At 57.2% G+C, this 57,671-nt stretch carries 44 protein-coding genes and 12 pseudogenes (2 of these 56 cut by a window edge); 27 read left to right on the top strand and 29 right to left on the bottom strand.

The window, feature by feature from the left end; all coding sequences use genetic code 11:
* The 4 genes and pseudogenes from WLO32_RS00565 to WLO32_RS00550 all read right to left on the bottom strand — a co-directional run.
* Window positions 1-181 carry the beginning of a YibL family ribosome-associated protein gene (locus WLO32_RS00565; RefSeq protein WP_121264919.1) on the bottom strand. The gene continues 182 nt to the left of window position 1, outside the view, so the window shows 181 of its 363 coding nt (coding positions 1-181); it begins with the start codon at window positions 179-181; the stop codon falls past the left edge of the window.
* 82 nt (window positions 182-263) lie between these two features.
* On the bottom strand, window positions 264-803 hold the full coding sequence (gene mtlR, locus WLO32_RS00560; protein WP_121264916.1) for a mannitol operon repressor MtlR: 540 nt from the start codon (window positions 801-803) through the stop codon (window positions 264-266).
* Between the two features lie 46 nt (window positions 804-849).
* Window positions 850-1,998, bottom strand: a complete 1,149-nt coding sequence (gene mtlD / locus WLO32_RS00555; RefSeq protein ID WP_435946821.1) for a mannitol-1-phosphate 5-dehydrogenase — start codon at window positions 1,996-1,998, stop codon at window positions 850-852.
* 141 nt (window positions 1,999-2,139) lie between these two features.
* Window positions 2,140-4,063, bottom strand: a pseudogene (locus WLO32_RS00550) (PTS mannitol transporter subunit IICBA).
* Between the two features lie 473 nt (window positions 4,064-4,536).
* Here WLO32_RS00550 and WLO32_RS00545 point away from each other — a divergent pair.
* The 3 genes and pseudogenes from WLO32_RS00545 (at window position 4,537) to selB (ending at window position 8,455) form a co-directional block, all read left to right on the top strand.
* A complete protein-coding gene (locus tag WLO32_RS00545) occupies window positions 4,537-5,145 on the top strand; it encodes a glutathione S-transferase (protein WP_435946820.1) in 609 nt (202 codons plus the stop codon).
* 70 nt (window positions 5,146-5,215) lie between these two features.
* A pseudogene (gene selA / locus WLO32_RS00540) lies at window positions 5,216-6,608 on the top strand (L-seryl-tRNA(Sec) selenium transferase).
* Entirely contained in the window at window positions 6,605-8,455 is a 1,851-nt protein-coding gene (selB, locus tag WLO32_RS00535) for a selenocysteine-specific translation elongation factor (protein WP_435946819.1), read from the top strand. The pseudogene selA and the gene selB overlap by 4 nt, the downstream one beginning before the upstream one ends.
* Before the next feature lie 88 nt (window positions 8,456-8,543).
* On the opposite strand, the gene WLO32_RS00530 is transcribed toward selB, so the two are convergent.
* Window positions 8,544-9,416 (bottom strand): ROK family protein, encoded by an 873-nt coding sequence (locus WLO32_RS00530; RefSeq protein WP_435946818.1) that lies wholly within the window; start codon window positions 9,414-9,416, stop codon window positions 8,544-8,546.
* Between the two features lie 189 nt (window positions 9,417-9,605).
* Here WLO32_RS00530 and exaC point away from each other — a divergent pair, with 189 nt between their 5' ends.
* Window positions 9,606-11,144 carry an acetaldehyde dehydrogenase ExaC gene (exaC, locus tag WLO32_RS00525; protein ID WP_435946817.1) on the top strand — a complete coding sequence of 513 codons (1,539 nt, stop codon included), beginning with the start codon at window positions 9,606-9,608 and terminating at the stop codon, window positions 11,142-11,144.
* Window positions 11,145-11,184: 40 nt separating this feature from the next.
* Here exaC and yajD read toward each other — a convergent pair whose 3' ends face one another.
* The gene (yajD, locus tag WLO32_RS00520; protein ID WP_435946816.1) at window positions 11,185-11,532 is read right to left on the bottom strand and encodes an HNH nuclease YajD; all 348 of its coding nucleotides are present in this window, start codon (window positions 11,530-11,532) and stop codon (window positions 11,185-11,187) included.
* A 604-nt stretch (window positions 11,533-12,136) separates the two neighbouring features.
* Here yajD and WLO32_RS00515 point away from each other — a divergent pair.
* On the top strand, window positions 12,137-12,457 hold the full coding sequence (locus WLO32_RS00515; RefSeq protein ID WP_435946815.1) for a hypothetical protein: 321 nt from the start codon (window positions 12,137-12,139) through the stop codon (window positions 12,455-12,457).
* Between the two features lie 181 nt (window positions 12,458-12,638).
* Here WLO32_RS00515 and avtA read toward each other — a convergent pair whose 3' ends face one another.
* Window positions 12,639-13,892, bottom strand: coding sequence for a valine--pyruvate transaminase (avtA, locus tag WLO32_RS00510; protein WP_435946814.1), 1,254 nt, complete (start codon window positions 13,890-13,892; stop codon window positions 12,639-12,641).
* Between the two features lie 140 nt (window positions 13,893-14,032).
* Window positions 14,033-16,053, bottom strand: a pseudogene (locus tag WLO32_RS00505) (alpha-amylase).
* A 313-nt stretch (window positions 16,054-16,366) separates the two neighbouring features.
* Between WLO32_RS00505 and WLO32_RS00500 the strand changes: the two are divergent.
* A pseudogene (locus WLO32_RS00500) lies at window positions 16,367-17,231 on the top strand (protein bax).
* A gap of 74 nt (window positions 17,232-17,305) precedes the next feature.
* Here the strand turns inward: WLO32_RS00500 and xylR are convergent.
* From xylR to xylF, 4 genes and pseudogenes are all read right to left on the bottom strand, one after another.
* Window positions 17,306-18,484 carry a D-xylose utilization transcriptional activator XylR gene (gene xylR / locus WLO32_RS00495; protein ID WP_121264876.1) on the bottom strand — a complete coding sequence of 393 codons (1,179 nt, stop codon included), beginning with the start codon at window positions 18,482-18,484 and terminating at the stop codon, window positions 17,306-17,308.
* A gap of 93 nt (window positions 18,485-18,577) precedes the next feature.
* Window positions 18,578-19,759: a xylose ABC transporter permease XylH gene (xylH, locus tag WLO32_RS00490; protein ID WP_435946813.1), complete on the bottom strand. Its 1,182-nt coding sequence runs from the start codon at window positions 19,757-19,759 to the stop codon at window positions 18,578-18,580.
* Window positions 19,737-21,278, bottom strand: a complete 1,542-nt coding sequence (locus tag WLO32_RS00485) for a xylose ABC transporter ATP-binding protein (protein ID WP_435946812.1) — start codon at window positions 21,276-21,278, stop codon at window positions 19,737-19,739. Before WLO32_RS00485 ends, xylH begins: the two co-directional genes overlap by 23 nt.
* Before the next feature lie 58 nt (window positions 21,279-21,336).
* Window positions 21,337-22,330, bottom strand: a pseudogene (gene xylF / locus WLO32_RS00480) (D-xylose ABC transporter substrate-binding protein).
* Between the two features lie 370 nt (window positions 22,331-22,700).
* Here xylF and xylA point away from each other — a divergent pair.
* The 4 genes from xylA to WLO32_RS00460 all read left to right on the top strand — a co-directional run bounded on the left by xylA (window position 22,701) and on the right by WLO32_RS00460 (window position 27,160).
* A complete protein-coding gene (gene xylA, locus WLO32_RS00475) occupies window positions 22,701-24,023 on the top strand; it encodes a xylose isomerase (protein ID WP_435946811.1) in 1,323 nt (440 codons plus the stop codon).
* A 68-nt stretch (window positions 24,024-24,091) separates the two neighbouring features.
* The gene (gene xylB, locus WLO32_RS00470; protein ID WP_435946810.1) at window positions 24,092-25,546 is read left to right on the top strand and encodes a xylulokinase; all 1,455 of its coding nucleotides are present in this window, start codon (window positions 24,092-24,094) and stop codon (window positions 25,544-25,546) included.
* 157 nt (window positions 25,547-25,703) lie between these two features.
* A complete protein-coding gene (locus tag WLO32_RS00465; RefSeq protein ID WP_435946809.1) occupies window positions 25,704-26,246 on the top strand; it encodes an isochorismatase family protein in 543 nt (180 codons plus the stop codon).
* Window positions 26,243-27,160, top strand: coding sequence for a GlxA family transcriptional regulator (locus WLO32_RS00460; protein ID WP_435946808.1), 918 nt, complete (start codon window positions 26,243-26,245; stop codon window positions 27,158-27,160). Before WLO32_RS00465 ends, WLO32_RS00460 begins: the two co-directional genes overlap by 4 nt.
* Here the strand turns inward: WLO32_RS00460 and WLO32_RS00455 are convergent.
* Window positions 27,157-28,152, bottom strand: a complete 996-nt coding sequence (locus WLO32_RS00455) for an acyltransferase (protein ID WP_435946807.1) — start codon at window positions 28,150-28,152, stop codon at window positions 27,157-27,159. The two genes, WLO32_RS00460 and WLO32_RS00455, sit on opposite strands and share 4 nt — an antisense overlap.
* A gap of 112 nt (window positions 28,153-28,264) precedes the next feature.
* Here WLO32_RS00455 and WLO32_RS00450 point away from each other — a divergent pair, with 112 nt between their 5' ends.
* The 3 genes from WLO32_RS00450 (at window position 28,265) to glyS (ending at window position 31,688) form a co-directional block, all read left to right on the top strand.
* The gene (locus tag WLO32_RS00450; protein ID WP_435948352.1) at window positions 28,265-28,579 is read left to right on the top strand and encodes a YsaB family lipoprotein; all 315 of its coding nucleotides are present in this window, start codon (window positions 28,265-28,267) and stop codon (window positions 28,577-28,579) included.
* 118 nt (window positions 28,580-28,697) lie between these two features.
* Window positions 28,698-29,609, top strand: coding sequence for a glycine--tRNA ligase subunit alpha (gene glyQ / locus WLO32_RS00445; protein WP_034460421.1), 912 nt, complete (start codon window positions 28,698-28,700; stop codon window positions 29,607-29,609).
* 9 nt (window positions 29,610-29,618) lie between these two features.
* Entirely contained in the window at window positions 29,619-31,688 is a 2,070-nt protein-coding gene (gene glyS / locus WLO32_RS00440) for a glycine--tRNA ligase subunit beta (protein WP_435946806.1), read from the top strand.
* 50 nt (window positions 31,689-31,738) lie between these two features.
* Here glyS and uspF read toward each other — a convergent pair whose 3' ends face one another.
* Both uspF and WLO32_RS00430 read right to left on the bottom strand, forming a co-directional pair.
* Window positions 31,739-32,173 (bottom strand): universal stress protein UspF, encoded by a 435-nt coding sequence (gene uspF / locus WLO32_RS00435; protein ID WP_435946805.1) that lies wholly within the window; start codon window positions 32,171-32,173, stop codon window positions 31,739-31,741.
* A 201-nt stretch (window positions 32,174-32,374) separates the two neighbouring features.
* Entirely contained in the window at window positions 32,375-32,665 is a 291-nt protein-coding gene (locus WLO32_RS00430) for an HTH-type transcriptional regulator (protein WP_435946804.1), read from the bottom strand.
* A gap of 465 nt (window positions 32,666-33,130) precedes the next feature.
* Here WLO32_RS00430 and WLO32_RS00425 point away from each other — a divergent pair.
* A pseudogene (locus WLO32_RS00425) lies at window positions 33,131-33,842 on the top strand (DUF3053 domain-containing protein).
* Window positions 33,843-34,091: 249 nt separating this feature from the next.
* Window positions 34,092-34,304: a transcription antiterminator/RNA stability regulator CspE gene (cspE, locus tag WLO32_RS00420; RefSeq protein WP_121264842.1), complete on the top strand. Its 213-nt coding sequence runs from the start codon at window positions 34,092-34,094 to the stop codon at window positions 34,302-34,304.
* Window positions 34,305-34,370: 66 nt separating this feature from the next.
* On the opposite strand, the gene WLO32_RS00415 is transcribed toward cspE, so the two are convergent.
* Window positions 34,371-35,564: an MFS transporter gene (locus WLO32_RS00415; RefSeq protein ID WP_435946803.1), complete on the bottom strand. Its 1,194-nt coding sequence runs from the start codon at window positions 35,562-35,564 to the stop codon at window positions 34,371-34,373.
* A 109-nt stretch (window positions 35,565-35,673) separates the two neighbouring features.
* Here WLO32_RS00415 and WLO32_RS00410 point away from each other — a divergent pair, with 109 nt between their 5' ends.
* Complete coding sequence (locus WLO32_RS00410) at window positions 35,674-36,120, top strand: winged helix-turn-helix transcriptional regulator (protein ID WP_435946802.1); 447 nt, start codon at window positions 35,674-35,676, stop codon at window positions 36,118-36,120.
* 54 nt (window positions 36,121-36,174) lie between these two features.
* On the opposite strand, the pseudogene yiiM reads toward WLO32_RS00410, so the two are convergent.
* A pseudogene (yiiM, locus tag WLO32_RS00405) lies at window positions 36,175-36,850 on the bottom strand (6-hydroxyaminopurine reductase).
* Window positions 36,851-36,923: 73 nt separating this feature from the next.
* Window positions 36,924-37,544, bottom strand: a complete 621-nt coding sequence (gene sodA / locus WLO32_RS00400) for a superoxide dismutase [Mn] (protein ID WP_435946801.1) — start codon at window positions 37,542-37,544, stop codon at window positions 36,924-36,926.
* 232 nt (window positions 37,545-37,776) lie between these two features.
* On the opposite strand from sodA, the pseudogene WLO32_RS00395 reads away from it, so the two are divergent.
* Both WLO32_RS00395 and rhaT read left to right on the top strand, forming a co-directional pair.
* Window positions 37,777-37,932, top strand: a pseudogene (locus WLO32_RS00395) (arabinose isomerase); the annotation flags it as partial.
* Window positions 37,933-38,120: 188 nt separating this feature from the next.
* A pseudogene (gene rhaT, locus WLO32_RS00390) lies at window positions 38,121-39,156 on the top strand (L-rhamnose/proton symporter RhaT).
* On the opposite strand, the gene rhaR reads toward rhaT, so the two are convergent.
* Window positions 39,149-40,000, bottom strand: a complete 852-nt coding sequence (gene rhaR / locus WLO32_RS00385) for an HTH-type transcriptional activator RhaR (protein ID WP_435946800.1) — start codon at window positions 39,998-40,000, stop codon at window positions 39,149-39,151. The pseudogene rhaT and the gene rhaR sit on opposite strands and share 8 nt — an antisense overlap.
* Before the next feature lie 129 nt (window positions 40,001-40,129).
* Window positions 40,130-40,966, bottom strand: coding sequence for an HTH-type transcriptional activator RhaS (rhaS, locus tag WLO32_RS00380; protein ID WP_435946799.1), 837 nt, complete (start codon window positions 40,964-40,966; stop codon window positions 40,130-40,132).
* 302 nt (window positions 40,967-41,268) lie between these two features.
* Here rhaS (WLO32_RS00380) and rhaB point away from each other — a divergent pair, with 302 nt between their 5' ends.
* From rhaB to rhaM, 9 genes are all read left to right on the top strand, one after another.
* Window positions 41,269-42,741 carry a rhamnulokinase gene (gene rhaB / locus WLO32_RS00375; RefSeq protein WP_435946798.1) on the top strand — a complete coding sequence of 491 codons (1,473 nt, stop codon included), beginning with the start codon at window positions 41,269-41,271 and terminating at the stop codon, window positions 42,739-42,741.
* A complete protein-coding gene (gene rhaA, locus WLO32_RS00370) occupies window positions 42,738-43,997 on the top strand; it encodes an L-rhamnose isomerase (RefSeq protein WP_435946797.1) in 1,260 nt (419 codons plus the stop codon). The genes rhaB and rhaA overlap by 4 nt, the downstream gene beginning before the upstream one ends.
* Before the next feature lie 99 nt (window positions 43,998-44,096).
* A complete protein-coding gene (rhaD, locus tag WLO32_RS00365) occupies window positions 44,097-44,921 on the top strand; it encodes a rhamnulose-1-phosphate aldolase (RefSeq protein ID WP_435946796.1) in 825 nt (274 codons plus the stop codon).
* Between the two features lie 88 nt (window positions 44,922-45,009).
* Entirely contained in the window at window positions 45,010-46,002 is a 993-nt protein-coding gene (gene rhaS / locus WLO32_RS00360; protein WP_435946795.1) for a rhamnose ABC transporter substrate-binding protein, read from the top strand.
* 109 nt (window positions 46,003-46,111) lie between these two features.
* Window positions 46,112-47,623 (top strand): sugar ABC transporter ATP-binding protein, encoded by a 1,512-nt coding sequence (locus tag WLO32_RS00355; protein WP_435946794.1) that lies wholly within the window; start codon window positions 46,112-46,114, stop codon window positions 47,621-47,623.
* A complete protein-coding gene (locus tag WLO32_RS00350; RefSeq protein ID WP_435946793.1) occupies window positions 47,623-48,627 on the top strand; it encodes an ABC transporter permease in 1,005 nt (334 codons plus the stop codon). The genes WLO32_RS00355 and WLO32_RS00350 overlap by 1 nt, the downstream gene beginning before the upstream one ends.
* A complete protein-coding gene (locus WLO32_RS00345; RefSeq protein WP_435946792.1) occupies window positions 48,624-49,649 on the top strand; it encodes an ABC transporter permease in 1,026 nt (341 codons plus the stop codon). The genes WLO32_RS00350 and WLO32_RS00345 overlap by 4 nt, the downstream gene beginning before the upstream one ends.
* A 94-nt stretch (window positions 49,650-49,743) precedes the next feature.
* Window positions 49,744-50,892, top strand: a complete 1,149-nt coding sequence (gene fucO, locus WLO32_RS00340) for a lactaldehyde reductase (RefSeq protein ID WP_435946791.1) — start codon at window positions 49,744-49,746, stop codon at window positions 50,890-50,892.
* Window positions 50,889-51,203 carry an L-rhamnose mutarotase gene (rhaM, locus tag WLO32_RS00335; RefSeq protein ID WP_435946790.1) on the top strand — a complete coding sequence of 105 codons (315 nt, stop codon included), beginning with the start codon at window positions 50,889-50,891 and terminating at the stop codon, window positions 51,201-51,203. The genes fucO and rhaM overlap by 4 nt, the downstream gene beginning before the upstream one ends.
* A 174-nt stretch (window positions 51,204-51,377) precedes the next feature.
* On the opposite strand, the pseudogene WLO32_RS00330 reads toward rhaM, so the two are convergent.
* From WLO32_RS00330 to WLO32_RS00290, 9 genes and pseudogenes are all read right to left on the bottom strand, one after another.
* Window positions 51,378-51,550 (bottom strand): annotated as a pseudogene (locus tag WLO32_RS00330) (type VI secretion system tube protein Hcp); the annotation flags it as partial.
* A 239-nt stretch (window positions 51,551-51,789) separates the two neighbouring features.
* Window positions 51,790-52,482, bottom strand: a complete 693-nt coding sequence (locus WLO32_RS00325) for a hypothetical protein (RefSeq protein ID WP_435946789.1) — start codon at window positions 52,480-52,482, stop codon at window positions 51,790-51,792.
* A gap of 226 nt (window positions 52,483-52,708) precedes the next feature.
* Window positions 52,709-53,674 (bottom strand): chemotaxis protein, encoded by a 966-nt coding sequence (locus WLO32_RS00320; protein WP_435946788.1) that lies wholly within the window; start codon window positions 53,672-53,674, stop codon window positions 52,709-52,711.
* A gap of 143 nt (window positions 53,675-53,817) precedes the next feature.
* Entirely contained in the window at window positions 53,818-54,399 is a 582-nt protein-coding gene (locus tag WLO32_RS00315; RefSeq protein ID WP_435946787.1) for an AAA family ATPase, read from the bottom strand.
* Window positions 54,396-54,833: a PTS sugar transporter subunit IIA gene (locus tag WLO32_RS00310; protein ID WP_435946786.1), complete on the bottom strand. Its 438-nt coding sequence runs from the start codon at window positions 54,831-54,833 to the stop codon at window positions 54,396-54,398. The genes WLO32_RS00315 and WLO32_RS00310 overlap by 4 nt, the downstream gene beginning before the upstream one ends.
* Window positions 54,834-54,842: 9 nt before the next feature.
* The gene (locus WLO32_RS00305) at window positions 54,843-55,112 is read right to left on the bottom strand and encodes a hypothetical protein (RefSeq protein WP_435946785.1); all 270 of its coding nucleotides are present in this window, start codon (window positions 55,110-55,112) and stop codon (window positions 54,843-54,845) included.
* Between the two features lie 69 nt (window positions 55,113-55,181).
* Window positions 55,182-56,025: pseudogene (locus tag WLO32_RS00300) on the bottom strand (class II fructose-bisphosphate aldolase).
* A pseudogene (locus WLO32_RS00295) lies at window positions 56,012-57,380 on the bottom strand (PTS sugar transporter subunit IIC). Before WLO32_RS00295 ends, WLO32_RS00300 begins: the two co-directional pseudogenes overlap by 14 nt.
* Window positions 57,373-57,671, bottom strand: partial view of a PTS sugar transporter subunit IIB gene (locus tag WLO32_RS00290; protein WP_121264771.1) — the 3' portion only. The gene runs 16 nt beyond the window's last position; only the last 299 of its 315 coding nucleotides appear in the window; its start codon lies off the right edge, out of view; its stop codon occupies window positions 57,373-57,375. The pseudogene WLO32_RS00295 and the gene WLO32_RS00290 overlap by 8 nt, the downstream one beginning before the upstream one ends.

Raw genomic sequence — 57,671 nt, 5'->3', positions numbered from 1 at the left:
TGAGCTTCTGGTTGCGTACCGCCTGCAGACGGGCGATTTCAATCTCAAGCTTCGCCTTCTCTTTTTCCAGCTCGGCGTATTTTTCCGCTTCGTTGATCAGATGCAGCTCGGGCATCTGGTGGCGGATGGCGTCCAGGCGATCGCTAAGACGTTTAATTTCTGCTTTTTCGATTTCTTTCATTTTTGCTTAACCGTGAATAAATTACTTTGCGGCAAGGATACACCATTCGGCGTAAGAGGGCGAAAAGGGTCTGCGGGCGAGGTTACTTCTGAAAGGCTTTTTTTAAGCCGATCCTTGAGATCAGCTCGGTCAGGGAAAGCACCATCGTTGAACGAACGATTTGCTGGTAGCGCTGGCGCTGCATGGCCTGCAGCTCCGGGTCGCCGCCGTCGACAATCATCGGCGCAGGCGGGAAAGCGGCCACGCAGTGCAGCTCGCCAAAGGGCCCGAGAATTTCATCGTCGGTAAAATTATACTCGTTGCCGTCGTGGTTTAGCTCTTCGCGCAGCGCCATCAGCAGTTCACAATCTTCGTACTCGGCGCGATTGAGCACCCCCAGCCCGTAGATAAGCTTCATGCGCACCGAGAGATCGCCCAAAGGACCATCGCCGTCCAGCAGCGGCTCAACGGCATATTTCACCGCGTAATCGTCTTTACGAAATACCTGCAGCACCAGAATGTTCACCGCTTCGGTGAGTAACTCGACGGCGGCAATCAGCAGGCTTCGCACGGTTTTGCCGGCATTCAGACGCTCAAGCACCCGGTTTTCAAAGGCCTGTGTTTCTTCCATCTTTGCCTGCATCACTGAATTTTAGTGTTGGACGCGGCATGACCGCGTCCGTTCTCCATTACGCTTTTGCGTTATAAGCCTTCACCGCCTGCGCGACGACGTCGCTGTTGGCATCAAGGCCGGACACCTGGGCAAGCGTCGCCTGCGGGCCTTTTTCCGCCAGCAGGGCAACCAGTTCCTGCGCCTGCGGATCCTGCTCGCTGCGGTAATGCATGGCGGCGGCGATCCCTTCCACCAGGTTTGCGTGCGGCAGGCCGTATTCGAGGGTGCCGAGCAGCGGTTTAATCAGGCGGTCGCCCGCGCTTAATTTACGCAGCGGCTGACGGCCAACGCGTTCCACATCATCTTTCAGATACGGGTTTTCGAAGCGGCCGAGGATTTTCTGGATGTAGGCCGCATGCTTATCGGCATCGAAGCCGTAGCGTTTGATCAGCACGGCGCCGCTTTCGTCCATTGCCCCTTTCACCACGGCGCGGATTTTTTCATCCAGAATCGCATCGCGAATGGTCTGGTGGCCGGCCAGCTGGCCGAGGTAGGCGGTTATAGCATGCCCGGTATTGAGCGTGAAGAGTTTACGTTCGACAAACGCCATCAGATTGTCTGTCAGCTCCATGCCGGCGATTTCCGGCAGCTCGCCTTTAAACTGGGTTTTATCGACGATCCATTCGCTGAAGGTTTCAACGGTGACTTCCAGCGGGTCGTTGGTGGCGGAGGCCGACGGCGGAACGATACGGTCGACGGCCGAGTCCACGAAGCCGACGTGCTGCTCAACCCAGGCCTGATCGTCCTGCGAGAGCGCTTTCATCACGTGGGCCTTTAACTGCGAGGTGCCGCGCACCATGTTTTCACAGGCGATGATATTGAGCGGCCTGTCGTTGCCGTTTGCGCGGCGCAGCACCAGGCCTTTTGCCACGGACGGCGCGATACGCTCCAGCACGACCGGCCCTACGGCGGTGGTCACCAAATCCACTTCGGCAATCAGGCTGATAACCTCGTCGCCGATGCTGCTGACGGCATTCACGTTGGAGACGGTATCAACCTGCTCTTTTTCGCCAACCACGTGCACCTGATAGCTGTGGCGCGCGTTCAGCGCATCCAGCACAACCTGGTTCACGTCGGCAAACGTCAGCTGAATACCTGCGTCCGCCAGCAGCTTGCCGATAAAGCCACGTCCGATATTACCTGCGCCAAAATGCAATGCTTTCATGTCGTTAACCTTCTTAATGATTTCACCCAGGAGGGCTGGGGTGAGGACACGGTATGCTGCGCCCCCTCACCCAAGCCCTCTCCCGTCAGGGAGAGGCTGGTGTTTTGCAGGGTGGATGAACCCACCCTGCAACGTTTCCGTTTATGACTTCTTGCCGGCCAGCAGGTCGAGCACTTCCTGAACGCTGGTGGTGTTCGCCAGGCGTTCAATCACTGAGTCATCGTCCAGCGCGTTGGTCAGGCTGGTGATAACCTGGATGTGCTCGTTATTGCGGGCAGCGATACCGATAACCAGGCGAGCCATATCTTCCGGCTCTTCGCCAAAGTGCACGCCCGCCGGGTACTGGCAGAAGACGATGCCGGTTTTCAGCACGCGGTCTTTCGCTTCCACGGTGCCGTGCGGAACGGCGATGCCTTCGCCCAGGTAGGTCGGGGTCAGCTTCTCACGTTCAAACATCGCATCGACGTATTCAGGCTGTACGTAGCCGCCTTTTACCAGCTGCTCACCGGCAAAGCGAATCGCCTCTTCTTTGCTGGGCCGCGCTCAGGCCGAGGAAGATATTGTCCGCGCCGAGGCGGAACAAGCCTTCTTCGCTTGGCACAAAGCTGTCTTCCAGGCTGCTCATCACCTTCACTTCTTTCTCGCTCAGGTTCTGGGAAGCCACCAGACGCTCGGTCAGGTTGGAATACAGGCTGCTGTCGAGGAAGTTGGTCAGGGAAATATGCTGCGCCTGCGGCACCTGGCGCATAGCGCGCTCGGTCAGGTCGCGGTGGGTAATCACCAGATCGACGTCGTCCGGCAGGCTGTTGATAGCGCAGTTGGTGACGGAGATGTTTTTCAGGCCCGCGTCGTTCACTTTCTTACGCAGAACGCCTGCGCCCATCGCGCTTGACCCCATACCGGCATCACAGGCTACGATGATTTTACGCACGTGGCTCAGGTCGTTAGACAGGCCCGCGCCAACGGCCAGCGGAGCAGCCGCGCCTTTAGATTCCGCTTTCATCTCGGCCATACGGCGAGCCGCGGCTTCGATATCGTCTTCTTCTTTCACCTTGCTGGTTTTCAGCAGGATTGCAGAAACCACGAAGGAGACCGCCATCGCCGCGACGATTGCCGCGATGTTAGCGAAGTAAGCGCCTTTTGGCGTCATCGCCAGCACCGCCAGGATGGAGCCTGGGGAAGCTGGTGAAACCAGACCGCCGTTCAGGATGGTCAGGGTGAACACGCCGGTCATACCGCCGAGGATAACGGCCAGGATCAGACGTGGGTTCATCAGCACGTACGGGAAGTAAATTTCGTGGATACCGCCCAGGAAGTGGATGATTGCCGCGCCGCCCGCAGACTGCTTAGCGTTGCCACGACCGAAGAACATGTAGGCCAGCAGCACGCCCATGCCCGGACCCGGGTTCGCTTCAATCAGGAAGAAGATTGATTTGCCCAGCTCGTGGGACTGCTGAATGCCCAGCGGCGAGAAGATGCCGTGGTTGATGGCGTTGTTCAGGAAGAGAATTTTCGCCGGTTCTACGAAGATAGAAGCCAGCGGCAGCATGTCATGGACAACCATGAAGTTAACGCCCGCCGCCAGCACCTTGGAGAGCACTTCAACAGCCGGGCCGATCCCCATGAACGCCAGAATCGCCAGGATCATCCCGATGATGCCTGCGGAGAAGTTGTTCACCAGCATTTCAAAGCCGGATTTGATTTTACCGTCTACCCAGATGTCGAAGCGTTTAATCGCCCAGCCGCCCAGAGGACCGGCAATCATCGCGCCGAGGAACATCGGCATATCCGCGCCGACGATAACGCCCATCGTGGTGATAGCGCCAACCACGCCGCCACGGTCACCGCCGATTAAGCGACCACCGGTATAACCGATAAGCAACGGCAGCAGATAGGTGATCATTGGGCCTACCAGCTTCGCCAGCGTCTCATTTGGCAACCATCCGGTGGGAATAAATAACGCTGTGATAATACCCCAGGCAATAAATGCGCCGATGTTAGGCATTACCATATTGCTGAGGAAACGACCAAAGCTTTGCACTCTGATCTTGATATCGGATGACATACGCACACCCCTTGTTGTGTTTACGCGCTGAATAGCAGCCCGAGGTTTATTGTTAACGTGGCGGCAGGAAAGCCTGCCAGATGCTCTAAGTGAGGCGAATCTGGCACTGAATCGTTTAGCTGTCCAGTCGGCGCAACTTAGTGTGATACAGATCACTAATAATTAGGGGATACAGGGCATTACAGCGTGATCTACGTCACAAAAAGGCGGTGTAAAAATAGTACAGTGATAATCTTTTAACCGAAAATGGTGGTTGTTTGTGATTGAAATCACATTTCTTCCTTCCTTGTTTATTATTTATTTGTGACTTGCATCACAAATAATTTTCATCGGAATTTTCCTGGTGTGATCCCGCACACCCTTCGCCGCTTGGCGCCCGTGCTGATGTAGCTTTATTACATCTTTTTGCACGGCTACTTTTTCATCCATCCTGATCCATACTTATCTTTTGTTGGCTAAAAATGGACGACGTAATGAAACTGATCGGTAATTACACCAGCCCGTACGTGCGCAAAATTTCGGTCATCCTGCTGGAAAAAGGCATCACCTTTGAGTTTGTGAACGACAACCCGTGGGTTGCCGAAAGCCACACGCCGCAGTACAACCCGCTGGGCAAAGTCCCGGCGTTAGTCACCGATGAGGGTGAATACTGGTTTGATTCGCCGGTTATTGCGGAATACCTCGAACTTCTTGATATTGCTCCGGCGCTTATCCCGCGTGAGCCGAAAGCCGCCCTGAAGATGCGCCAGACGGAAGCGCTCGCGGACGGCATCATGGACGCGGCGCTTGTATCGGTACGCGAGCAGCAGCGCCCGCCGGCCCAGCAGTCGGAAACGGAGCTGCTGCGCCAGCGTGAAAAAATCAGCCGCGGGTTGGATATGCTTGAGAAGCTCGCCGCCGATAAAACCCTGACCGCCGAGCCGCTGACCGTCGCCGGAATTGCCGTAGCCTGCGCCGTGGGCTATATCAACTTCCGCCGCGTTTCTCCCGGCTGGTGCGTCAATCGCCCGCACCTCATCAAGCTGGTTGAGACGCTTTTCCAGCGTGAAAGCTTTGCCCGCACCGAACCGCCAACGGCATGATCTCCCTCCATGACAGGGGGCTCGCTCCCCCTGTAAACTAAGGCAAAATTTCTCAATCCTACGGCCTGCCATGACCCTTCAACGCACTTTGTACAGCCAGCTGCCGGCAACAGACCGCCTGCTGCGCGACGCATCGTTCAGCCCCCTACTGAATGAATTCGGCCATACCCGCGTGGTCAGTACCCTGCGCGATATGCTTGATAGCGCACGCGAGCATATCCGCGTCCAGGGCGAGCTGCCGCCGTGGAACGACAGCTGGGCCGTGCAGGCCAGACAAAGGCTTGAGGCTGGCCCTGCGCAGCGCCCTGCTGCCCGTTTTTAACCTGACCGGCACCGTGCTGCACACCAATCTGGGCCGCGCCTTGCAGGCTGAGGCCGCCGTGGAAGCGGTCGCGCAGGTTATGCGTTCACCTGTTACCCTGGAATACGATCTGGACGGCGCCGAGCGAGGACACCGCGACCGGGCGCTTGCGGATCTGCTGTGTGAGCTAACCGGAGCGGAAGACGCCTGCATCGTCAACAATAACGCGGCGGCGGTGCTGCTGATGCTGGCTGCCTGTGCGAACGGCGGCGAAGTCATCGTCTCGCGCGGCGAACTGGTGGAAATCGGCGGCGCGTTTCGCATTCCGGACGTTATGCGCCAGGCGGGCTGCCGGCTCGTTGAGGTGGGCACCACTAACCGCACGCACCTGAAAGATTATCGTCAGGCCGCCGCCGGCCCGGATACGGCGCTGCTGATGAAGGTGCATACCAGCAATTATCAGATAGAAGGCTTCACCAAAACGGTGAGCGAAGCCGAGCTGGCAGAGTTAGGTAAAGAGCTGGCTATTCCGGTAATAACCGATTTGGGCAGCGGTTCGCTCATTGATCTCAGCCGGTGGGGGCTGCCGCCGGAGCCTATGCCCGGGCAGCTTATCGCCGCGGGCGTCAGCCTGGTAAGCTTCTCCGGGGATAAGCTGCTCGGCGGCCCGCAGGCGGGCATTATCGTCGGCAAAAAAGAGCTTATCGCCCGCATTCAGAGCCACCCGCTCAAGCGCGCCCTGCGCGCCGACAAAATGACCCTGGCGGCGTTAGAAGCCACGCTGCGCCTGTATCAGCATCCGGAAACCCTGGCCGCAAGGCTGCCGACGCTGCGCCTGTTAACCCGCGATGCGACGGCCATCAGCGACCAGGCCCGGCGCCTGCTGCCCGCCCTGCAGGCACGATTCGCAGAGCGGTTCGAGGTGCGCGTGGAGCCTTGCCTGTCGCAGATTGGCAGCGGTTCGCTGCCGGTCGACAGGCTGCCGAGCGCCGCCGTCACCTTCACGCCAAAAGACGGGCGCGGCGCCACGCTGGGCTTATTGATACAGCACCTGCGCGAACGGCCAAAACCGGTTATCGGCCGCATCAGCGACGGACGGCTGTGGCTGGATTTACGCTGCCTTGAAGATGAGGCGGGCTTTATGGAGATGCTGACCCAATGATTATCGCCACCGCCGGCCATGTGGATCACGGCAAAACGACGCTGCTGCAGGCCCTGACGGGCGTCAATGCGGATCGCCTGCCGGAAGAGAAAAAGCGCGGCATGACTATCGACCTCGGCTACGCCTACTGGCCGCAGCCCGACGGAAGAATCATCGGCTTTATCGACGTGCCGGGGCACGAAAAATTCCTCGCCAATATGCTGGCGGGCGTCGGCGGCATCGATCACGCGCTGCTGGTCGTAGCCTGCGACGACGGCATAATGGCGCAGACTCGCGAGCACCTGGCCATTCTTGAGCTTACCGGCAGGCCGGCGGTTACCGTCGCGCTGACCAAAGCAGACCGCGTCAGCGAAACGCGCATTGAAGAAGTGCGGCAAGCGGTTCAGGGCATGCTCAGGGAAGCAGGATGGCAGGATACGGCCATCTTTGTCACCGCGGCGCTCGCTGAAACGGGCATTGCGGAGCTGCGCGGGCATTTACAGGCGTTGCCGGAGCGCCCGCATCCGCGCCAACATCGTTTTCGCCTGGCCATCGACCGCGCGTTCACCGTGAAAGGCGCAGGCCTGGTGGTGACGGGCACGGCGCTGAGCGGCGAAGTAAAAGTCGGCGATACCCTGTGGTTAACGGGGGTGGATAAGCCGATGCGCGTGCGCGGCCTGCATGCGCAAAATCAGCAAACGGACGCCGCTTTCGCCGGGCAGCGCATCGCCCTGAATATCAGCGGCGACGCGGAAAAAGCGCAGCTTAGCCGCGGCGACTGGCTGCTGGCGGAAAAGCCGCTGCGGCCCGTTGAGCGCGTCATCGTTCAGCTGCAGGCCCAGGCTCCGCTTAGCCAGTGGCAGCCGCTGCATATTCACCACGCCGCAAGCCACGTCACCGGGCGCATATCGCTGCTGGAGGACGACCTGGCCGAGCTGGTGCTGGATATGCCGCTGTGGCTGGCGGAAAACGACAGGCTTGTGCTGCGCGATATCTCCGCGCGCCACACGCTGGCGGGCGCCCGCGCCATTCAGCTTCACGCCCCGCGACGCGGCAAACGGCAGCCGGCCTACCTGTGGTGGCTGCATCAGCTCAAACAAGCCGGGGACGATCGGCAGGCCCTGGAGGCCGCTTTGCAGCGTGGCGCCGTCTCGCTTAGCGCCTTCGCCTGGGCGCGCCAGCTTACCGCCGGCGGCCTTCAGGCGCTGCTGGCCCAGCCGGGCTATATCCAGGCCGGCGACGGTCTGCTGAGCGACGAGGCCGCCGCCCGCTGGCAGCAAAAGCTGATCGATACGCTGGATCGCTACCACCAGCAGCACGACGACCAGCCGGGCCCGGGCCGCGAACGCCTGCGGCGCATGGCGCTGCCGGGCGAAGACGAACCGCTGGTGCTGGCGTTAATTGAGAAAATGCGCCGCGAAGGCAAAATCGTCAGCCGCCAGGGCTGGCTGCATCTGCCCGACCACAATCCCGGCTTCTCGGCCGCGCAGCAGGAGATATGGCAGAAAATCGACGGCCTGTTTGGCGACGACCCCTGGTGGGTGCGCGACCTGGCGGCGGAGATTAAGCAGGATGAGCAGACGGTGCGCCAGCTGCTGCGCTTTGCCGCCCGGCTCGGCCTGGTGACGGCGATCTTAAAAGATCGTTATTACCGCAACGATCGGATTGAGGCGTTTGCCGGTTTGATCCGCGAACTGGATCAAACCCAGGGCGCCACCAGCGCGGCGGATTTCCGCGACAGATTAGGCATCGGCCGCAAGTTAGCGGTGCAAATCCTTGAATATTTTGACCGTACAGGCTTTACCCGCCGTCGCGGCAACGAGCATTTACTGCGGGATAAGGCGCTGTTTCAAAAGGAAAGCGCTTAGGGGAACTGGCGGGCGGCAGCGCGAACCGCCCTGCTGGCCCTGCAATAAGCGTCAGCGCCATGCGACATCTGGCTGCCACCGGCCGCAATCAATCCTTCTGCCTGGCCAGCCAAACCGCGCCCAGCATCCCGGCTTTATTGCCAAGCTTACACGGGCGAATCGGCACCTTGAGCACGTCCCAGAACTTAAACCCTTCAAGGTGGCGCTCCAGCATCGGGTACAGCATCGGCTGCGTGCTTACGCCGCCGCCGAGCAAAATCGCCTGCGGGTCGAACAGCGACACCACGCTGTATATCCCGCGCGCCAGGTATTTCACCCAGTTATCAATCACGCCCTGAATGTGTAAATCCGTCTCGGCGCGGGCAAAAATATCCTGGCCGTGAATTTTTTCGTCCGCCGGAATATTCATCTCGCGGCGGCAGGCGTCCATCAGCCCTTTGGCCGAGGCCAGCTGGTGCATATCTTCGCCGTATTGCCCAACGGGCAGCACGCCGAACTCCCCGGCGCGGTAGTGCGAACCGCGCATCAGCTCGCGGTTGACGATAATGCCGCCGCCGATGCCGGTGCCGATGGTCACGCACACCAGCGAATCATAATCATGGCCGGCGCCCAGCCACATCTCGCCGAGGGCGGCGCAGTTAGCGTCGTTTTCAACGGTGATCGGCAAATCTGTCAGCTCGCCGAACATTTCCAGCAGGTTGCAGCCGTCCAGAAACGTCAGCGATCCGGCCTTAGGGACGCTGCCGGTAATCGGATTGATGTAGCCGGGGAAACTGATGGCGATGCCGGCGATTTCGTTATGCTGCCGGTAGCCGGCCACCACGCTTTGCCAGGAGGACAAAAACAGCTGGCGGTCGTAGTGGGTATCGTATTCTTCAGCTATCAGCACCTCCCCCTCTTCGGTGAACAGACCATGTTTTACATGGGTACCGCCTACATCGAAACTAATAAACAGGCGCATGAGCAATCCTTGTGGCGAAACGGGAAAAAGGTAATCTTCAAGTATGAATCAATTTAGTTAGCCTGCTGGCTGAATACTCCGAATCAAAAAAATTTAATCCGTGAGCCGCGTCGTAAACCCTTCAGGCGCTGGCGGAAAAATCGTCAACGACATCTATCCTTGATAAGCAACCGCGACAAGGAGAACATCATGACAACCAATCCTCCCGATACCCGCATTATCCCCGGCGAATATGGCTTTCCGCTCAGGCTGAAACCACGTTACGACAACTATATCGGCGGCCAGTGGGTGGCGCCGGTAGACGGCCAGTATTACGAGAATCTTACCCCGGTCACCGGACAGCCGCTGTGTGAAATCGCAAGCTCCGGCAAGGGCGATATCGATCTCGCCCTTGACGCCGCCCACGAGGCGAAAGCGGGCTGGGGCGGCATGTCCGTGCAGGAACGCGCGAATATCCTGCTAAAAATCGCCGACCGCATGGAGCAGAACATTGACCTGCTCGCCGCCGCCGAAACCTGGGATAACGGCAAGCCTATCCGTGAAACCACCGCCGCCGACGTGCCGCTGGCCATCGACCACTTCCGCTATTTCGCTTCCTGTATTCGCGCCCAGGAGGGCGGCATCAGCGAAGTTGACGGCGAAACCGTGGCGTACCACTTCCACGAGCCGCTGGGCGTCGTCGCACAAATCATCCCGTGGAACTTCCCGCTGCTGATGGCGAGCTGGAAGATGGCGCCGGCGCTGGCGGCGGGAAACTGCATTGTACTCAAACCCGCGCGCCTGACGCCGCTTTCCGTGCTGTTGCTGATGGAGCTGGTCGGCGATTTACTGCCGCCGGGCGTGATCAACGTGGTGAACGGCGCGGGCGGCGAAATCGGTGAATACCTCGCCACCTCAAAACGCATCGCCAAAGTCGCCTTTACCGGTTCCACCGAAGTGGGCCAGCAAATCATGCAGTACGCGACGCAGAATATTATTCCGGTGACGCTGGAGCTGGGCGGCAAATCCCCGAACATTTTCTTTGCCGACGTGATGGACGAAGAGGACGCCTTCTTCGACAAGGCGCTGGAAGGCTTTGCGCTGTTCGCCTTTAACCAGGGCGAAGTCTGCACCTGCCCGAGCCGCGCGCTGGTGCAGGAATCTATCTATGAACGCTTTATGGAACGCGCCATTCGCCGCGTAGAGTCTATCCGCAGCGGCAACCCGCTGGACGCCAGCACGCAGATGGGCGCCCAGGTATCCCAGGGCCAGATGGAAACCATCCTTAACTATATCGATATCGGTAAAAAAGAAGGGGCGGACGTGCTGACCGGCGGGCGCCGCAAGGCGCTTGATGGCGACCTGAAAGCCGGCTATTACCTGGAGCCGACCATCCTGTTTGGTAAAAACAACATGCGTGTCTTCCAGGAGGAGATTTTTGGCCCGGTGCTTGCCGTCACCACCTTTAAAACCATGGAGGAGGCGCTGGAGCTGGCGAACGACACGGAATACGGCCTGGGAGCAGGCGTCTGGAGCCGCAACGGCAGCGTGGCCTACAAAATGGGCCGCGGCATTCAGGCAGGACGCGTGTGGACCAACTGCTACCACGCCTATCCGGCGCACGCGGCCTTTGGCGGCTATAAGCAGTCCGGCATCGGGCGTGAAACCCATAAGATGATGCTGGAGCACTATCAGCAAACCAAGTGCCTGCTGGTAAGCTATTCCGATAAGCCGTTAGGGCTGTTCTGAGGGATATTTCACCCTCTCCTGCGGGAGAGGGTTTGCTTTGCTAGCCTTTCTTATTCAGCATCGCCTTCAAATCCGCAAACGGATTGTAGGTGGCTTCGCCGACGTCTTTTTGCGCATCCTCACCGGCAATCACCCTGGAGCCGTACTGGTCGGCCTCGGTGTATTTGGAGTGCTCGTGATCGTGGCAGTACAGGCACAATAATTCCCAGTTGCTGCCGTCTTCCGGGTTGTTAGTGTGGTCGTGATCCATGTGATGCACGGTCAGCTCGCGCAGGTTCGAATAGACAAACTCGCGGGAGCAGCGCCCGCAGACCCACGGAAAGAGCTTCAGCGCCTTCTCGCGGTAGCCGCTTTCCAGCCGCGTATAGTTTTTCGGGATAATGGCCATGTTGATACCTGATAGAAAATGTAGGGTTAAAACCAGTGTCCGGCTAAATCCCCTCTTTATCAATCCCCAAATGCCGCATGCGTGAGAGCGACCGCAAAGGCTGCGGAGCTGATACCCAGGTTGGCGCACGGGACAGGCGAACCGGAAAGCCGAATCCGGGAGGTGGAAACGTTATCTGCCGCCGCCGGGATGAAAAATAGTTTTTCCCCGTTTTGCGAATGAATTTATTTAATTCATTAATGCAATCAGGCAAATTAAAGCCAAAATACTCAGCTATTCGATAAATAGCCGGGCGCCTGATAAAAAATATCGCCTCGCTTATTCATAAATAACCCTTTCAGCCTAAAATATCGGGAGATAATATTGATCGCAATTATAGTTAATGAGATATTCCCGGCCTGATAATGCCTGCCGTCAACGCATAGCGATAGCGCAAAATACAACCATGCCGGCACAGGTTACGGTATGGAAAATTAATCTCCTTTTCATACGCATAATAAAGGGAAAAGCATGAAGAAATTAACAGTTATCACGGGATTGAGCCTGTTATTATTGACGGGATGCGCCCGCAAAGCGCCTGAAAGCGTGGTGACGCCAGCCGCCGTTGTCCCTGCGCAGGGCCTCGGCGCCCGTCGCCCAGCCGCAAATCGATCCGCAGGCTGAAGCAGAAAAACTGCAGGCGCAGCGCTTACAGGAATGCCGTAAGGAGCTGGATGCGATGCAGGTGTATAACAAAGCTTCCTATAATAAATATCAGGCAGAATTCCAGAAGCTAAGCGCCTCTACCGATAAATATCTGCGGGTTAAAGAAGCTATCGGCGCTGACGTGAATGATATTTTAACGCCGCAAAAAGAATTCCAGACGCGCGAGCTGTGCTTCCGTATTAAAAGCCGCCTGGTGCAATTAATGATTAGAAAGGGCTGATGCAAAGTGAACAGGCAGGAGTGCGATTGATATAACCTCTTGATTCACTGATTTATATATCCGGCCAAATTCCCTCGCGTCCTGAAAGGACCTTTGCCCGCAAGCGTCGCGATGGAAAATCGCCTGCAATAAAAATCCCGGCGTGGATAATCGCAGGCGTTATCCACACCGCCATAGTTTTTTATACGGATTCGTTCCAGGCCCGCTCGATCTCTTCGGCCAGAATCTTCACGCCCGCCTCGATTTTTTCCGGCTCCGGCACGTAGTTCATACGCATGCACTGGTGCGTGTGCGGCCAGGGCTTATCAAGTCCGGGGAAGAAGTAGTCGCCCGGCACCATCAGCACGCCGCGCTTTTTCAGGCGCTGGTAGAGCAGTTCGGTGGTGATCGGCAAATCCTTAAACCACAGCCAGAGGAAAATCGCGCCTTCCGGTTTATGGATCAGGCAGCGTTCCGGCGACAGGTAGCGGCGAAGAACGGCGATAGTTTGCTGAACGCGCTGATAATAAAACGGCTTGATGACGGTTTCAGACAGGCGCAGCAGATCGTTGCGTTTAATCATCTCCGTCGCCATCGCAGGCCCGATACCGCCGGGAGCAAGGCTGATAATGCCGTTCATATTGCTCACGGCCGAGATGATTTTTTCGTTGGCGATGATAATGCCGCAGCGGGTGCCCGGCAGGCCCAGCTTCGACAGGCTCATGCACAGCACGATGTTCGGATTCCACAGCGGGCGCGCCTGGCTGAAAATGATGCCGGGGAACGGCACGCCGTAAGCGTTATCAATCACCAGCGGGATGCCGTGCTGGTGCGCCAGCGCATCGAGCTTGATCAGCTCTTCGTCGGTAATGACGTTGCCCGTCGGGTTGGTCGGGCGCGAGACGCAAATCATCCCGGTGTCCTGGCCGATGTGCAGATGTTCGAAATCGACGTGGTATTTGAACTGGCCTTCCGGCAGCAGCTCGATGTTCGGGCGCGCCGAAACGAAGAGATCCTCTTCGAGGCCTGAATCGCCGTAGCCGATATACTCAGGCGCCAGCGGGAAGAGCACCTTTTTGGTGCTGCCGTCGGCGTGACGGCCGGCAAAGAGGTTAAACAAGTAGAAAAATGCGCTCTGACTGCCGTTTGTCAGTGCAATATTCTGCGGTTCAATATCCCAACCTAATTCAGTGCGCAGCAGGCTGGCAAGCGCGTCGAGTAACTCACTTTTCCCCTGCGGACCATCATAATTACACAGCGCGTCGGTCATTTTCCCGTTTGCCAGCATGTCCGTCAGCAGGTTCTGGAAATAATCGTTCATCGCGGGAATCTGTGCCGGGTTTCCACCGCCGAGCATAATAGCGCCCGGCGTGCGTAAACCGTCGTTGAGGTCCTCCATCAGGCGTGTGATGCCTGCATGGCGGGTAAATTTATCGCCGAAAAGTGAAAACGTCATAACGTAGATCTGTCGCTTACTGTCAAAAAGAGGCTAACCATAGCGCCGCAGAAGTCGCGGTGCAAACACAGTAAGCATAGCCCGCAGATGTCTATATGCTGCGTATCCTCTCCAGGACAGCACAGAATGTTGCCGCGGGCTTATGGGTTCCCCGCCCAGACCACCATGACTTTGTCATCGCCGCTTTGGCGGCTAAAGCCGTAACCCTCTTTCATGCTCAGCGTGGTTTGCCTCCCCGCGCCAACGGCCGGATGGCGCGCGCGGAACCGGCTGATTTTTTCCCAGTGCTCAAGCGTGGCGGTATTTTTACCCCAGTTCATATCGGAGCGCGTGCCCTGCAGCGGATCGGAGCCGGTGGGGCCAAACGGACGTTCCGTTTCGTCGCCGTAGAAAATCTGTACCGCGCCGGGAGCCAGCAACAGCAGTTCTGCTGCGCGCTGCCCGCCTTCGCGGAACAGCCGGGTATCATGCGATGAAAGATAGCTGAGCACGTTAAAATCCTGCAGCTTTTCCGCCATCTGCTGCCAGGTGATATCGATGTTCGCCAGGCAATCCGTGGCTTTCGCGGCCTGCTCCTGATAATCGAAGTTGATCATCGCGTCAAAGCCGCTGCTGTAGTAGTCGCTTTTCATCACGCCGTGGCCCCAGGATTCGCCCGTCATCCAGAAGGGGGCGTCGTCCATCTTTTTATCCGGATGCGCTTTTTTCCACGCGGCCCAGCGCTTCCACGGACTGCGCTTTGAGCTGCTTCCAGGCGTCTTTTTCAACGTGTTTAGCGGTATCGACGCGGAAGCCGTCAATGCCGTAATCGCGCACCCACTGGCTCAGCCAGCGCGTCAGGTAGTCGCGAACCGTATAACCCGCAATCTCTTTAGCGTTGGTATCCGGCTTGTGGCGATAGAACACCGGCAGCCCCGCGGCCCGCGTAGACTCGGTTTTTAAATCCGGCAGGAAAGCGAGGGACATAGTGATATCGTCAAAGCCCGGATTGTCGTAATCGCCGATATCCGTGCGGATCCAGTTTTTCCCCCACCAGGTTTGCCAGGCCGTTTTGTCGCTGAAGTTAATGTAGTCGTTAAAGGTGTGCCAGCTCTGGCCGGGGCCGGGCTTCCAGTCGGTCCAGCGTTTGCCCAGCGTTTTCGTCAGTTCTTCGCCTTTTAAATACAGCGCGCCGAACTGGTACTCCTGCATATCCGCAAGGGTAGCGTAGCCGGTATGGTTCATGACGATATCAAACAGGACGCGGATGCCGCGTTTGTGGGCTTCGTCCACCAGCTTGCGCAGCTCGTCTTCGGTGCCCATATTGGCGTCGAGCTTCGTCCAGTCCATGGTGTAGTAGCCGTGATAGGCGTAGTGCGGGAAGTCCCCTTTGGTACCGCCGCCCACCCAGCCGTGAATTTGCTCCAGCGGCGAGCTTATCCACAGGGCGTTTACGCCGAGGTTTTGCAGATAATCAAGCTTGCCGGTCAACCCCGCCAGGTCGCCGCCGTGGAAGGTGGCAATTTCCTCCATGCCGTCTTTATGGCGGCCGTAGCTGTTATCGTTGGCGGGATTGCCATTCGCAAAGCGGTCGGTCAGCACGAAATATACCGTCGCGTTATGCCAGCTAAAGGGAGCGGCTTTTTCCGTAGACGCGCTTTCCAGCAGCAGCAGGCCGTTGCTGTTCGCCGCCGGCATCATGATTATCTGACCCTGTTTAACGCTTGCCGTTTGTCCGCTGTAAAAATCGCGTACCTGTTCGCCTTCGGCGAACGTTTTACTGACGTCAACCGTCAGGGGTTTGCCGTCCCATTTAGGGCACTGGCGCGTAACGTCGTCAGGCGCGGGCCGTGACGGTACTCTTCACGCTCAGCATCAGCGTCGGCGTGCCGCTGCGCGTATCGATTTGCACCTGGTAATCCCCTTCGCGGAACAGCTTCCACTGCGGCGCGTCGCCTGCACAGGGCTTCAGGGAGAGCATTTGATTAAGCCTGATGGTTTCGGCGGGCTGCCAGCAGGCTCCATCAAGCTTCAGGCTCAGCGGCAAAGTCCCCTTCGCAAGCCTGGATTCGCTCACAAAGAGGCCAGCAGACTGTTCTTTAAAGGGATTCAGACCCGGCGCAGTCCAGTTTGCCAGCGCGAGGCCCGGGAATAACAAAAGCAGCAGAGGAATTTTTTTCATTTTTTTTACCATGGGTATCTTTTAACCAGTGTGGCATTGTTTTCGCTGATGATATTCATCCTGACGGGCGGGTCGGCAGGGAGGAGAAAGGAGGGTGAGTGATCGAAGTATCATTTCGCTAAATTATGCGATAACCCTCGCATATCACGATACTTTTCTCCGTCATAAGAAGATCGTACGTGACAACACTTCGGATTGGGATTATTTCTTTTGGTGCCCTGGAACGTTATTTTTGCTAGTATTCGCGTTTACTTTATTCGAACCCCTTGACAATTAAGGCACACGAGACGCATCGATCCGCCCAGGAGATCTAATGATATCAACCCCAATCCGACGATTTGGGGCTGCGATACTTATGTTACTGACCTTCAGTTTTTCAACTGGGGTAATAGCCAGTAAACATGAGCCAAAATCGCATAAAGCCCATGCCGTTAACACAAAAAGTGTTAAGACAAAAAGCACAAAGATACACAGCACTAAGACAAGCAGTAAGAAGTTGGCAAGCAGTAAGAAAGAGTATTCTCGCAATAGTGAATTGGCATCGCTCCCTGATTTGCGAAAATACCCTTCCGGAACGCCAAGGAAAAGAGCGTTTCTCCGGACGGTCATGCCATATATTACCAGTCAAAACGCTGCTATCACCGCCGATCGCAACTGGCTTGTTTCCAAGCAGTACGAAAAGGCCTGGTCGCCTTCCGAGCGCGCGCGCCTGAAAGGCATTACGCAGCGCTATAAAATTGCCTGGAACGGCAACACTAACCGCGTGCCGTGGAACCAGCTGATGGAAAAAGTCGACATCATTCCCACCAATATGGTGGCCACGATGGCGGCGGCTGAAAGCGGCTGGGGCACCTCTAAGCTTGCCCGCAGCAATAACAACCTGTTCGGCATGAAATGCAGCAAAAGGCATTGCAATAGCGACAGCGGTAAAGTGAAAGGCTATCAGCATTACGATTCGGTGAAAGAAGGCGTTAATGCCTACGTCACCAATCTGAACACGCACCCGGGCCTATAAGTCATTCCGTAAGTCGCGCGCGCAGCTGCGTAAAGCCGATCAGGAAGTGACCGCCAGCAATATGATTCATAAGCTGAAAGGTTATTCGACAAAAGGCAGCAGCTATAACAATTACCTGTTTGCGATGTACCAAAGTAATCAACGCCTGATGGCGGCGAACTGAATAATAAAAACGGATTTGTTAGAACAAAGTTAAAAAAACAATTATACGCCTTCTTCCGAAGGCGTTTTTTTTCATTAAACCAGTATCTCGCTGTACCGCTCACGGTGCTCTTTTGGCGTGGTATCGTACTCTTTTTTAAATACCGAATAGAAATACTGCAGCGAAGGATAGCCGCACATCTGAGAAATCTCGTTTATCGACAGGGAGGTGGAAACCAGCAGGCTGCGCGCCTTCTCCAGCTTTTCGGCGTGGATAACCGCATGGATGGTTTCCCCCACCTCTTCCTTAAAGCGCTTTTCAAGATTGGAGCGTGAAATCCCCACCGCGTCCAGCACCTGCTCCACCTTAATGCCCTTGCAGGCATGGTTGCGGATGTAGTGCATCGCCTGAATCACCGCCGGATCGTGTAAGGAGCGGTAATCCGTCGAGCGGCGTTCCACAACCCGCACCGGCGGCACCAGAACCCGCTGCAGCGGCAACGCTTCGTTATCCAGCAGGCGGTGCAGCAGCTTGGCCGCCTGATACCCCATCTGCCGCGTGCCCTGCGCCACGGAAGAGAGCGCGACGCGGGACAGATAGCGCGTCAGCTCTTCGTTATCGATGCCGATCACGCAAAGCTTTTCCGGCACCGGGATATGCAGATGCTCGCACACCTGCAAAAGATGGCGCGCCCTGGCGTCGGTAACCGCAATAATCCCCGTCTGCGGCGGCAAAGTTTGCACCCAGTCAGCCAGCCTGTTTTGCGCATGCTGCCAGTTTTCCGGCGCCGTCTCGATCCCCTGATACACCACGCCGCGGTACTTCTCTTCCGCGACCAGCTCGCGAAAGGCGTGCTCACGCTCCACCGCCCAGCGTTTGTTGCTTGAGCCGGGCAGGCCGTAGAAAGCAAAACGCTGCACGCCCTTTTCCTTCAGATGTAAAAACGCGCTCTGCACGAGGGCGTAGTTATCCGTGGCGATGTAGTGCACCGGCGGATAATGCTCGGGCCTGTGATACGAGCCGCCGACGCCCACGATCGGCACATCGGCGCCTTTGAGCAACCTTTCGATTTCCGTATCGTCAAAATCCGCTATCACCCCGTCCCCCAGCCACTCCTTGATATTGTCGATCCGGGCGCGGAAATCCTCTTCGATAAAGATGTCCCATTCTGATTGAGACGCCTGCAAATATTCACCTACGCCTTCAACGACCTGGCGGTCGTAAGCTTTATTGGCATTGAATAACAACGTAATGCGATGACGTTTCTCAAACATGCTAAAAGTTCCTGAAATTACCCGGTATCTGAATACCATAGCAACGGCAAAGCCGGGGAACCTTGCCCCGGCGTTGTGATCGCTTGCACATTCTCAGGCCCGGCGTTTGGTTGCCGAGTCCATCCATACCGCTAACAGTAAAATGGCGCCTTTGACGATGTACTGCCAGAAGGTCGGGACGTCCATCATACTCATCCCGTTATCGAGGGAAGCCATAATAAAGGCGCCCATCACCGCGCCGGCGACGCTGCCGATCCCGCCTGCCAGGCTCGTGCCGCCAATAACGCAGGCGGCAATGGCGTCGAGCTCGGCGATATTCCCGGCGGAAGGGGAACCGGCGCCCAGCCGCGAGCTGAGGATCAGCCCGGCGATCGCCACCATCAGCCCGTTGATGGCAAACACGGCAAGCTTGGTGCGCTCGACGTTAATGCCCGAAAGGCGCGCCGCTTCGATATTGCCGCCAATGGCATAAATGCGGCGACCGAACGCGGTGCGGGTGGCCATAAACATGCCGGCGAGCAGCAGCAGCGTCAGAATCAGCACCGGCGTGGGCACGCCGCGGTAATCATTGAGCAGCCAGACGGCTCCCAGCACGATGACCGCGGTGATGGCCTGCCGTCCCACAATGGTGCCTGAGGCTGGCGTCACCAGCCCCAGCGCCTGGCGACGCAGCCGCAGCCGCCACTGCCAGGCCACAAACGCCATCAGCCCCAGCGCGCCGACGCCAAAGCCAACACCATCCGGCAGATAGCTTTGGCCGATTTGCGACATCGCCGCGCTGGTTGGCGAAACCGTAGTGCCGTTGGTGATGCCAATCAGCACGCCGCGAAAAGCGAGCATGCCCGCGAGGGTAACGATAAACGACGGCACTTTACGGTAGGCGACCCACCAGCCGTTCCAGGCGCCCAGCACCAGGCCCAGCGCAAGCGTCACGACGATCGTCAGCGGCAGCGGCCAGCCCAGCCAGACGTCGAAAATCGCCGCCACGCCGCCCAGCAGGCCCATCATCGAGCCCACGGAAAGATCGATTTCCGCCGAGATAATCACAAACACCATGCCCACCGCCAGAATGCCGGTAATGGCCGTCTGGCGCAGCAGGTTAGAGACGTTTCGCGCGCTCAGATAGGCGCCGTCGGTCATCCAGGTAAAAAACAGCATGATGACGACGATGGCGGCGATCATGACAAACACCTGCAGATTAAGCGCCTTCAGGCCGCCGAAGGGCGAGGCAAGCGGCGGTGTAAGTTTCATTTCAGACGGATTGCTTTTCGACATGATGGTCACTCCTCAGTGCGGCTTCCATGACCTGCTCCTGGGTCAGGTTGTGGTTAATCAGGTTGGCTTTGATACGCCCCTCGTGCATCACCAGCACCCGGTCGCTCAGACCCAGCACCTCAGGCAGTTCGGAGGAGATAACAATCACGGCGATGCCTTGCTGTACCAGCTGATTAATGAGCTTGTAGATTTCGTATTTGGCGCCAATATCGATGCCGCGCGTCGGCTCATCAAGAATGAGAATACGTGGGTTAAGCAGCAGGCAGCGGGCGAGAATCGCCTTTTGCTGGTTGCCCCCGCTCAGGCGGCCGATGGCCAGCCCCGGCGACGACGTTTTAACCTTCAGGCGTTGAATGGTCTGCAAAATGCAGTTTTGCTCGGCGGCGTCGTCCAGGCTGCTTAGCGCGCCGGCAAACTGCCCAAGCGACGCCAGCGTGATGTTCTGCCCTACCGCCATCACCGGCACGATCCCGTCTCTTTTCCGGTCCTCCGGCACCATAGCGATGCCGTGGGCAATCGCCTGCTGGCAGCAGGTGATTTTTACCGGCTTATTGTCGATAAAAATCTCGCCTTCCGATCTGCCGGGCCAGACGCCAAACAGGCACTGAACGGCTTCGGTACGCCCGGCCCCCACCAGCCCGGCAATGCCCAGGATTTCCCCTTTGCGCAGCGAGAAAGAGATGTCGTTGACGCGTTTGATATGGCGGTTGACCGGATGCCAGGCGGTAAGGTGCTCGACGCGCAGGATCTCCTCGCCCGTTTGATGCGGCTCGCTCGGATACAGCGCCGTCAGTTCGCGGCCGACCATCATGGTGATGATGTCGTCTTCGCTCATCTGCGCAGCATCGCGGGTGCCGATAGGCTGCCCGTCACGGATTACGCAGATGGTGTCAGAGATGGCTTTGACTTCATTAAGCTTGTGGGAGATGTAGATACAGGCGATGCCGTGGTCCTGCAGATCGCGAATAATCTTTAATAAAACCTCCGTTTCGCGCTCCGTTAGCGAAGCCGTGGGTTCATCCAGAATCAGCAGCCGCACCTGTTTATTCAGCGCCTTGGCTATTTCCACCAGCTGCTGCTGCCCAAGCCCCAGATCGCCCACGCGGGTGTCCGGTGAGAGATCCAGGTTCACCTGCGCCAGCAGCTTCTGGCAGCGCAGCGTCATGCTGTCGTAGTCCAGCACGCCGTGGCGCGACATCTCCGCGCCGAGGAAAATATTCTCCAGGATAGAAAGATGCTTCACCAGCGCCAGCTCCTGGTGAATGATGGCGATGCCTTTGCGTTCGGTGTCGCGAATGTGGCCCGCCTGAAGCTTTTCGCCCGCAAACCAGATTTCGCCCTCGTAGCTGCCCCAGGGGTAGATGCCGCACAGCACTTTCATCAGCGTCGATTTGCCGGAGCCGTTTTCGCCGCACAGCGACATAACCTCTCCGGCGTTGAGCGACAGGCTGACGTTGTCCACCGCCTTCACCACGCCAAAAGCCTTAGTGATATTTTTCATTTCCAGTAAGTAAGGCATAACCTCTCCCCCGTCTGGCCAAAGATTGCCGCCCGCAGCGAGCTACGGGCGATACGGGTCAGAGATCGCTCTTCTTGTGGAAACCGTCGGCCACCACGGTGCTGTCGATATTGGCTTTATCCACCTCAACCGGCGTAAGCAGGCGCGACGGAATGTCCTTCAGGCCGTTATTAAGTTTGGCATCGGAGGCCGGTTCTTTGCCCTCGCCTAATTCCACCGCGATTTCAGCGGCGGTATTTGCCAGCCTGGTTATCGGCTTATAAACCGTCATGGTTTGCGTGCCGGCAATAATACGCTTCACGCCCGCAAGGTCCGCATCCTGACCGGAAATCGCCACCTTGCCGGCCAGCCCCTGCGCGCTCAGAGCCTGAATAGCGCCGCCGGCGGTAGCGTCGTTTGACGCCACCACCGCGTCAATTTTGTTGTTGTTCGCCGTCAGGGCGTTTTCCATAATTTTCAGCGCGTTTTCCGGCAGCCAGCCGTCCGCCCACTGATCGCCTACCACTTTTATTTTCCCGCTATCGATATAAGGTTTTAATACTTTCATCTGCCCGGCGCGGAACAGCTTGGCGTTATTATCCACAGGCGAGCCGCCCATTAAGAAATAATTTCCGGAAGGGACCTTATCAACAATACTCTGGGCCTGCAGCTCGCCGACTTTTTCATTATCAAAAGAGATATAATAATCAATATCCGCGTTATTAATCATGCGGTCATAGGCTAATACTTTAATGCCTTCGCGTTTCGCTTCGGCGACCACGTTGCTTAATACCTGGCCGTTGTAAGGAATAATGACCAGCACGTCCACGCCGCGGTTAATCATGTTTTCAATCTGCGACATCTGGGTTTCTTCGTTGCCGTTGGCAGACTGAACAAATACTTTGGCGCCTAAGGATTCGGCCTTCTTCACGAAAATATCCCGGTCCTTCTGCCAGCGCTCAAGGCGCAGGTCGTCGATGGGCCATGCCGATTTTTACTTCTTTAGCGATGCCGCTCACGGAGGTTAAGACGAGCGAGGCGCACAGCGTCAGTAAGAGGTTCTTAATCTTCATATTATTGTTACCTGTAGGGTGGTGATTATTCGGATTAAAGAATGGATTACATTTGCAGACGAGAGAATTGTTGCCGCTGAGTGCAGAATCGGCAATTACTGATTTTTATCTTCTCATTATGATTTTTGGTTTAATTCTCAATTTATGACAGGGATCTGCTTTTAAAATATCCCGCGCGTCGCTTCCTGTAATCCAGAAAATAGAAGGTGAACGTTTTCTTGTATATTTTTCAGCGGTTTTTGCGAGGCGGCGCACGTTTGGGTATTCTCTGAAGCGCAGTGTGAAATAACGTAATTGAGCATCCCGCGGGTAAAACCCAGAATAAGTAAACTTTCGCCTGGCCGCAGTTTTTCTGATTACGGAGTTCATTATGCAAGCCTATTTCGACCAACTTGATCGTGTACGTTTCGAAGGCCCTAAAACCACCAACCCGCTGGCGTTCCGCCACTACAATCCGGATGAGCTGGTGCTGGGCAAACGCATGGAAGAACACCTGCGTTTCGCCGCCTGCTACTGGCATACCTTCTGCTGGACCGGGGCGGATATGTTCGGCGTTGGCGCCTTTGAACGCCCGTGGCAGCAGGCGGGAGACGCTCTGGCGCTGGCAAAACGCAAAGCCGAAGTCGCCTTTGAATTCTTCCACAAGCTGAACGTGCCCTATTACTGCTTCCACGACGTGGACGTCTCCCCGGAAGGCGCCTCGCTCAAAGAGTACCAGAACAACTTTGCGCAAATGACCGAGCTGCTGGCGCAAAAACAGCAGGATACCGGCGTGAAGCTGCTGTGGGGCACCGCGAACTGCTTCACCCATCCACGCTACGGCGCGGGCGCCGCCACCAACCCGGACCCGGAGGTCTTCTCCTGGGCGGCCTCTCAGGTTGTGTCCGCAATGAACGCGACGCATCAGCTGGGCGGTGAAAACTATGTGCTGTGGGGCGGGCGCGAAGGCTATGAGTCCCTGCTGAATACCGATCTGCGCCAGGAGCGCGAGCAGATTGGCCGCTTTATGCAAATGGTGGTTGAGCATAAACACAAAATCGGCTTCCGCGGCACGCTGCTTATCGAACCGAAACCGCAGGAGCCGACCAAGCACCAGTACGACTACGATGTGGCAACGGTTTACGGCTTCCTGAAACAGTTTGGTCTGGAAAAAGAGATCAAGGTGAATATCGAAGCCAACCACGCCACCCTTGCCGGCCACTCCTTCCATCATGAAATCGCCAGCGCCATCGCGCTTGGCATCTTCGGCTCGGTGGACGCGAACCGCGGCGACCCGCAGCTGGGCTGGGATACCGATCAGTTCCCGAACAGCGTGGAAGAAAACGCGCTGGTGATGTATGAAATTCTCAAGGCGGGCGGCTTCACGACCGGCGGGCTGAACTTTGACGCCAAGGTCCGTCGCCAGAGCACCGATAAATACGATCTGTTCTACGGTCATATCGGCGCGATGGACGTGATGGCGCTGTCGCTGAAAATCGCCGCGCGCATGATTGAAGATGGCGAGCTGGATAAGCGCGTGGCGAAACGCTACGCCGGCTGGAATGGTGAACTGGGCCAGCAAATTCTGAAAGGGCAGATGTCGCTGGCGCAGATTGCGCAGTACGCTGAACAACATAATCTGGCGCCGCAGCACCACAGCGGCCACCAGGAGCTGCTGGAAAATCTGGTGAACCACTACCTGTTCGACAGATAAGCGCGTTGTTCCATCATTATCTTCCCTGCGCCACGTTCTGCGTGGCGCAGTTATAAGGAGTGGCCATTATGTACATCGGTATCGATCTTGGGACGTCGGGTGTGAAAGCGATTTTGCTCGGGGAAGAAGGCGAAGTGCTGGCGTCGCGCACCGAACCGCTAAGCGTCTCCCGCCCGCATCCTTTGTGGTCGGAACAGGATCCTGAGCACTGGTGGCAGGCGACGGACCGCGCGATGAGGTCGCTGGGCGAGCAACATTCGCTGCAGGGCGTAAAAGCGCTGGGCATCGCCGGACAGATGCACGGCGCAACGCTGCTAGACAGCAAGCAGCAGGTGCTCCGTCCGGCTATTTTATGGAACGACGGCCGCAGCGGCGAAGAGTGCGCCCTGCTGGAAGCCAACGTCGAAGATTCTCGCGGCATCACCGGCAACCTGATGATGCCGGGCTTTACCGCGCCAAAACTGCTGTGGGTAGAACGCCACGAGCCGGATCTTTTTGCGCAAATCAACACGGTGCTGCTGCCAAAAGATTACCTGCGCCTGCGCATGACGGGCGAGCTGGCAAGCGACATGTCCGACGCGGCGGGCACGATGTGGCTGGACGTCGCAAAACGCGACTGGAGCGATACGATGCTCGACGCCTGCCGCCTTAGCCGCCAGCATATGCCCGAACTCTTTGAAGGCAGTGAAATCACCGGCGTGCTGAAAGCCGACGTGGCGCAGGCGTGGCGCATGCCCGCCGTTCCGGTGGTGGCAGGCGGCGGCGATAACGCCGCAGGGGCCGTCGGCGTCGGCATGGTGGACGCCGGTCAGGCCATGCTGTCCCTTGGCACCTCGGGCGTTTATTTCGCCGTCAGCGACGGATTTCGCAGCAAACCGGAAAGCGCGGTACACAGTTTCTGCCATGCGCTGCCGAACCGCTGGCATTTAATGTCGGTGATGCTCAGCGCCGCGTCCTGCCTCGACTGGGCGGCGAAGCTCACCGGCCTGGGCGGCGTTCCGGCGCTGCTGGCCGCCGCCGAACAGGCGAACGAAGACGCAGGCGTGATCTGGTTCCTGCCCTATCTTTCCGGCGAGCGCACGCCGCACAATAACCCGCAGGCAAAAGGCGTGTTCTTCGGCTTAACGCATCAGCATGGCCCGGCGGAGCTGGCCCGCGCCGTGCTGGAAGGCGTCGGCTATGCGCTGGCGGACGGCATGGACGTGGTGCATTCGTGCGGCATCACGCCGAAAAGCATCACGCTTATCGGCGGCGGCGCGCGCAGCCCTTACTGGCGGCAAATGCTGGCGGATATCAGCGGGCAAACGCTGGATTACCGCACCGGCGGCGATGTCGGCCCGGCGCTTGGCGCCGCGCGCCTGGCGCAAATTGCCGTGTCGCCCGGACAGTCGCTGCAAACGCTGCTCCCGCAGCTGAAGCTCGAACAGCAGCATCAGCCCGATACGGCGCGCCATCAGCGCTACAGCGGCAGAAGAGAGGTGTTTAAGCAGATTTATCAGCAGCTGTTGCCGTTGATGTCGTAGACAGGTTTTGTGGCGGTGGAGGGCGCCTGCGCCTCTCCACCCTGCCGCAGGCTTTATAACAGGTCCCGATTCACCCTCATCCTGTCCGTTTTCGGTATTAGCAACCCGGCAAACCCTTGTCACAATGGCTTCACACCCAGCGATGAGGAGTCCGAAAATGTCCCGTTCCGCGCTTATTAATATCGATACGCAGCAATCCTTTTTCCATCGTGACTACTGGCAGGAAAACGACGTCCCGGCGTTTGAGCAGGCTATTACGCGACTGATTGCCGGCTGCCAGGATTTGAAGGTTCCCGTCGTGGATATTTTTCACGAAGACGGCGACGGCCCCTTCGCACGAGCGTCAGGCCTGGTGAAGCCGATGCCTTTTCTCACCCACAAGGCGGACGCCGCCTTTGAGAAGCACGTCCACAACGCCTTCACCGATACCGGCCTTGACCACTGGCTGCGCACGCGGGACGTTAACCACCTGATTATCTGCGGGCTGCGCACCGAACAGTGCTGTGAAACCACCGCGCGCGTGGCGTCGGATCTGGGCTATCGCGTTTCTTTTATCAGCGAGGCGATGCTTACCTTCCCGATGTGCTGGAAAGGCGTTACGCTGGATGCAGCCGCCCTGCGTCACCGTACTGAAACGGTGCTGGCGGGGCGTTTCGCGGATGTGCAAACCGTTGCCGAGTGCCTGGAGTCGCTATCGTGAGTATTGGGGTCTGGTTCGTTGTTCTGCCCGGCGTGCTGTCGCTCGACCTGACGGGGCCTGCGGAGACGCTGGCGCTCGCCGGGGAGGCGTTTCACCTGCATTTCATCGGCCCGGACCCACAGGTTGTCACCTCAATCGGCCTGGGCTTTAGCGGCGTTGAACCGCTGCCGGAAAGCTTTCCATCCGGCAGCCTTCTGGTGCTGCCGGGCGTGTGTGATTCCAGCCGCTACTTTGATACGCCGCAGGCTGAGGAGGTGCGCCGCTGGCTTACCCGCCTGCAGCCGCAGATCCACAGCCTGCGGCTTAACCTGATGTGCGTTTGCTCCGGCTCGCTGCTGGCCGCAAAAGCCGGGCTGATGCACGGCGTGCAGTGCACCACCCACCACGATGTGCTGGCGAGGCTGCGCGCCGCGGCCCCCGGCGCTCAGGTCAAAGATAACCGTATTTTCGTCGAGGATCGGGGCATCTGGACCAGCGCCGGCATCACCTCCGGCATCGATCTTGCGCTGCACCTGATTAATCGTTACTGCGGGCCGAAGGCCGCTTTAGACGTGGCGCGCGAGATGGTGGTATGGTTCCGCCGTTCCGGCGACGACCCGCAGCTTTCGCCGTGGCTGCGCTATCGCAACCATATTCACCCGGCGGTACACCGTGCCCAGGACCTGCTTTCCGCGGCTCCCGAATACGCCTGGAGCGCGCAGGAGATTGCCGCGAAGGCGCACGTCAGCCCGCGCCATTTATCGCGGCTTTTCCAGCAGCACCTGGGCATATCGGTGCGGGATTATCTGGAACAGCTGCGGCTTGCGGTTGCCGAGCAGCGTCTGCTGCAGGGGCAGCGTATGGAACAGGCCGCGGCGGCGGCAGGCTTTTCCTCGCCGCGACAGCTCCATCGCGCCCGCGCCCGTAACGCTTAGCTGACCAGCCTGCGCTTATCCACGCGCTGCAGCCCCATCGACAGCAACAGGCTGCAAACCAGGGTTGCGCCGAAGATCCACAGAATATCCAGCACCGGCGAGCGGGTTAACTGGTAGCCATGCGTGCGCAGGAAGTGGATTATCAGGGCGTGAAAACCATAAATCCCCAGCGAATGGCGCGAGATAAAGGCCAGGCCCGGCAGTGGCCGGACGTTGAGGCAGTTTTTCACCACCACCAGCAGGCTGACGGCGGCGATAAACACCAAGGGCCCGCAGTAGACGTAAAAAATGTCAGAAAAATTACCGTTTATTTGCAGCTGCTTGTGCGTGCCCAAAGAAACAGACGCCACGCAAAGCGCGAACAGGCCGCCCGCCAGCGCGCTTATCCATCCCTTTTCCGTCTCCAGCATGCCGATCGCCCGCCCCAGCAGCCCGTACAGCACGTAGTAGAAGGTGTCGCCGCGAATATAGAGGTTTATCGGCAGCCATTTCACGCCGCCCAGCGTCTGCGGCACGGTGTTGGGGTTGGCGACCACGCCCAGCAAAACCATCAGCCCCAGAACCGCCATCGCGTTGACTTTTTTAACCTCAATCAGCGGTGAAAGCAGGTAGATAACCATTATCGCGAAGAAAAACCACAGATGATAAAACACCGGCTTTTGCAGGATATAGCGCAGCGAAAGTCCGGAGCTAATCGGCGTGAAGAAGTGGATATAGAAAAGCGCGATCAGGCTATAAAAGAGTAAACACAGCCCGATACGCACGAAATGGCGCTGCCTGGCGCTGCGCTCGCCAAAAAAAAGATAGCCGGAAATCATGAAGAATAACGGCACGCTGACGCGCGAGGCCGAATTCAGCACGTTCGAAAAATCCCAGCTAAATGGAGTGACCGCGCTCGCATTCGTAATGTACCAGGTTGTGGTATGAATCATCACTACCATCAGGCAGGCGATGCCGCGCAGGTTGTCAATCCAGTTAATTTTTTGCTGCATTCGTTCCTCTGTAAAAATCTTAAAAGGTAAATCTGCTGCTTCCCGCGTTTGCACAATACCCGTTGCTCGTAAATAGTGAATAACAACAAGTCTAACGTATTGATAACCCATGATGATGACAGAAAAGAAAATTAGCCTTTGGGCGCCGGCGCTCGCCGCGCTGCTGTTAAGCGCGTGCAGTTCCGGCGAACATCATCCCCAGTTCGCCCAGCGGGCGCATACGCCGGCGGCGCAAAGCGCCGAGATGGTGAAGACCTGCAAACAGGAAGCGGCCCATCGCTACAACACTCACGCGCAGCGCATCAGCGTAATCGACATTGAGCAGTATCAGGGCAGCTTTGAGATAAAAGGCGCCACCCTGCGCGAGGAGGGATTTACCTGCTCCTTTGACGAAAGTGGTCAATTCTTACACCTTTCGACGACATAAAGCCGCAATCAAGGGCAAACAGCGCTATTTTGCGCGCGGATTCGGGCTGTATATCTTGCGGTCAACGGGTATACTGGCCGCTTCACTTTAAACCCACTCGAACGCGTGCGAAATCAACATGCAAAAGTTTGATACCAAGACCTTTCAAGGCCTGATCCTGACTTTACAGGACTACTGGGCCCGCCAGGGCTGCACCATTGTTCAACCTCTGGACATGGAAGTCGGCGCCGGCACCTCTCACCCAATGACCTGCCTGCGGGCTTTAGGGCCGGAACCGATGGCCACCGCGTATGTGCAGCCTTCCCGCCGTCCTACGGATGGCCGTTACGGTGAGAACCCGAACCGCCTACAGCACTATTATCAGTTCCAGGTGGTGATTAAGCCGTCGCCGGACAACATTCAGGAGCTGTATCTCGGGTCTCTTAAAGAGCTGGGTATGGACCCGACCATTCATGATATTCGCTTCGTAGAAGACAACTGGGAAAACCCGACGCTGGGCGCCTGGGGTCTGGGTTGGGAAGTGTGGCTCAACGGCATGGAAGTGACGCAGTTCACCTACTTCCAGCAGGTGGGCGGCCTCGAATGTAAGCCTGTTACCGGTGAAATCACCTACGGTTTAGAGCGCCTTGCGATGTATATCCAGGGCGTGGACAGCGTTTACGATCTGGTCTGGAGCGACGGCCCGCTGGGTAAAACCACCTACGGCGACGTGTTCCACCAGAACGAAGTGGAACAATCGACCTATAACTTCGAACACGCCGATGTGGATTTCCTGTTCTCCTGCTTCGAGCAGTATGAGAAAGAGGCGCAGCACCTGCTGGCGCTGGAAAACCCGCTGCCGCTGCCTGCTTACGAACGCATTCTGAAAGCGGCGCACAGCTTCAACCTGCTGGATGCGCGCAAGGCCATCTCGGTGACCGAACGCCAGCGCTATATTCTGCGTATTCGTACTCTGACCAAAGCCGTGGCCGAAGCCTATTATGCTTCTCGTGAAGCGCTTGGCTTCCCGATGTGCAACAAGAATAAATAAGAGGCAGGCATGTCTGAAAAAACTTTTCTGGTGGAGATCGGCACTGAAGAGCTGCCACCAAAAGCCCTGCGCAGCCTGGCGGAATCCTTTGCTGCGAACGTAACGGCGGAGCTGGACGCGGCGAACGTCGCCCACGGCGAAGTGAAATGGTTTGCGGCGCCGCGCCGCCTGGCGCTGAAAATCGCCAGCCTTGCGGCAGCGCAGCCCGATCGCGAAGTTGAAAAACGCGGCCCGGCGATTTCCGCCGCGTTCGATGCCGAAGGCAAACCGAGCAAAGCCGCTGAAGGCTGGGCGCGCGGCTGCGGCATCACCGTCGATCAGGCGGAGCGTCTGACGACCGACAAAGGCGAATGGCTGATGTACCGCGCGCACGTTAAAGGCGAAAGCGTACAGGCGCTGCTGCCGGCGATGATCGCCACGGCGCTGAGCAAACTGCCGATTCCAAAACTGATGCGCTGGGGCGCGAACGACACCCACTTCGTGCGCCCTGTGCACACGGTTACCCTGCTGCTGGGCGACGAGGTGATCCCGGCCACCATTCTGGGCATTCAGTCCGATCGCGTGATTCGCGGCCACCGCTTTATGGGCGAGCCGGAATTCACCATCGACAACGCCGACCAGTATCCGCAAATTCTGCTGGAGCGCGGCAAAGTTATCGCCGACTACGAGCAGCGTAAAGCGGCTATCAAACAAGGCGCGGAAGAAGCGGCGCGTAAAATCGGCGGCAACGCAGACCTGAGCGAAAGCCTGCTCGAAGAGGTAACCTCGCTGGTGGAATGGCCGGTGGTGCTGACGGCTAAATTCGAAGAGAAATTCCTCGCGGTGCCTGCGGAAGCGCTGGTTCACACCATGAAGGGCGACCAGAAATATTTCCCGGTGTACGCCAACGACGGCAAGCTGCTGCCAAACTTCATCTTCGTGGCGAACATCGAATCGAAAGATCCGCTGCAGATTATCTCCGGTAACGAGAAGGTCGTTCGTCCGCGCCTGGCGGATGCGGAGTTCTTCTTTAATACCGACCGTAAAAAGCGTCTGGAAGATAACCTGCCGCGTCTGGAAACCGTGCTGTTCCAACAGCAGCTCGGTACGCTGCGCGACAAAACCAACCGCATCGAAGCCCTTTCCGGCTGGATTGCGGGGCAGATTGGCGCCGACGTGAATCACGCCACCCGCGCGGGCCTGCTGTCCAAATGCGACCTGATGACCAACATGGTGTTCGAATTCACCGACACCCAGGGCGTGATGGGCATGCACTACGCGCGTCATGACGGCGAAGCCGAAGACGTGGCCGTCGCGCTGAACGAACAGTATCAGCCGCGCTTCGCGGGCGATGCGCTGCCGTCTAACCTGGTGGCGTGCGCGGTGGCGATTGCCGATAAGATGGACACCCTCGCGGGCATCTTCGGCATCGGCCAGCATCCAAAAGGCGATAAGGACCCGTTCGCCCTGCGTCGCGCGGCCCTCGGCGTGCTGCGCATTATCGTTGAGAAAAACCTGCCGCTGGATCTGCAGACCCTGACCGAAGAAGCCGTACGCCTCTACGGCAGCAAGCTGACCAACGAGAAGGTGGTGGATGACGTTATCGACTTTATGCTGGGCCGTTTCCGCGCCTGGTATCAGGAAGAAGGCCACGGCGTGGATACCATCCAGGCCGTGCTGGCGCGCCGTCCGACCAAACCGGCCGACTTCGATGCGCGCATGAAGGCCGTTTCCCACTTCCGTACTCTGGAAGCGGCGGCGGCGCTTGCCGCGGCGAACAAGCGAGTTTCCAACATCCTTGCGAAGTCAGACGAAACGCTGAACGACCAGGTTCACGCCTCCGTCCTGAAAGAAGCCGAAGAGATCCGTCTGGCAACCAATGTGGTTGTGCTGCGCGATAAGCTGGAGCCGTTCTTCGCCGAAGGCCGCTATCAGGAAGCGCTGGAAGAGCTGGCGAACCTGCGTGAGCCGGTAGATGAGTTCTTTGACAAGGTGATGGTGAACGCAGAAGACGAAGCGCTGCGCATCAACCGCCTGACGCTGCTGTCCAAACTGCGCGAGCTGTTCCTGAAGGTTGCGGATATTTCCCTGCTGCAATAAGCCAGTTCGTCAGCAACAAACCCCGCATAAATGCGGGGTTTTTTTATGCCTTAACGCACCACCAGCACCGAGCATTTGGCATGACGAACCACGGCCGCGGCGTTGGAGCCGAGGAGATAGGTGGACATGCTGGGGCGATGGGAGGCGAGGATAATCACGTCGGCGTCGATATCATCGGCCAGCTGAAGGATATGATCTTTCGGCGTGCCGCTCATCACGTGCTTTGCAACCCGGTCGCCGGGCAGGCTGAATTTCGAGATGATATCGGTCAGGTTTTCCATGGCCGCGGCCTCTCTCTCTTTCATATCCGGCGCGATGGAAGAGTAGCCCAGGCCGTAAGAGGCAAAGTAGGTATAGTCGGGAATAACCGCCAGGAAGTGGATGGTGGCATCGTCGTGTTTTGCATACTCTTCAACGTGAGGAATAACCTGCTGCGTCAGCTCCATTTCAGAAATATCGACAGGAACCAGGATTTTCTTAGACATACAGCCTCCTTTTGCTTGTCCGGTAATAGCCCTTCTTTAGTTATGGTCAAAATTCACGCTTCCGGTAGTGACGCAGATCGGGTTTCCGGACATTACCGTTTCGTCTTGCAAAGTTTATTTTTTGTACAGGCCCTAAAAACAACAAACCCCGCGTCACTGAGCGGGGTTTTGATTAAGGCAAGTCAGGTACAAAGTACAAAATTATTCCATCAGTTGCTTACTGAGCATGGGATTCGCCTGAATCAGGCGCATCAGCTTCAGTTCGGTGCTGGAGGGCTTGAGTCGTTTTGATTCCCACTCCTGCACCATCGAAACGCTGACTCCCATCGCGCGAGCAAAGTCATCAATTTTCAAGCCCGTACTTTTACGTAGCTGCTCGAATTCAGAAAACGCGCTGGGTTTATGTCTCAGGGTTAACGCTTGCGGTTCATTTTTAAAAACTATCTGCTCAAGGCTGCTGAGCAGTTCAACCATTGGGTCTTTATATTCCATTGAGAACTCCTCATAAATCACACATTGACCTCGTGAAGGTTAAGAAGCCATTTAAGAGTAGACTGAAAAAAAGCGTGCTGATGATTCATCAGGAAACTATTTTTACGCAGCGGGCTTTTTATGCATTTTTGCTGAGAAAGTAAGCGCCGTAACCGCTTGAAAATCAGGCTGCACGCGCTGCTAAGTATTTATTTGTAAATGCTTATGCATTTATTGCGCCGACGGCAGAGATGGCCGCCGTGGATTCAGGAGGAAAAGTTAGCGGCGCGGGACAATCGAATGGATGGCGAACCTAGTCAGCAGGCCGAGCGCGAAATGAATAAAAAAGTAAGCAAACTGGCGCAAATTTCGCTTAAAGAGATTGTTGTGAAAGGGTATCTTGCGCGGGCGGCCTGGACTATCATTAGCTACATTATCGGGTACGCGTATGCGCTTTGGCATTGTTTGGTGAAAGGAGTAGAAAAGATGGCGACAGGTAAGTCCTGCTCTCGCTGGTTTGCGTCGCTTGCGGCGTTATTAATGGTGGTGAGTCTGAGCGGCTGTTTTGATAAAGAAGGCGATCAGCGCAAAGCGTTTATCGATTTTCTGCAAAACACGGCCATGCGTAGCGGCGAACGTCTGCCTACGCTGACTGCCGATCAGAAAAAACAGTTCGGTCCGCTGGTTTCTGACTACGCCATTCTGTACGGCTTCTCCCAGCAGGTAAGCCAGGCGATGGATGACGGCATGAAGCCGGTAGTGGACAGCGTGAACAGCATTCGCGTCCCGCAGGACTATATGAATCAGCGTGATGCGCTGCGCCAGGCGAACGGCTCCCTGAACGTGCTGGGTCAGCAGGTGCAGAACGCCAAAATGCAGGCGGACAGCGCGCATGCCACGCTGAAGCAGCCGGACGATCTGAAAACCGTTTACGATCGGGTCTACCAGAAAGTGGTTACCGCGCCGGCAAACGCGATGGAGCCGCTGATCCCGGCTGCGCAAACCTTTACCCAGCAGCTGGTGCAGGTGGGTGATTTTATCCAGCAGCAGGGTACGCAGGTTGGCTTTACCGCAGGCGGCATCCAGTTCCCGACTTCCCAACAGGCCCAGCCAGTACAACGCGCTGATCGGCCCGCTGGCGTCGCAACATCAGGCGTTTATGCAGGCTTATTCAAGCGCGCAAAAAGCCATGCAGTGATGCGATACCCCGCCGCAAGGCGGGGAGTTACGGCTCCGGCCCTTTAGACGGCTGAAATAGTTCTTGTCATCGACTGGTTAAATATGCGTTAATGCCTCTATCGGTTTGACGCACAGACCTTTCAAGCAAAGCAGTCCTCCAGAAGTTATCGTAGATACCTTTCAAAGTGAGTTTCTCCTTTATCGCTTCAAAAATCTGTAAAGCATACCAATGCGCCGAAAGGCAAACTCTATATAAAAGGTAATATCAATGTCTGCTAAAATGACTGGTCTGGTTAAGTGGTTCAACTCTGACAAAGGCTTCGGCTTCATCACTCCTGACGATGGCTCTAAAGACGTGTTCGTACACTTCTCCGCTATCCAGAACGATGGCTACAAGTCCCTGGACGAAGGCCAGAAAGTATCTTTCACCATCGAAAGTGGTGCTAAAGGTCCAGCTGCTGGTAACGTAACCAGCCTGTAAGCATTAGCTTATAAAGCAAAAATTCTAAAACCCGCCTCTGGCGGGTTTTTTCGTTTCCGGCCCGGTTTACCGCAGCGGGCACGCGCTTTGCGTTATCCACCAAAACAGCAGCGCCAGCAGGCTGACTCCCGCACCCAGCAGGCACACTCCCTGCCAGCCGGCATGGGCATAGGTGATAGTCGTGCCGATTGCCCCAAGCCCGCTTCCAGCCGCATAGAACAGCATGTAAAGGCCGACCAGCCGGCTATGGGCTTCGGGACGTGCGCGGAAAATGAGGCTCTGGTTAGTGACGTGCAGCGCCTGACCTCCCATATCGAGCAGCAGAATGCCGATCACCAGCGCCCCAAGCGACCATTCCATCAGCGACAGCGGCCACCAGGCCAGCAGCAGCACTACCAGCGCCGCCGCGCTGGTGCGCTGGCCGTATCCTCGATCGGCCCATTGCCCGGCACGCGCAGCAGCCAGTGTGCCGACTACGCCGACCAGACCGAAGGCACCGATAACGGTGTGCGAAAAGGCATAGGGCGGTGCGCTCAAGGGCAGCACCAGGGCGCTCCAGAAGATATTGAAGGCTGCAAACATCAGCATCGCCAGAACACCGCGCACCTGCAGCACCTTTTCCTGACGCAGCAGCGTCCACATCGTGGCAATCAAACGCGGGTAACTCACCGCCCCTGGCGCTACGGGCAATACCGGCAGCCGCCGCCACAGCGGCAACGCGATAGCCGTCATCAGGACGGCGGCACAGAAGTAAACGCCGCGCCAGCCCAGCAGATCGCTGACGGAACCGGCGAAAACCCGCGCCAGCAACAGACCGATGAACACGCCTCCCTGAGCAGCACCCACAACGCGCCCTTGCTCATGGGGCATGGCGGCGCTGGCCGCATAAGCGATCAGCCCCTGCGTCATCGCCGTGCCCAGCAGGCCCACGGCAAGCATGCCTGCCAGCAAGGCAGTCGCGGACTGAGCCATACTGACTGCCGCCAGCGCGGCCACGAGCGCCAGCAGCTGCGCCGCCATCAGTCGACGGCGATTCACCCGGTCGCCCAGCGGCACCAGCAGCAGCAAAGCCAGCGCACAGCCGACCTGGGTGGCCGTCACCACGCTGCCAATGGCGGCATGGCCGATGTGAAAGTCCCGCGCCAGGGTATCCAGCAGGGGCTGCACGTAATAAACATTCGCCACGCTCAGCCCGCTGGCTGTGGCAAACAGCCATACGAGGCCGCGCGGCAACGTCGGCGAAATGGAAGAAGCTGTCATGATCCGTTACCACCCGTTCTGGTTTCAAAATGAAACCAGTTGAATGCTAGGCCATGCAGTTTTAAAATGCAACCAGAATCCAGCCGCTGTCAGCCCGCCAGGAGACGCCATGCCGCCCCGCAAATCCATGAAAGATGAACCCTGTCCCGTTGCGCGCTCCGTCGATCTGATCGGCGATCGCTGGTCGCTTCTCATTGTGCGCGATGCCTTCGACGGCATGCGTCGCTTCAGCGATTTTCAGCGTAGCCTGGGCGTAGCCCGCAATATCCTTTCCGATCGGTTGCGCAAGCTGCTTGATGCCGGTGTTCTTGAAATGCGGGCGGCCTCGGATGGCACCGCCTATCAGGAGTATGTTTTAACGGCCAGGGGAGAAAGCCTGTTTCCCGTAGTGGTGGCGCTGCGACAATGGGGTGAACAGTATCTGTTCGAGCGTGACGAGCGCCATTCAGTATTGCTCGACAGGAACACGGGCAAGCCGATTCCGCGAATGACGCCACGGGCTAAAGATGGTTCAGTACTGTTACCCGCCTCTACCGTGGTGAGAAAACTTCCGTAGGTTAATACGCGGCAGCTCCACGCTAATTACTCGTTTCGGGATCTGATAAGTCTGTTATTTCCCGACCAGCCGCCGCGAATTATTCTCGATCTTCCCGGACAGGCGCCGCTTTTGCATGGTTCGCGTCCAGCTTGTCGAAAGCCCGGCCGCCGACAGCAGGCGATGGTACTGCTCATCGTCAAAGGGCATATGCCATGCGATGGCTATCGCCTCAGCCACGCTCACGTCGCTGAGGCGGGAAACCAGCTCCAGCGGCGATTCCGTAGAGACGTTTCCCGCCAGCACCACCCTGTACAGCCAGCCGCAGTAGCCCGACTTTTGCATCAGGGACGCCATGTCGCTGATGCCGAAATGGTAGTTAAGCTTAAAACAGGGCGAGCGCGGCTGCGTGACCTGAATCAGCGCATCGCCCCAGCGGAAGATATCGCCAATGCAGACGTTTTTTTCCGTCAGGCCTTCGCTCGACAGGTTCTCCCCAAAAGCCGGGGCGGTAAACAGCTCGGCCTGCTCGGGAAACTCCCGCGCCCAGTGGAGATAATGTTCACGAGGGTAATGGCATAGCGCGCGATCGGGCCCGCCATGAATGATTTTTTCGGCCTGCTGGTCGCCTTCCAGGCCCGATTCGGTAAGCCGCAGCTCGCCGTCGACCTGATATTTGGCGATAGCGCTTGGGCCTGCTGCCTTCGTAAGCACGAATCTTGCCGATATAAACCTGTAGCGGATGACGCATCTGCTCTCCCTGTATGCAACAGACATAAAAAAAGCGAGCCATCAGGCTCGCCTCTCGTCAGTTGCAATGCAACTTATTTTTTAGCAGCGAAACGCGCGGCTGCTTCGTCCCAGTTCACAACTTCCCAGAACGCTTTGATGTAGTCAGGACGTTTGTTCTGATACTTCAGGTAGTAAGCGTGTTCCCACACGTCCAGTCCCACAATCGGGAAGCCGGAAACGCCGGCAACCGCTTCGCCCATCAGCGGGCTGTCCTGGTTTGCGGTAGACACCACGGCCAGCTTGTCGTCTTTTAGCACAAGCCACGCCCAGCCGGAACCGAAACGGGTGGCGGCCGCTTTTTCAAATTCTTCTTTGAATTTCTCAACGCTGCCGAAATCGCGCTCGATGGCGGCTTTCAGGTCGCCCTGCAGGGTGGTGCCGGTTTTCAGGCCCTTCCAGAAGAAGCTGTGGTTAGCGTGGCCGCCCGCGTTGTTACGCAGAACGGTTTTCTTGTCGGCCGGAACCTGATCCAGTTTAGCGATCAGCTCTTCAACCGGCAGGCTGGCGAGTTCTGGCAGAGATTCCAGCGCCGCGTTAGCGTTGTTGACGTAGGTCTGGTGGTGTTTGGTGTGATGGATTTCCATCGTTTGCTTGTCGAAGTGTGGTTCCAGGGCGTCGTAAGCGTAAGGCAGGGATGGCAGTGTATAACTCATATTCTTCATCTCCATTATTGTCGGGCGGCGCGATAGCCGTTAACGCCGCGTAATCAGTTGGTTCATTATAGTTAATTAAATGATATTGAAAATGTTTATCAATGCCGTAGTTTCTATAAGGTTATAACTTTTCGTCATGATGGCGAAAATGTGAACGTTGTCAGGCTGATAAACTGATTTTTGCCACGCGATTCAAAAATGGCTGCGTGCTGGACAAGCTTATCGAAAACAGCTGGCCTATTACTACGAAGGGCGCAGCGGCAACGCCTGTGAGAATATTGTCACTTCGGTCCTCCTCGGCAATACCCTGCTGACCCACCGGGGCATCCCCGTCGCCGAGTATGAAATCAAAAACGTGCGGTGGGGATACGATGGTCCGGCGCACCCGCCGCCGCTCCGGCGGAGGCGAAATAAAGAACTGTGACACCCGTCAATCCTACCCAATGATTTTTGCCAAATTTCGCGCCCTTGCGGCAGCATGCTGAAGGTTCGCCGTCCGCTCACTCTTTAGACTCAACGGAATTGGGGTATCCGGCGGTCACCCCTGCGCTATTAATAAAAACAGAGGGATGGAAGATGAGTAACGCAATAACCATGGGGATACTTTGGCACCTCGTCGGCGCGGCAAGCGCGGCGTGCTTTTACGCCCCCTTCAAGAAAGTGCGGCGCTGGTCCTGGGAAACCATGTGGGCGACAGGCGGTTTTGTTTCATGGATTATTTTGCCCTGGACGGTCAGCTCAATTCTGCTGCCTGACTTCTGGGGCCTATTACGGCTCTTTTAGCGTATCCACCCTGCTGCCGGTCTTCCTGTTCGGTGCGATGTGGGGCATCGGCAATATCAACTACGGCCTGACCATGCGCTATCTCGGCATGTCGATGGGCATCGGCATCGCCATCGGCATCACGCTGATTGTCGGCACGCTGATGACGCCCATCATCGCCGGCAGGTTCGACGTGTTGATCGGCACGCCGGGCGGACGCATGACGCTGCTGGGCGTGCTAGTCGCCCTCGTCGGCGTCGCCATTGTGACCCGCGCAGGCCAGCTGAAAGAGCGCCAGATGGGCATCAAGGCCGAAGAGTTCAACCTGAAAAAAGGCCTGACGCTGGCGGTGATGTGCGGGATTTTCTCCGCCGGCATGTCCTTTGCGATGGATGCCGCGAAACCTATGCATGAAGCCGCCGCCGCGCTGGGCGTCGACCCGCTTTATGTCGCCCTGCCAAGCTACGTGATCATCATGGGCGGCGGCGCGGCGATCAACCTCGGGTTCTGCTTCATTCGTCTGGCAAAAGTCAAAAACCTGTCGGTAAAAGCCGACTTCTCGCTGGCAAAACCCTTAATCATCACCAACGTGCTGTTCTCCGCGCTGGCCGGGCTGATGTGGTATCTGCAGTTCTTCTTCTACGCCTGGGGCCACGCCAAAATCCCGGCGCAGTATGACTATATGAGCTGGATGCTGCACATGAGCTTCTACGTGCTGTGCGGCGGGCTGGTAGGGCTTATCATGAAGGAGTGGAAGGCCGCGGGCCGCCGTCCGGTTGGCGTGCTGAGCGTCGGCTGCGTGGTGATCATTCTCGCCGCCAATATCGTTGGCCTGGGAATGGCTAACTGACCCCAACCGTATAACGCTGGCGCCACATTCGTGGCGTCAAACCTGTCTCTTTCGTAAAGACCACGGAGAAGTAGTTGCTGTCCTCAAAGCCGCAGCGCGTGGCGATATCCCCAATCAGCATCTCGCTGTGGCGCAGCAAGTCCTGCGCCTGGCAGATGCGTAGCTGCCGCAGATACTGACCAATCGACATGCCGGTTTGCTGGCGGAAAAGCTGCCGCAAATGGCGCTCCGCCACCTGATGCTGCTCGCAGAACTTCTGCAAATCAAAAGGCGCATCAAGACTTTTGCCCAGCGCGGCCAGCAGCAAATCGAGCGTTTCCCCGCCGTCCGGCCCTGCCGCATCCTGCGGCTGGTAGCGATGTCGATGCAGCACGATGCACAGCTGCAGGAACAGGCTTTCCGTCAGGCACAGGGACAGCGCGTCCTGTTTCGGGCTTTCATGCTCCAGCTGGCCGATTATCTGCCGCGCCTGCGCCATTCCGTGGCTGCTCAGCCGCCAGCGCGGGTCCTTGCCCATCGCCGAATGGTTGCGTAGCAGCTCGTCCCAGTCGACGTTGAGCTTCAGCCGCTCCGGGCAATAAATAATGTTGTGCAGCACCAGATCGTTAACGGATTCATAGCGATGGCGATCTTCAGCGCGAATATAAAACAGGTCGCCGCAGGTGATGCGGTAGGGGCGGTCGTTGAGCACATGCAGGCCGTTGCCGCGCCATACCAGCACCAGCTCGCAAAAATCATGGCTATGTTCGGCGAAGACGTTTTGCGGATAGCGGTCCGCCACCGCCACCGGCTGGGAGGCGGAGACAAAGAAATCAGTTGTTTTCAGCACTAAGCGACCGGCCACCGCGATACCTCTACGCTTATCCACCCTGCCATTCACAAACGCAGGCCGGGTAAGCCTGCGCCACCCGACGGAAAAATAGCTGAGAAGTATTGGCTTTTTCGCTGAAAAAAACGGTGATTGCGTTCGCGATTACTGAAGTTGGGTATCCCGGCCCTGGCGAATCTCGCGCGGGGACCAGGAAAACTCGCGTCTGAACAGCGTGGAAAAGTGGTTGCTGTCGCCAAAGCCGCACTGGAAGGCGATATCCGTGACGCTCTCCTCGCCGTGGCGCAGCATGTGGCGGGCCTTCATCAGACGTAAGCGATTGAGATAGCGCTGGGGCGTAAGCCCGGTTTGCTGCTTGAGCTGGCGATGCAGCGTGCGCAGCGAAAGGGTGAACTGCCCGGCGAGCTGCTCCCAACACACCTCCTCGGCAAAGTGATCCTCAAGCCAGGCCATAAGCTGATTCAGCCGGCCTTCCGCGTTGATTACCCCCTCCATCATGGAGCCTTTACGCAGCAGCACCAGAAGCTGCATAAACAGCATTTCCCGGTTGGCGACGGCATGGGTATCCATCCCCTCGCCGAGGGTTTCGAACTGTTCTATCAGCCCGCGCACCTGCTGCAATACCGGCTGGTTCACCCGCCAGTGCGACGGATAATTGCCGTCCTGCTCCTGCGGCAGCAGCTTATCCAGCCCCGAAAGGAAGCAAAACGCGTCCGGCGCGCGATACAGGATATTGGTCAGGCAGAGGTTTTCGGTGTGCTCATACAGATGACGATCGTGGTCGCGCACGAAGCACACCGAACCGCCGCTCAGCGTGTAGGGCTGGCCGTTAAAAACGTGCGTGCCGGTGCCGTGCTCCACAATGACTATTTCATAAAAGTCGTGGTGGTGTTCAGGAAACGCCGCCTGCGGCAGGCGGGGCTCAATCGCCACCGACGCGTTACCTGACGGGAAGAAATCAAAACCGTGCAATATCGTCATTCTTATACCCACCATGCTGATAAACAGTTGCCTGATAGTAGGTAACGATTCTCATCTGCACCTTAAATTTTCGACACGAAATTCGTTAAAAGCCGTTCGTTTTTTAAGAAACGCGGGGAATTATTCGGAAATGCGGGAAGCGTCACAGGCGGCGTGCGAAGCCTGCAAAAACGAATTTGTGATATCACTCACGTTCATCTTTGCTTCTTTGCCAGCGCGGCACAAGCGCTGTCAGCCATAAGAAGGTGGGCTGCGGCGTTCCTTTTTAAAGTGGGGTCAATTAACTCGCAAGGACCCCGATAATGACTCTTCGCCATAGTGTTGCGGTAGACCTGGGCGCTTCAAGTGGCCGCGTCATGCTGGCACGTTTTGAACGTGAAACCCGCAGTATCCGCCTGCGTGAAATTCACCGTTTCGCCAACTGTCTGAAGCAGGTTCAGGGCGCCACGACCTGGGACCTCGACGCGCTGGAGCTGGAAATCCGCACCGGCCTGCAAAAAGCCTGCGATGAAGGCATCGCCATCGACAGCATCGGCATCGACACCTGGGGCGTGGATTACGTGCTGATCGGCCGCGACGGCAACCGCGTTGGCCTGCCGGTCTCCTATCGTGACGGCCGTACCGACGGCGTAATGGAAACCGCGCTTGCCGAAGTCGGGCGCGAAGAAATCTATCGCCGCACCGGCATTCAGTTTCTGCCGTTCAACACGCTCTATCAGCTGCGCGCCCTTGCGCGGCGCCAGCCGGAGCTGCTCGATGAAGTTGCACACGCGCTGCTGATCCCCGACTACTTCTGCTATCGCCTGACCGGCGCGCTGAACTGGGAATACACCAACGCCACCACCACGCAGCTTATCAATATCAACAGCGACAGCTGGGATGAAAGCCTGCTCGAGTGGGCCGGCGTGCCGTCAAACTGGTTCGGCAAGCCGACGCATCCCGGCTGCGTAATCGGCCAGTGGACCTGCCGCGAAGGCAACCAGATCCCCGTGGTGTCCGTCGCCACTCACGACACCGCCAGCGCGGTCATCGGCGCGCCGTTAAAAGACAAAGACGCGGCGTACCTCTCCTCCGGCACCTGGTCGCTGATGGGCTTCGAGAGCAAAACGCCCTGCACCAGCAGCCAGGCGCTCGCCGCCAACATCACCAACGAAGGCGGCGCCGAAGGCCGCTACCGGGTGCTGAAAAATATTATGGGGCTGTGGCTTTTGCAGCGCGTCGCAAAAGAGCTTGCGATTACCGACCTGCCGGAGCTGATCGCCAGAACCCGCGGCCTTCCCGCCTGCCGTTTTGTGATAAACCCCAACGACGACCGTTTTATCAACCCGGAAAGCATGAGCCGCGAGATTCAGGCCGCCTGCCGGGAAAGCCGCCAGCCCGTGCCGCTGACCGACGCCGAGCTGGCGCGCTGTATTTTCGACAGCCTGGCGCTGCTGTATGCCGCAACGCTGCACGAACTGGCGGAGCTGCGCGGCCGGCCGGTGAGCTGCCTGCACATCGTCGGCGGCGGCAGCCAGAACGAGCTGCTCAACCAGCTCTGTGCGGACGCCTGCGGCGTGCCGGTACTGGCCGGGCCGGTCGAAGCCTCCACCCTTGGCAATATCGGCTGCCAGCTGATGGCGCTGGACGAAATCGCCGACGTCGACGACTTCCGCAGCATCGTCGCCGCCAGCTACGAACTGACCTCTTTTATCCCGCATTCAGACAGCGAAATTGCCCGCTATATGGCGCAGTTTTCGCACAACCGTCAAACCTTTAAGGAGTTTTGCGCATGACCACCTCTATCGATCAAGCCTGGGAACTGGCTAAACAGCGCTTTGCCGCCGTCGGCGTGGATGCAGAAGAAGCGCTGCGCCAGCTGGACCGTTTGCCGGTTTCAATGCACTGCTGGCAGGGCGACGACGTTGCCGGCTTTGAAAACCCGGAAGGCGAGCTGAGCGGCGGCATCCAGGCGACCGGTAATTATCCCGGCAAAGCGCGTAACGCCGCCGAACTGCGCGCCGATCTTGAGCAGGCGCTAAGCCTGATCCCAGGCCCCAAGCGCCTGAATCTGCATGCCATTTATCTGGAGTCGGACACCCCGGTCCCACGCGATAAAATCAAACCCGAGCACTTCAAAAACTGGGTTGAGTGGGCGAAAGCGAACGGGCTGGGCCTGGACTTCAACCCTTCGTGCTTCTCGCACCCGCTGAGCGCCGATGGTTTTACCCTGTCCCACGCAAACGACGAAATCCGCCGGTTCTGGATTGACCACGTGAAGGCCAGCCGCAAAGTTTCCGCATACTTTGGCGAACAGCTCGGCACGCCGTCGGTGATGAACATCTGGATCCCGGACGGCATGAAGGACGTTACGGTTGACCGCCTGGCCCCGCGCCAGCGCCTGCTGGAAGCGCTTGACGAGGTGATTAGCGAGAAGCTCAACCCGGCGCACCACATCGACGCCGTAGAAAGCAAACTGTTCGGCATCGGCGCCGAAAGCTACACCGTCGGCTCCAACGAGTTCTACTTCGGCTACGCCACCAGCCGCCAGACCGCGCTGTGCCTGGACGCGGGGCATTTCCACCCCACCGAAGTCATCTCCGACAAAATCTCCAGCGCCATGCTCTACGTGCCGCGCCTGCTGCTGCACGTCAGCCGCCCGGTACGCTGGGACAGCGATCACGTGGTGCTGCTGGATGACGAAACCCAGGCGATCGCCAGCGAAATCATCCGCCATGACCTGTTCGACCGCGTACACATCGGCCTCGATTTCTTCGATGCGTCCATCAACCGTATCGCGGCCTGGGTCATCGGCACCCGCAACATGAAAAAAGCGCTGCTGCGCGCCCTGCTGGAGCCAACCGAAACCCTGCGCCGGCTAGAAAACGAAGGCGATTACACCGGCCGCCTGGCGCTGCTTGAGGAGCAGAAATGCCTGCCGTGGCAGGCGGTGTGGGAGATGTACTGCCAGCGCCACGACACGCCTGCGGATGCGCAGTGGCTGGACAACGTGCGCGGCTACGAAAAAGACGTGTTAAGCCAGCGCAAGTAGAGAATTTATCGGTGGATGGCACGGCGTTTATCTACCGTATCGGATCGTAGGCGGGCAAGCCTCGCGCACCCGCCGGAACACTAAAGGAAGCACAAAACTATGCACAACATCCTGAACGCCTGGTTTGTCGAAGGCATGATCAAAGCGACCAGCGACGCCTGGCTCAAAGGCTGGGACGAGCGCAACGGCGGCAACATTACGCTGCGCCTGAGCGAGGAAGACATCGCGCCTTACCAGGCTGATTTTTACGCCGAGCCGCGTTATATCGCCCTTAGCCAGCCGATGCCAGAACTTGCCGGCACGCCGTTTATCGTCACCGGCTCCGGTAAATTCTTCCGCAACGTGCAGCTCGACCCGGCGGCAAATATCGGCGTGGTAAAAGTGGACAGCCGCGGTACGGGGTACCACATTTTGTGGGGGCTGGAAAACGAAGCGGTGCCGACCTCTGAGCTGGCATCGCACTTCCAGTCGCACTGCGTACGCATGAAAGCCACCGGCGGCCGCGATCGCGTAATCATGCACTGCCACGCCACCAACCTGATAGCCCTGACCTACGTGCTGGAAAACGACTCCGATATCATCACCCGCAAGCTGTGGGAAGGCAGCACCGAGTGTCTGGTGGTCTTCCCGGACGGCGTCGGCATTCTGCCGTGGATGGTGCCGGGTACCGATGAAATCGGCACGGCGACCGCCGGCAAGATGCAAAAACATTCGCTGGTGCTGTGGCCGTTCCACGGCGTATTCGGCAGCGGCCCGACGCTTGACGAAGCCTTCGGCCTTATCGATACCGCCGAAAAGTCCGCCGAGGTGCTGGTCAAGGTTATCTCGATGGGCGGCATGAAACAGACCATTACCCGCGACGAGCTTATCGCGCTCGGCAAGCGTTTTGGCGTTGACCCGTTAGCCAGCGCGTTAGAACTGTAAGCCTGTAACGGTGGATGGCGCCTGGTTTATCCACCCTACAAATAATAAAAAACACCTGCAAACTGACCCTACATGCGGAGTACAAGCAATGAAAATTAAAGCAATATTAGGTTGTACGCTCACCGTTGCCGCACTGGCGTTGTCCGGTTCCGCCATGGCCGAAGTAAAAATCGCTCTGGTGGCGAAATCCCTCGGCAATGGTTTCTTTGAAGCAGCGAACGTGGGGGCTCAGGAGGCCGCCAAAGAGCTGGGAGACGTTAAGGTTATCTACACCGGCCCGACCACTACCACCGCCGAGGCGCAGATTGAAGTGCTCAACGGCCTGATCGCCCAGGGCGTGGACGCTATCGCCATCTCCGCAAACGACCCGGACGCCGTGGTGCCGGTGCTGAAAAAAGCCATGCAGCGCGGCATTAAGGTCGTGTCCTGGGACTCCGGCGTCGCCAAAGACGGCCGCCAGATCCATCTTAATCCTTCCAATAACGCGCTGATTGGCGAAACCAACGTTAAGCTTGCCGCCGACGCGCTAAAAGCGATGAACGTTGAGAAAGGCGACGTCGCCATTCTGAGCGCAACGCCGACCTCGACCAACCAGAACATCTGGATCGCCGAGATGAAAAAGGTGCTGCCGAAGTACCCGTCCGTCAATCTGGTGACCGTGGCCTACGGCGACGATCTCTCTGATAAAAGCTACCGCGAAACCGTCGGCCTGCTGAAGTCTTACCCCGATCTGAAAGTTATCGTTTCCCCGTCTTCGGTGGGCATCGTTGCCGCCGCGCAGGCGGTGAAAGACCAGGGCAAAATCGGCCAGGTTTACGTGACCGGGCTGGGCCTGCCGTCTGAGATGGCGGGCGCCATCAAATCCGGCGCGTCGAAAAGCTTCGCCATCTGGAACCCTATCGACTTGGGCTACGCGGCGACGTATCTGGCCGATGACCTGGTTAAAGGCAGCGCCAGCAAAACCGAAGCCAGCATGGGCAAGCTTGGCAAAGTGAAGCTCGACGCCGACGGCAGCGGCGCCATGGCCGAGCCGTTTGTGTATGACGCCAGCAATATCGATAAATTCTCCAAAATCTTCTGAGCAATGTCCGGCGGGCGGCGCTCTGCCTGCCGCCCGGCGTACCAAATTGTAGGGTGGATAAGCCTTAGCGCCGTCCACCACTTTTTGCATTTTGGAGGAGGTATTTACGATGACAGCCGCCACACCGCTGCTTTCCCTTAAGGGAATCACCAAGGTATTCCCGGGCGTGCGCGCCCTTGAAAATGTTCACCTCGACCTCTGGCCGGGCAAAGTCACGGCGCTAATTGGGGAAAACGGGGCGGGCAAATCCACGCTGGTCAAAGTCATGACCGGCATTTACCAGCCGGAAGAAGGCGAACTGCTTTATAAGGCGATACCGATAGCGCTGCCCAATCCGGAAGCGGCGCACAAGGTCGGTATCACGGCTATCCACCAGGAAACCGTGCTGTTCGACGAGCTGACGGTGACCGAAAACATTTTTGTCGGCCACTACCTGTACCGCGGCCTGTTCAAAAAGCTCGACTGGCCCGCCATGCATCGGCAGGCGCGGGAAATCCTGACCCGCCTTGAGGTGCAAATCGATCCGCGCGCCACGCTTAAAACGCTGAGCATCGCCCAGCGCCATATGGTCGCCATTGCGCGAGCTTTATCATTTGAAGCGCAGGTGGTGATTCTCGATGAGCCGACCGCGGCCCTGTCGCAGCACGAAATCGTTGAGTTTTACCAAATCGTTGAGCGCCTGAAACGCGAAGGCAAAGCCATTTTGTTTATCTCCCACAAGTTCGATGAGATCTTCGCCATCGCCGACCACTACACCGTCCTGCGCGACGGCGTGTATATCGGCTCGGGGCAAATCAGCGACATCACCGAAGACCGCATGGTGACCATGATGGTCGGGCGCGAAATCAGCCACGGCTGGCCAAAAACGGTCTGCGAGCCGGGCGAAGTCGTGCTGGAGGTAGAAGACCTCTGCCACCCAACGGAATTCGCGCACATTACTTTCACCCTGCGCAAAGGGGAAATCCTCGGCTTCTATGGCCTGGTGGGCGCCGGACGGACCGAGCTGATGCAGGCGCTGTCCGGCGTGTCGCAACCCGGCTCGGGCGAAATCCGCCTGAACGGCAAGGCTATGCGCTTCAGCCAGCCCGCCGACGCCATCAAAGCCGGGATTGTTTGTGTGCCGGAAGAGCGCCAGAAGCAGGGCGCCATTATCGAACTGTCAATCAGCCAGAACATCAGCCTGCCCCAGCTTAGCCGCCTTAATCCCGGCGGCGTGCTTAACGAGGCGCGCGAATGGGCGCTCGCCGACGAATACGCAAAACGGCTGCAGGTGAAGGCGTTCAGCTGGCGGCAAAAGGTGGAAACGCTCTCCGGCGGCAACCAGCAGAAGGTGGTGATCGGCAAATGGCTGGCGACGCAGCCTGAGGTCATCATTCTCGATGAGCCGACCAAGGGTATTGATATCGGCTCCAAGGCGGCGGTGCACCAGTTTATGTCCGAGCTGGTCGGCCAGGGCCTGGCGGTAATAATGGTGTCGTCTGAGCTGCCGGAAGTGATGGGCATGGCCGACCGCATTATCGTGATGCACGAAGGGCTGATGGTGGCGCAATACCGGGCCGGCGAGGCCAGCGCGGAGAGGATAGTCAGCGCCGCCAGCGGCGCGGGCGAGGAGGCGGCATAATGTGGCAAAAACTGCTTAAACACCGCGAAGCGCTGCTCGCCGGGGTGATTTTATTACTGGCGCTGGCCATCGGCAGCCGGGTGCCGTCGTTCCTGGCGCCGGGCAACCTGGTGGAGATGTTTAACGACACCTCTATCCTGATTATTCTCGCCCTCGGCCAGATGATGGTGCTGCTTACCAAAGGCATCGACCTTTCCATGGCGGCTAACCTGGCGCTGACCGGCATGATTGTCGCCCTGCTCAACTTCCATCATCCGGATATTCCCGTCGGCGTTTTGCTGGCGCTAGCTACCCTGCTCGGCCTGCTGATGGGCATGATTAACGGCCTGCTGGTCTGGAAGCTCGGCATCCCGGCCATTGTGGTGACGCTGGGCACCATGAGCATCTACCGCGGCATTATCTTCCTGCTCTCCAACGGCGGCTGGATCAACGCCCACCAGATGAGTGGCGACTTCCTGGCGCTGCCGCGCACGCCGGTATTGGGCTTGCCGCTGCTGAGCTGGTGCGCCGTTGCGGCGGCGCTGCTCGTCGGCTATTTCCTGCTTTACAGCCGCACCGGGCGCGCCATGTACACCGCCGGCGGCAACGCCACCGCCGCCTATTACACCGGTATCAACGCCGGCAAAATGCAGTTCATCAGCTTCAGCCTGAGCGGCGCGCTGGCGGGCTTTTGCGGCTACCTGTGGATTTCGCGCTTTGCCGTTGCGTATGTGGACGTGGCGAACGGGTTTGAGCTGCAAATCGTCGCGGCATGCGTCATCGGCGGGATAAGCACCATGGGCGGCATCGGACGCGTGCTGGGCTGCCTGCTGGGCGCGCTGTTCCTCGGCGTCATTAACAACGCGCTGCCGGTGATCGGCGTGTCGCCGTTCTGGCAGATGGCTATTTCCGGCACTGTCATTGTCATCGCCGTGCTGCTGAACGAACGCGGCAACAAACGCAAAGGGCGGCTAATACTGCGCGATAAAGCGCTTTATGCACAAAAAGAAGCGGTGAAACCATGAATAAGACGCTGATCTCTGAGCAAAGGCCCGCCGTGGGCCAAACGGAGCCGCTGTTTAAGCGGTTGTTATGCTGGGAAAGTTTCCTGCTCGCCGTGACGCTGGCGGTCTTTGTCGCCAACGCGCTGGCTTCGCCCTACTTCCTGAATATCTGGAACCTGTCGGACGCCACCTTCAACTTCACCGAAAAAGCGATCGTCGTGCTGCCGATGGCGATGCTGATTATCGCCCGGGAAATCGATCTGTCCGTCGCCTCGACCATCGCGCTCAGCTCAACGGTGATGGGCTTTTGCGCCCAGGCGGGCGTCGACACGCCGCTGCTGGCAGGCATCGGGCTCGGCACGGGAATGCTGTGCGGGCTATTCAACGGCTGGCTGGTGACGCGTTTTAACCTCTCCTCCATCGTTATCACCATCGGCACCATGAGCCTTTATCGCGGCATAACCTACATCCTGCTGGGCGATCAGGCGCTCAATAGCTGGCCGGAAAGCTTTGCCTGGTTCGGCCAGGGCTACGTGTGGGGCGCGCTGTCGTTCGAGTTCGCGCTGTTTATCGTGCTGGCGGCGGCGTTCGCCTTCCTGCTGCATAAAACCAACTTTGGCCGCCGCACCTACGCCATCGGCAACAACCCGACCGGCGCGTGGTATTCCGGCATCAACGTTAAGCGCCACAACATGATGCTGTTTGTGCTGGTCGGGGTTATGGCCGGGCTGGCGGCGGTGTTGCTGACATCGCGCCTGGGCAGTACGCGCCCGACGATAGCCATGGGCTGGGAGCTTAGCATCGTCACCATGGCGGTGCTGGGCGGCGTCAATATTCTTGGCGGCTCCGGCAGCATGGCGGGCGTGATTATCGCCGCCTTCCTGATGGGCCTGGTGACCTTCGGCCTGAGCCTGCTCAACGTGCCGGGCATCGTCATGTCGATTATCGTCGGCGCGATGCTGATTACCGTTATCTCGCTGCCGATTATTACGCGGCGAGTCCTGCAACGCAGGGTGGATAAGCGTAGCGCCATCCACCAGTAACCTCTGGCGGGCGGCGCTACGCCACCCGCCCTACGCTCATCCCGGAAGATGGGCGCATAAAGAATTCGAAACGGCAATATTAAGGAGAATAGCAATGAGCTTTATGTTGGCCTTACCAAAAATCAGCCTTCACGGCGCGGGTGCGATCGGCGATATGGTTAAGCTGATCGCGGAAAAAAACTGGGGCAAAGCGCTGGTCGTCACCGACGGCCAGCTGGTGAAAATGGGCCTGCTCGACAGCCTGTTCACCGCGCTGGACGCCCACCGGCTCTCTTATGAACTCTTCGATGAGGTGTATCCGAATCCGACGGAAGAGCTGGTGCAAAAAGGCTTTGCCGCTTATCAGGCGGCAGGGTGCGACTACATTATCGCCTTCGGCGGCGGCAGCCCGATCGACACCGCCAAAGCGATCAAAATCCTGACGGCAAACCCTGGCCCGTCGACCGCCTATTCCGGCGTCGGCAAAGTGGTTCACGCAGGCGTGCCTCTGGTGGCGATTAACACCACGGCGGGCACCGCCGCCGAGATGACCAGCAACGCGGTGATCATTGATTCACGGCGCCAGGTAAAAGAAGTCATTATCGATTCGAACATCATCCCGGATATCGCCGTGGACGACGCCAGCGTTATGCTGGACATCCCGGCAAGCGTGACGGCGGCCACCGGCATGGATGCCCTGACCCACGCCATCGAAGCCTACGTTTCCGTGGGCGCGCATCCGCTAACCGACGCCAACGCGCTGGAGGCGATTCGCCTGATCAGCCGGTGGCTGCCAGAAGCGGTGGATAACGGACGCAACCTGGAAGCCCGCGAGCAAATGGCGTTTGGCCAGTACCTGGCAGGCATGGCGTTTAACAGCGCCGGGCTGGGCCTGGTGCATGCGCTGGCGCACCAGCCGGGGGCGACGCACAACCTGCCGCACGGCGTCTGCAACGCCATCCTGCTGCCGGTAATCGAAGCCTTTAACCGTCCGCAGGCCGTGGCGCGCTTTGCCAGGGTAGCCGACGCGATGGGCGTGGATATTCAGGACATGAGCGAGGCTCGGGCGAGCCTGAAGGCGATCGAGGCGATCCGCGCGTTGTCCACCCGCGTCGGCATTCCTTCGGGCTTCAGCCAGCTCGGCGTGAAAAAATCGGACATTGAAGGCTGGCTGGATAAAGCCCTCGCCGACCCCTGCGCGCCCTGCAATCCCCGCACGGCCAGCCGTGAAGAGGTGCGCGAGCTTTATCTGGAGGCGCTATGATCCGCAAAGCTTTTGTGATGCAGGTAAATCCCGATGCCCATGAAGAATATCAGCGCCGCCATACGCCGATTTGGCCGGAGCTGGAGGAAGTACTTAAACAGCACGGTGCTCATCACTACGCTATTTATCTTGATGCCGATCGCCACCTGCTTTTTGCCACGGTAGAGATTGAATCAGAGGCCCGCTGGGAAGCCGTCGCGCAGACGGAAGCCTGCCGGAAATGGTGGCGGCATATGCGCGACATTATGCCGAGCAATCCGGATAACAGCCCGGTCAGCGCGGAGCTAAAAGAGGTGTTTTATTTAGCCTAGCTGGCTGTTTGTCCTCCTCTGACTATGAGGGGGACAAAACAACCCAGCTTAAGCCATGGTTTTGGCTTCACGCGAACACAGTCAATTCGAAGAACACAGGGCCAGCTGGTTAAGGCTGGCAGGCTTATTTTTATTAAGATAACTATCAGATGCAGCCGAACTTACTGTCACTTTAGGGCAATGAACTCGCGTACCGGTGAGCTTACCCGAGCTCGGACCAACAGAAATAGTTACGCCGTGAGAAAATGATTTTAATTCGATGGACCTAAACACAGCGGCATTAAACAACTCCCAACAATCGGGGAACCGTTTTCATCTTCATGCCATAAATGTGCGGGAGCAGACATATAATTTCCTCATGAGTGATGATTAGTTAATGCTCATTATCATGATGATTACCATTTCACGTAACGATAAAATATAACTATCATAAATACGAAGAATAGGGGTATAAGCCAGACTGGACTATCAGGGGATAAAAAACCCTGCACTAATGCGAATATGATTGTTAGCACTGTGGGACCATAATATGAAGCCAATGATCTGAACATCCGCTTAAAAAACCTTTTAATAAGATGCATCATGGTTATCGAACCATCCTGGTTATGATGTCAGCTATTTTTTGGTTCGATGCCCCCTGTGCTTCAACCGCACCTGCGCGCTCAAATAGCGGTTCTAACAGAAAATACATCATTTCCAGCTCTTGAGCGTACAGCGCAGCGTAACAGGACGGATAGGTACAATGAAGGCGACGGGCGCTATCTGCTGCTTTCTGAACGATGCCATATACACTAACTCCTGCTAAAACTCCCCCTGCCCGTCTCCCTGTAAAGGCGCTCATATCAAGGCTTAGATTCATTCCGATAGCAACAGCAGAGGCAACAGCTAAAGCGAATCCGTGAACGGTCAGATAACTGGCGGCAATGTGAACATTAACAACCATTAGCATTTTTTTAATATGCGCTATTTGCTCGGATGTTTTATATTTAAATATTTCCTCAAAATATATTCTAAGTATGTCATAGACGACGTTTCCGTGTTGTAGAAGGCGGATAACACTCTTCCTGAATCGAATATCTTCATTTTTTTGCCGCTGGCAAACGTCCTGATATTCATCCGTAAAGCAGGATATATAGTACAACGCGCGTTTTGCGCCGGCGCCTGTTGTTTCAATCTGATTTGATAGCGCCTGTCCAACGCCTCTTAAGGCGCGATCAAGCTTTAGCGCGAGGATTTTATTGGACTGCAAATAACTGATGACCTCATTGCTGTAGTACATAGCCGTTCCTTGCTAATTTTAATTACTTCCGTGCGCAAAGTGTAATCGATTCATATTGGCCAGTAAACGAACAATTCAAACATCGGGAATCGATGTTTTATTATCGGTTCAAATAATAGAGGCAGTCCGGAGAGCGGATATTCGTGTAAGCCATAAAAAGAATTAAGGCCTTTGACAGTAAAACAAGGGTGGATAGCAGACACCGCTTATCCACCCTATCTACTAATTAAAGCGCAGCATCCTCCAGCGCCTTGTGGATCACCGTCGAAAGCTCTTTGACATCGAACTTCGCTACGTAGCCGTTGGCCCCGACTTTACGCACGTGATCTTCGTTAGCGCTGCCCGATAAGGACGAGTGAATCACTACCGGGATCTGCTTTAACAACGGGTCGGTTTTAATATTGCGCGTTAAGGTAAAGCCGTCCATTTCCGGCATTTCGATATCGGTTAATACCATGCCGATGCGGTCGGTGATCGGCAGGCCTTCGGCTTTCGCCTCCGCCGCGATAACCTTAATTTTCTCCCAGGCTTCCAGCCCCGTTGAATGGATGCTCGCCGGGATGCCCATGCCTTTCAGGCCCTGCTCCAGCATCGAACGGGCGACCTTTGAGTCTTCCGCCACAATCGCCACCGCGCCCGGTTTCAGGGTGTAGGTTTTCTCTTCGATGGCCGCGACGTCCACATCGCGCCCGGAAGGGATAATGTCATAAAGAATCTGTTCCACGTCGAGCACCAGCGCCAGATCGCCTTTGTATTCATCGCTGTCCAGCGAGGCGATGCTGGTGATATTGCGGCTGCTGACGCCCGATTCGGCGGCGTGAACCTGGCTCCAGTCCAGACGAATGATGTTTTCAACGGACTCCACCGCAAAAGCCTGGGTGCTGCGGGCGTACTCGGTGATCAGCAAAAGATTCAGGCCGGTCTGCGGCGTGCAGCCGGTCACGGCAGGCAGATCGATAACCGGGATAATCTGGTCGCGAATGTTCGCCATCCCCAGCAGCGGCGATTCCATGCCCGCCGCGCGATTGATTTTCGGCATCGGCACGATTTCACGCAGCTTAAAAACGTTAATACCGTACAGCTCGGATTTGTCGGCATGCTGCCCTTTCCCTAAGCGGAACAGCAACAGCTCAAATTTGTTGGATAACGCGAGGTTAGACCTCTCATCAATGTCTTTCTGAAAACTATCCATTTTAACCTCGAATGATAACCCGGCGGGTCATGTCGCCCTGCTTTTCAGGTGCCCTGTATAAGTTATCGGCAGAATGGAATAAAAGTAGAGTGTGATGGGCTAAATGATTTGGATTAAGGGGGTATTAACCCCCGATTAGAAGCTCAGGCGATGCGCAGCGCGCGCCGGGAGATTTGCAGCTTCTCCTCCAGCCACTTCAGCAGGCTTTGCGTATCCAGCGGGCAGCTCTGGTCCAGCGTGTAAACCGGCCCCAGCGCCATGGGCCGGGCGCTGTCCGCAAGCTGCTGCAGCTCCGGCAGATATTCTTCGCCGGGATGGCCCGGGCGTCTTATATCAAACCTTTGCGCATAGCGGGCCGCCGCCAGGCTTCCGGGGATCCGGTTCCACACTTCCAGTACCCGCGAGATATTCGCCTGTTCAAGATAGCGCTCAAGCGTTTCTTTTGGCTGAAAGCCGAACCAGGCATCGATAAGAAAGACGCACTGGGGCGGGCTGTCCGCCACTATCGACCAAATCACCTCGTAGGCCGCGCAGCCCAGGCGCCGGTTGAACGGCCTGTCTATTTCTTCGAACTGCGCCATAAAGGGCTCTTTAATGCCGTCGATTGCCAGCACCGGCAGCGCAAAATGTTCGGACAGCAGGCGGGCGACGGTGCTTTTACCCGAGGCCGGGACGCCGTTGACCAGCACCACCGTTTTGTCCTGTGTTCGCGAATTCTGGCTCATAATATTGCGATCACCTCTTCCTTAGCTTTTGCCAGACGCAGCTTCGCCATCACGTCGTTATCACCTAACAGATTAACGATGGCGCGAATGCCCTCTTCGATGTGGCCGTTGCTGTCGCGGGCCGCGAACATAATGACGATATCGGCCTTGTCGCTATCGGCAAACATAATCGGCTCATCAAGCAAAACCAGACTAAAACAATTTTTAATCACCCCGCATTCCGGGCGGGCATGGGGCATGGCGATGCCCTCTTCAAAAACGTAATAGGCGCCATGCTCCAGAGTGTTATTAATCACCGCCTGGTAGTAAGAGGGCAAAATATAGCCGTTATCAACCAGCGGCTGAGCCGCCAGCTGAATCACCTTCTGCCAGTCCGTTTCGCGCACGCCGACCTGAATCGCCTGTGCTTCAATTAATAACTCTTTAATGGCCATAACGGCTCCTTAAATAGTCCTGCGAATGGTATTTCGCAATTCATCAATTCTGACAAATAAATTATCGATCTGCTGGCGGTGCGTTTTACTCTTCGCGTAGACCTGTAACGCCTGGTTATAGCGCAGCATTAAAGCCTTTTGTGTTTCACCATTAGAGGGATTTTCCATCAGCGTATTTTCCAGCGCCGTTAATTCAGCATCGAGTTGTGCGGCCTGAATATCATATTGCCCGCTGTCTGAATTATCCTTGTGGAAAAGTCGTTTTAAAGATCCAAACATAGCTATCTCCCGCCCCGACGATTGCCGCGCAACCAGGGTTACATTGAAGAGTAAAGGATAACGCGGTGGTTATTTAAATAATGCGATCTTTTCGGCTAATACGGCGGCGACCGCATCATTTGCCGGAATTAAAAATTTGCGCACGCTGTCGTTTACTTTGCCTTTGCCGAAGGTTTCTTTGCAGTGCCCGACCCATTGCACGTTCATTTCGGTGCCGACGTTCACTTTGTCGATACCTTCCGCTACGGCGCGGCGCATGTCTTCGTCGCTGACGCCGGTGCCGCCATGCAGCACCAGCGGGGTTTTGGTGACCTCGCTGATCTCCGCCAGGCGCTGATGCTGGATGTTTGCCTTGCCGGTATACAGGCCGTGCACCGTGCCGACGGATACCGCCAGCATGTCCACGCCGGTTTCATCCACAAAACGTTTGGCGTCTTCCGTGGTGGTAAAGCAGATATCCTCCATCGCCACCGCTTTGCCGTCTTCCGAGCCGCCAATCGCCCCCAGTTCGGCCCTCTACGGAAACGTTATGCGGACGGGCAATATCAATTACCTTGCGGGTATTGGCGATATTCTCGGACAGCTCCAGATGCGAGCCGTCATACATTACCGAACTAAAGCCGGCGTCGATCGCCGTTTTAATGGATTCAATATCCGAACAGTGGTCCAGATGCAAACAGGTCGGTATCTGCTGGCTTGCGGATAAAGAACGAATGGCGTCCACCAGCAGGCGGTAGCCTAAATATTCCGCCGTCCCGGTTGAAATCTGAATCATTAACGGGCTGTTGGTGGCTTTGGCCGCTTTAAAATAAGCGGGCAGCATTTCCAGGCAATGCAAATTAAAAGATCCTACTGCTTTAAAATTGCGTTCTTTTGCCACCTGCAATAACGCCGGGAAGTTATACAGACTCATGTGCTTTTTCCTCTTGAGGTTTGGTTGATTTGCCATTCACGAACCAGGCGATAAGCGCCACGAACAGGATGAATACGCCGACAAAGGTCCAGTTATTCTGGAAGACGTGTCCTAAAATCAGGCCGCTGCTGATGACATCGGAATCGCTGAAGGTCACGCCGGTAAAGCCGTAGCTTTCAAGCATCGGTACAAGGATTGCGGGCAGGAAGGTGATAAACAGGCCGTGTACCACGCCGCCGATAATCGCGCCGCGCCTGCCGCCCATCGCGTTGCCGAAAATCCCTGCGGTGCCGCCGGCAAAGAAGTTGGTCAACAGGCCGGGCAGGATCATCGCCAGGCCAAACATCGGGAAGACAATCATGCCGATGATGGAGCCTGCGGTGGTGGCAAGGAAGCCGACAATTACCGCGTTCGGGGCGTACGGGAAGAGCACCGGGCAGTCCAGCGCAGGTTTGGCATCGGGCACGATGCGCATCGCGATGCCGCGAAACGCGGGCACCAGTTCGTTAAGCAGCAGGCGTACGCCGCTGTAAAGCACGAACACCCCGGCGACAAACTGAATGGCCTGCATAAAGGCAAACATCAGGTAATTCACGCCGTTGGCGTACTGAGCGATGTAGCCCGGCCCTGCCGCCAGCGCCGGAATGAGGTACATCGGGATCATCACCACCGCCATGGAGAGGTAGGTATCCTGCAGGAACTTAAAGTTATCCGGCAGCACCAGGTCTTCGGTGGATTTCGAGCCTTTGCCCACCACCTTCGCCACCGCCGCCTGCACCAGATAGCCGATGGTACAGAAGTGGCCTAACGCAACGTCATCGGAGCCGGTAATACGGCGCACCACCGGCTGGGCGAGCGCAGGCATCAACACCGCCATAATGCCGCCGAAAATGCCGCCGGTCAGAATCAACGGCAGCCCGGTCAGCCCGGCTTTGTAGCCGATAACCGCGCCGATGGTCGCCATCCACAGCAGCGCCTGTCCGGTAAGGAAGATGTACTTAAACGGCGTGATGCGGGCGATGATGATGTTGACGATAAAGATCACCATCAGCGTGAGCGCCACTTCGGAACCCAGCTCGCGGTTTGCCAGTCCCGCGATGGGCCGCCACGTCGGTGATATAGCCCTGCATGCCGAAGCCGTGGGTAAAGATGTCGTTCAGGAAGGTGAGCGTATCAACAATAATGTTGATCCCCGCCATCATGATTAAAAAGCCCAGCAGCGTTTTAAAAGTCCCTTCCGCTACTTTGCCCTTCGATTTTTTTTGCAGTAAAAGACCCAGCATGGCGATAAAGGCGATCAGTATTGACGCCTGTCCCAGCAGATCTTTAACAATAAAGTTAATGATGCTATTCATGGTCGAATACCTTCACATTGCGGGCTTTTAAAAAGGCGACAATCTTTTTTTCGATTTCGTCTTTATCGGTGAGCTTATGCAGTACAATCACCCGTTTAATTTCTTCTTCGCTGGCGTCGGCGGTTAAAATATCCGCGAAGGTCTTTTGGGTTAAGATAATGTCAGATTTAAAGGCACCCGCTTCGGAGACCGTGGTGTGGTCTATTTCCGCCGGGATTTCTAATTTTTTAAGCACCGCTTTCGCTGTCATTTCGATAGCAAAACTGGAACCTAAACCGCAGCCACATACAC

The sequence above is a fragment of the Dryocola mayonis genome (assembly GCF_051307045.1).
Taxonomy (GTDB): domain Bacteria; phylum Pseudomonadota; class Gammaproteobacteria; order Enterobacterales; family Enterobacteriaceae; genus Dryocola.
The sequence above is the reverse complement of the archived record's forward strand: the minus strand, read 5'-3'. Positions and strand labels throughout refer to the sequence as shown.

Bases quoted from the DNA above. Each gene is read 5' to 3' on its own strand.
- WLO32_RS00305 (WP_435946785.1), bottom strand. From the start codon at position 55,112: ATGTTTGGATCTTTAAAACGACTTTTCCACAAGGATAATTCAGACAGC.
- WLO32_RS00410 (WP_435946802.1), top strand. From the start codon at position 35,674: ATGCCGCCCCGCAAATCCATGAAAGATGAACCCTGTCCCGTTGCGCGC.
- rhaS (WP_435946795.1), top strand. From the start codon at position 45,010: ATGAAAATTAAAGCAATATTAGGTTGTACGCTCACCGTTGCCGCACTG.
- yajD (WP_435946816.1), bottom strand. From the start codon at position 11,532: ATGGCCATTATCCCGAAAAACTATACGCGGCTGGAAAGCGGCTACCGC.
- WLO32_RS00355 (WP_435946794.1), top strand. From the start codon at position 46,112: ATGACAGCCGCCACACCGCTGCTTTCCCTTAAGGGAATCACCAAGGTA.
- avtA (WP_435946814.1), bottom strand. From the start codon at position 13,892: ATGACGTTTTCACTTTTCGGCGATAAATTTACCCGCCATGCAGGCATC.
- cspE (WP_121264842.1), top strand. From the start codon at position 34,092: ATGTCTGCTAAAATGACTGGTCTGGTTAAGTGGTTCAACTCTGACAAA.
- rhaM (WP_435946790.1), top strand. From the start codon at position 50,889: ATGATCCGCAAAGCTTTTGTGATGCAGGTAAATCCCGATGCCCATGAA.
- WLO32_RS00315 (WP_435946787.1), bottom strand. From the start codon at position 54,399: ATGAGCCAGAATTCGCGAACACAGGACAAAACGGTGGTGCTGGTCAAC.
- glyQ (WP_034460421.1), top strand. From the start codon at position 28,698: ATGCAAAAGTTTGATACCAAGACCTTTCAAGGCCTGATCCTGACTTTA.
- WLO32_RS00415 (WP_435946803.1), bottom strand. From the start codon at position 35,564: ATGACAGCTTCTTCCATTTCGCCGACGTTGCCGCGCGGCCTCGTATGG.
- WLO32_RS00325 (WP_435946789.1), bottom strand. From the start codon at position 52,482: ATGTACTACAGCAATGAGGTCATCAGTTATTTGCAGTCCAATAAAATC.
- sodA (WP_435946801.1), bottom strand. From the start codon at position 37,544: ATGAGTTATACACTGCCATCCCTGCCTTACGCTTACGACGCCCTGGAA.
- WLO32_RS00430 (WP_435946804.1), bottom strand. From the start codon at position 32,665: ATGGAATATAAAGACCCAATGGTTGAACTGCTCAGCAGCCTTGAGCAG.
- WLO32_RS00530 (WP_435946818.1), bottom strand. From the start codon at position 9,416: ATGCGCCTGTTTATTAGTTTCGATGTAGGCGGTACCCATGTAAAACAT.
- exaC (WP_435946817.1), top strand. From the start codon at position 9,606: ATGACAACCAATCCTCCCGATACCCGCATTATCCCCGGCGAATATGGC.
- WLO32_RS00465 (WP_435946809.1), top strand. From the start codon at position 25,704: ATGTCCCGTTCCGCGCTTATTAATATCGATACGCAGCAATCCTTTTTC.
- WLO32_RS00485 (WP_435946812.1), bottom strand. From the start codon at position 21,278: ATGCCTTACTTACTGGAAATGAAAAATATCACTAAGGCTTTTGGCGTG.
- WLO32_RS00345 (WP_435946792.1), top strand. From the start codon at position 48,624: ATGAATAAGACGCTGATCTCTGAGCAAAGGCCCGCCGTGGGCCAAACG.
- mtlR (WP_121264916.1), bottom strand. From the start codon at position 803: ATGCAGGCAAAGATGGAAGAAACACAGGCCTTTGAAAACCGGGTGCTT.
- rhaB (WP_435946798.1), top strand. From the start codon at position 41,269: ATGACTCTTCGCCATAGTGTTGCGGTAGACCTGGGCGCTTCAAGTGGC.
- uspF (WP_435946805.1), bottom strand. From the start codon at position 32,173: ATGTCTAAGAAAATCCTGGTTCCTGTCGATATTTCTGAAATGGAGCTG.
- xylB (WP_435946810.1), top strand. From the start codon at position 24,092: ATGTACATCGGTATCGATCTTGGGACGTCGGGTGTGAAAGCGATTTTG.
- mtlD (WP_435946821.1), bottom strand. From the start codon at position 1,998: ATGAAAGCATTGCATTTTGGCGCAGGTAATATCGGACGTGGCTTTATC.
- rhaA (WP_435946797.1), top strand. From the start codon at position 42,738: ATGACCACCTCTATCGATCAAGCCTGGGAACTGGCTAAACAGCGCTTT.
- xylA (WP_435946811.1), top strand. From the start codon at position 22,701: ATGCAAGCCTATTTCGACCAACTTGATCGTGTACGTTTCGAAGGCCCT.
- WLO32_RS00310 (WP_435946786.1), bottom strand. From the start codon at position 54,833: ATGGCCATTAAAGAGTTATTAATTGAAGCACAGGCGATTCAGGTCGGC.
- WLO32_RS00320 (WP_435946788.1), bottom strand. From the start codon at position 53,674: ATGGATAGTTTTCAGAAAGACATTGATGAGAGGTCTAACCTCGCGTTA.
- fucO (WP_435946791.1), top strand. From the start codon at position 49,744: ATGAGCTTTATGTTGGCCTTACCAAAAATCAGCCTTCACGGCGCGGGT.
- WLO32_RS00450 (WP_435948352.1), top strand. From the start codon at position 28,265: ATGATGACAGAAAAGAAAATTAGCCTTTGGGCGCCGGCGCTCGCCGCG.
- WLO32_RS00455 (WP_435946807.1), bottom strand. From the start codon at position 28,152: ATGCAGCAAAAAATTAACTGGATTGACAACCTGCGCGGCATCGCCTGC.
- WLO32_RS00350 (WP_435946793.1), top strand. From the start codon at position 47,623: ATGTGGCAAAAACTGCTTAAACACCGCGAAGCGCTGCTCGCCGGGGTG.
- rhaS (WP_435946799.1), bottom strand. From the start codon at position 40,966: ATGACGATATTGCACGGTTTTGATTTCTTCCCGTCAGGTAACGCGTCG.
- xylR (WP_121264876.1), bottom strand. From the start codon at position 18,484: ATGTTTGAGAAACGTCATCGCATTACGTTGTTATTCAATGCCAATAAA.
- glyS (WP_435946806.1), top strand. From the start codon at position 29,619: ATGTCTGAAAAAACTTTTCTGGTGGAGATCGGCACTGAAGAGCTGCCA.
- xylH (WP_435946813.1), bottom strand. From the start codon at position 19,759: ATGTCGAAAAGCAATCCGTCTGAAATGAAACTTACACCGCCGCTTGCC.
- selB (WP_435946819.1), top strand. From the start codon at position 6,605: ATGATTATCGCCACCGCCGGCCATGTGGATCACGGCAAAACGACGCTG.
- rhaD (WP_435946796.1), top strand. From the start codon at position 44,097: ATGCACAACATCCTGAACGCCTGGTTTGTCGAAGGCATGATCAAAGCG.
- WLO32_RS00545 (WP_435946820.1), top strand. From the start codon at position 4,537: ATGAAACTGATCGGTAATTACACCAGCCCGTACGTGCGCAAAATTTCG.